Source organism: Staphylococcus sp. EG-SA-14 (genome assembly GCF_017151935.1).
Lineage (GTDB): Bacteria > Bacillota > Bacilli > Staphylococcales > Staphylococcaceae > Staphylococcus > Staphylococcus aureus.
Genome location: NZ_JACVZM010000001.1, coordinates 346,028 through 403,698 on the forward strand (window position 1 = coordinate 346,028; position 57,671 = coordinate 403,698).

Annotated in this window: 48 protein-coding genes and 1 pseudogene (2 of these 49 running past the window's edge); 10 read left to right on the top strand and 39 right to left on the bottom strand. The window is 33.2% G+C overall.

Features of this window, described 5'->3' with window-relative positions:
• Window positions 1-656, bottom strand: partial view of a betaine-aldehyde dehydrogenase gene (gene betB / locus IDG63_RS01685; protein WP_000421695.1) — the start only. Its footprint begins 835 nt before the window's first position; 656 of the gene's 1,491 nt are visible here — the first part of the coding sequence; its start codon is at window positions 654-656; its stop codon lies off the left edge, out of view.
• Between the two features lie 68 nt (window positions 657-724).
• On the opposite strand from betB, the gene IDG63_RS01690 reads away from it, so the two are divergent.
• A complete protein-coding gene (locus IDG63_RS01690; RefSeq protein ID WP_001803568.1) occupies window positions 725-820 on the top strand; it encodes a hypothetical protein in 96 nt (31 codons plus the stop codon).
• An 88-nt stretch (window positions 821-908) separates the two neighbouring features.
• Complete coding sequence (cudC, locus tag IDG63_RS01695) at window positions 909-1,472, top strand: choline uptake/conversion transcriptional regulator CudC (RefSeq protein WP_000198598.1); 564 nt, start codon at window positions 909-911, stop codon at window positions 1,470-1,472.
• A gap of 187 nt (window positions 1,473-1,659) precedes the next feature.
• On the opposite strand, the gene IDG63_RS01700 is transcribed toward cudC, so the two are convergent.
• The gene (locus IDG63_RS01700; RefSeq protein WP_000184393.1) at window positions 1,660-2,346 is read right to left on the bottom strand and encodes an MBL fold metallo-hydrolase; all 687 of its coding nucleotides are present in this window, start codon (window positions 2,344-2,346) and stop codon (window positions 1,660-1,662) included.
• Window positions 2,347-2,609: 263 nt separating this feature from the next.
• Window positions 2,610-4,232, bottom strand: coding sequence for a BCCT family transporter (locus IDG63_RS01705; protein ID WP_000711870.1), 1,623 nt, complete (start codon window positions 4,230-4,232; stop codon window positions 2,610-2,612).
• 131 nt (window positions 4,233-4,363) lie between these two features.
• Here IDG63_RS01705 and IDG63_RS01710 point away from each other — a divergent pair, with 131 nt between their 5' ends.
• The gene (locus tag IDG63_RS01710) at window positions 4,364-4,525 is read left to right on the top strand and encodes a hypothetical protein (RefSeq protein WP_001789302.1); all 162 of its coding nucleotides are present in this window, start codon (window positions 4,364-4,366) and stop codon (window positions 4,523-4,525) included.
• A gap of 15 nt (window positions 4,526-4,540) precedes the next feature.
• On the opposite strand, the gene IDG63_RS01715 is transcribed toward IDG63_RS01710, so the two are convergent.
• The 6 genes from IDG63_RS01715 to IDG63_RS01740 all read right to left on the bottom strand — a co-directional run bounded on the left by IDG63_RS01715 (window position 4,541) and on the right by IDG63_RS01740 (window position 11,774).
• Window positions 4,541-4,651, bottom strand: a complete 111-nt coding sequence (locus IDG63_RS01715; protein ID WP_001790600.1) for a hypothetical protein — start codon at window positions 4,649-4,651, stop codon at window positions 4,541-4,543.
• 99 nt (window positions 4,652-4,750) lie between these two features.
• Window positions 4,751-5,287 carry an anaerobic ribonucleoside-triphosphate reductase activating protein gene (gene nrdG, locus IDG63_RS01720; RefSeq protein WP_000173328.1) on the bottom strand — a complete coding sequence of 179 codons (537 nt, stop codon included), beginning with the start codon at window positions 5,285-5,287 and terminating at the stop codon, window positions 4,751-4,753.
• Window positions 5,284-7,134, bottom strand: a complete 1,851-nt coding sequence (nrdD, locus tag IDG63_RS01725; protein ID WP_001071729.1) for an anaerobic ribonucleoside-triphosphate reductase — start codon at window positions 7,132-7,134, stop codon at window positions 5,284-5,286. The genes nrdG and nrdD overlap by 4 nt, the downstream gene beginning before the upstream one ends.
• A 245-nt stretch (window positions 7,135-7,379) precedes the next feature.
• The gene (locus IDG63_RS01730; protein WP_001083491.1) at window positions 7,380-8,750 is read right to left on the bottom strand and encodes a CitMHS family transporter; all 1,371 of its coding nucleotides are present in this window, start codon (window positions 8,748-8,750) and stop codon (window positions 7,380-7,382) included.
• Window positions 8,751-9,225: 475 nt separating this feature from the next.
• Window positions 9,226-9,831, bottom strand: coding sequence for an NAD(P)-binding protein (locus IDG63_RS01735; RefSeq protein WP_001057045.1), 606 nt, complete (start codon window positions 9,829-9,831; stop codon window positions 9,226-9,228).
• Window positions 9,832-9,893: 62 nt separating this feature from the next.
• Entirely contained in the window at window positions 9,894-11,774 is a 1,881-nt protein-coding gene (locus tag IDG63_RS01740; protein WP_000775148.1) for an assimilatory sulfite reductase (NADPH) flavoprotein subunit, read from the bottom strand.
• A gap of 194 nt (window positions 11,775-11,968) precedes the next feature.
• On the opposite strand from IDG63_RS01740, the gene IDG63_RS01745 reads away from it, so the two are divergent.
• The gene (locus IDG63_RS01745) at window positions 11,969-12,061 is read left to right on the top strand and encodes a hypothetical protein (protein WP_010956583.1); all 93 of its coding nucleotides are present in this window, start codon (window positions 11,969-11,971) and stop codon (window positions 12,059-12,061) included.
• Between the two features lie 107 nt (window positions 12,062-12,168).
• On the opposite strand, the gene IDG63_RS01750 is transcribed toward IDG63_RS01745, so the two are convergent.
• From IDG63_RS01750 to IDG63_RS01785, 8 genes and pseudogenes are all read right to left on the bottom strand, one after another.
• The gene (locus IDG63_RS01750; RefSeq protein WP_001065268.1) at window positions 12,169-12,666 is read right to left on the bottom strand and encodes a glutathione peroxidase; all 498 of its coding nucleotides are present in this window, start codon (window positions 12,664-12,666) and stop codon (window positions 12,169-12,171) included.
• 9 nt (window positions 12,667-12,675) lie between these two features.
• Window positions 12,676-12,936 carry a hypothetical protein gene (locus IDG63_RS01755; protein ID WP_001791974.1) on the bottom strand — a complete coding sequence of 87 codons (261 nt, stop codon included), beginning with the start codon at window positions 12,934-12,936 and terminating at the stop codon, window positions 12,676-12,678.
• Window positions 12,937-13,317: 381 nt separating this feature from the next.
• Window positions 13,318-13,431: pseudogene (locus IDG63_RS01760) on the bottom strand (hypothetical protein).
• 658 nt (window positions 13,432-14,089) lie between these two features.
• Window positions 14,090-16,090, bottom strand: a complete 2,001-nt coding sequence (locus tag IDG63_RS01765; protein ID WP_000776740.1) for an ABC transporter permease — start codon at window positions 16,088-16,090, stop codon at window positions 14,090-14,092.
• Window positions 16,087-16,842 (bottom strand): ABC transporter ATP-binding protein, encoded by a 756-nt coding sequence (locus IDG63_RS01770; protein ID WP_000923760.1) that lies wholly within the window; start codon window positions 16,840-16,842, stop codon window positions 16,087-16,089. Before IDG63_RS01770 ends, IDG63_RS01765 begins: the two co-directional genes overlap by 4 nt.
• 107 nt (window positions 16,843-16,949) lie before the next feature.
• Window positions 16,950-17,837, bottom strand: coding sequence for a nisin susceptibility-associated two-component system sensor histidine kinase NsaS (gene nsaS / locus IDG63_RS01775; protein WP_000143417.1), 888 nt, complete (start codon window positions 17,835-17,837; stop codon window positions 16,950-16,952).
• Window positions 17,838-17,847: 10 nt separating this feature from the next.
• A complete protein-coding gene (gene nsaR, locus IDG63_RS01780) occupies window positions 17,848-18,513 on the bottom strand; it encodes a nisin susceptibility-associated two-component system response regulator NsaR (RefSeq protein WP_000697877.1) in 666 nt (221 codons plus the stop codon).
• A gap of 25 nt (window positions 18,514-18,538) precedes the next feature.
• Window positions 18,539-18,739 (bottom strand): hypothetical protein, encoded by a 201-nt coding sequence (locus tag IDG63_RS01785; protein WP_000604727.1) that lies wholly within the window; start codon window positions 18,737-18,739, stop codon window positions 18,539-18,541.
• A gap of 197 nt (window positions 18,740-18,936) precedes the next feature.
• Between IDG63_RS01785 and IDG63_RS01790 the strand changes: the two genes are divergently transcribed.
• On the top strand, window positions 18,937-20,361 hold the full coding sequence (locus IDG63_RS01790) for an alkaline phosphatase (RefSeq protein WP_000953748.1): 1,425 nt from the start codon (window positions 18,937-18,939) through the stop codon (window positions 20,359-20,361).
• Between the two features lie 59 nt (window positions 20,362-20,420).
• On the opposite strand, the gene IDG63_RS14990 is transcribed toward IDG63_RS01790, so the two are convergent.
• The 13 genes from IDG63_RS14990 to isaB form a co-directional block, all read right to left on the bottom strand.
• Window positions 20,421-20,522 (bottom strand): SE2200 family small protein, encoded by a 102-nt coding sequence (locus tag IDG63_RS14990; RefSeq protein ID WP_000731972.1) that lies wholly within the window; start codon window positions 20,520-20,522, stop codon window positions 20,421-20,423.
• A gap of 121 nt (window positions 20,523-20,643) precedes the next feature.
• Window positions 20,644-21,099 (bottom strand): MarR family winged helix-turn-helix transcriptional regulator, encoded by a 456-nt coding sequence (locus IDG63_RS01800; RefSeq protein WP_000106185.1) that lies wholly within the window; start codon window positions 21,097-21,099, stop codon window positions 20,644-20,646.
• Between the two features lie 244 nt (window positions 21,100-21,343).
• The gene (locus IDG63_RS01805; protein ID WP_000323441.1) at window positions 21,344-22,105 is read right to left on the bottom strand and encodes an alpha/beta hydrolase; all 762 of its coding nucleotides are present in this window, start codon (window positions 22,103-22,105) and stop codon (window positions 21,344-21,346) included.
• Window positions 22,106-22,220: 115 nt separating this feature from the next.
• A complete protein-coding gene (clfB, locus tag IDG63_RS01810; RefSeq protein WP_000745815.1) occupies window positions 22,221-24,962 on the bottom strand; it encodes an MSCRAMM family adhesin clumping factor ClfB in 2,742 nt (913 codons plus the stop codon).
• 349 nt (window positions 24,963-25,311) lie between these two features.
• Complete coding sequence (locus IDG63_RS01815) at window positions 25,312-26,016, bottom strand: Crp/Fnr family transcriptional regulator (RefSeq protein ID WP_000138215.1); 705 nt, start codon at window positions 26,014-26,016, stop codon at window positions 25,312-25,314.
• Window positions 26,017-26,114: 98 nt separating this feature from the next.
• Window positions 26,115-27,056 (bottom strand): carbamate kinase, encoded by a 942-nt coding sequence (arcC, locus tag IDG63_RS01820; protein WP_000660031.1) that lies wholly within the window; start codon window positions 27,054-27,056, stop codon window positions 26,115-26,117.
• A 16-nt stretch (window positions 27,057-27,072) separates the two neighbouring features.
• Window positions 27,073-28,503, bottom strand: coding sequence for an arginine-ornithine antiporter (gene arcD / locus IDG63_RS01825; RefSeq protein WP_001005839.1), 1,431 nt, complete (start codon window positions 28,501-28,503; stop codon window positions 27,073-27,075).
• 90 nt (window positions 28,504-28,593) lie between these two features.
• Window positions 28,594-29,604 (bottom strand): ornithine carbamoyltransferase, encoded by a 1,011-nt coding sequence (argF, locus tag IDG63_RS01830; RefSeq protein WP_000136170.1) that lies wholly within the window; start codon window positions 29,602-29,604, stop codon window positions 28,594-28,596.
• A 32-nt stretch (window positions 29,605-29,636) separates the two neighbouring features.
• Window positions 29,637-30,872 (bottom strand): arginine deiminase, encoded by a 1,236-nt coding sequence (gene arcA / locus IDG63_RS01835; RefSeq protein ID WP_000129411.1) that lies wholly within the window; start codon window positions 30,870-30,872, stop codon window positions 29,637-29,639.
• A 176-nt stretch (window positions 30,873-31,048) separates the two neighbouring features.
• Window positions 31,049-31,216 (bottom strand): hypothetical protein, encoded by a 168-nt coding sequence (locus tag IDG63_RS01840; protein WP_001792441.1) that lies wholly within the window; start codon window positions 31,214-31,216, stop codon window positions 31,049-31,051.
• A 2-nt stretch (window positions 31,217-31,218) separates the two neighbouring features.
• Window positions 31,219-31,668, bottom strand: a complete 450-nt coding sequence (locus IDG63_RS01845; RefSeq protein WP_000748760.1) for an arginine repressor — start codon at window positions 31,666-31,668, stop codon at window positions 31,219-31,221.
• A gap of 366 nt (window positions 31,669-32,034) precedes the next feature.
• Window positions 32,035-33,564, bottom strand: a complete 1,530-nt coding sequence (aur, locus tag IDG63_RS01850; RefSeq protein WP_001225031.1) for a zinc metalloproteinase aureolysin — start codon at window positions 33,562-33,564, stop codon at window positions 32,035-32,037.
• A gap of 424 nt (window positions 33,565-33,988) precedes the next feature.
• Window positions 33,989-34,516: an immunodominant staphylococcal antigen IsaB gene (isaB, locus tag IDG63_RS01855; RefSeq protein ID WP_001044561.1), complete on the bottom strand. Its 528-nt coding sequence runs from the start codon at window positions 34,514-34,516 to the stop codon at window positions 33,989-33,991.
• A 257-nt stretch (window positions 34,517-34,773) separates the two neighbouring features.
• On the opposite strand from isaB, the gene IDG63_RS01860 reads away from it, so the two are divergent.
• From IDG63_RS01860 to manA, 4 genes are all read left to right on the top strand, one after another.
• A complete protein-coding gene (locus IDG63_RS01860; RefSeq protein WP_000734803.1) occupies window positions 34,774-35,232 on the top strand; it encodes a hypothetical protein in 459 nt (152 codons plus the stop codon).
• Window positions 35,233-35,471: 239 nt separating this feature from the next.
• Window positions 35,472-37,346 carry a BglG family transcription antiterminator gene (locus IDG63_RS01865; protein ID WP_100127016.1) on the top strand — a complete coding sequence of 625 codons (1,875 nt, stop codon included), beginning with the start codon at window positions 35,472-35,474 and terminating at the stop codon, window positions 37,344-37,346.
• A gap of 76 nt (window positions 37,347-37,422) precedes the next feature.
• Window positions 37,423-39,375, top strand: a complete 1,953-nt coding sequence (locus IDG63_RS01870) for a PTS fructose transporter subunit IIABC (RefSeq protein WP_000706102.1) — start codon at window positions 37,423-37,425, stop codon at window positions 39,373-39,375.
• A gap of 13 nt (window positions 39,376-39,388) precedes the next feature.
• Window positions 39,389-40,327: a mannose-6-phosphate isomerase, class I gene (gene manA, locus IDG63_RS01875; protein ID WP_001173201.1), complete on the top strand. Its 939-nt coding sequence runs from the start codon at window positions 39,389-39,391 to the stop codon at window positions 40,325-40,327.
• A gap of 111 nt (window positions 40,328-40,438) precedes the next feature.
• Here manA and IDG63_RS01880 read toward each other — a convergent pair whose 3' ends face one another.
• Window positions 40,439-43,420 (bottom strand): YhgE/Pip domain-containing protein, encoded by a 2,982-nt coding sequence (locus IDG63_RS01880; RefSeq protein WP_000785109.1) that lies wholly within the window; start codon window positions 43,418-43,420, stop codon window positions 40,439-40,441.
• Between the two features lie 210 nt (window positions 43,421-43,630).
• Here IDG63_RS01880 and IDG63_RS01885 point away from each other — a divergent pair, with 210 nt between their 5' ends.
• Window positions 43,631-45,490 carry an amidase domain-containing protein gene (locus IDG63_RS01885; RefSeq protein WP_001125611.1) on the top strand — a complete coding sequence of 620 codons (1,860 nt, stop codon included), beginning with the start codon at window positions 43,631-43,633 and terminating at the stop codon, window positions 45,488-45,490.
• A gap of 266 nt (window positions 45,491-45,756) precedes the next feature.
• Here the strand turns inward: IDG63_RS01885 and IDG63_RS01890 are convergent, their stop codons facing one another.
• The 8 genes from IDG63_RS01890 to asp1 form a co-directional block, all read right to left on the bottom strand.
• Entirely contained in the window at window positions 45,757-46,317 is a 561-nt protein-coding gene (locus IDG63_RS01890) for a cysteine hydrolase family protein (protein WP_000088195.1), read from the bottom strand.
• Window positions 46,318-46,484: 167 nt separating this feature from the next.
• Window positions 46,485-48,392, bottom strand: a complete 1,908-nt coding sequence (gene sasF, locus IDG63_RS01895) for a cell-wall-anchored protein SasF (RefSeq protein ID WP_001151900.1) — start codon at window positions 48,390-48,392, stop codon at window positions 46,485-46,487.
• Window positions 48,393-48,633: 241 nt separating this feature from the next.
• A complete protein-coding gene (gtfB, locus tag IDG63_RS01900) occupies window positions 48,634-49,992 on the bottom strand; it encodes an accessory Sec system glycosylation chaperone GtfB (RefSeq protein WP_000593155.1) in 1,359 nt (452 codons plus the stop codon).
• Window positions 49,985-51,493 (bottom strand): accessory Sec system glycosyltransferase GtfA, encoded by a 1,509-nt coding sequence (gene gtfA / locus IDG63_RS01905; protein WP_000158433.1) that lies wholly within the window; start codon window positions 51,491-51,493, stop codon window positions 49,985-49,987. Before gtfA ends, gtfB begins: the two co-directional genes overlap by 8 nt.
• Before the next feature lie 17 nt (window positions 51,494-51,510).
• Complete coding sequence (secA2, locus tag IDG63_RS01910) at window positions 51,511-53,901, bottom strand: accessory Sec system translocase SecA2 (RefSeq protein ID WP_000680947.1); 2,391 nt, start codon at window positions 53,899-53,901, stop codon at window positions 51,511-51,513.
• A complete protein-coding gene (asp3, locus tag IDG63_RS01915) occupies window positions 53,891-54,850 on the bottom strand; it encodes an accessory Sec system protein Asp3 (RefSeq protein WP_000916731.1) in 960 nt (319 codons plus the stop codon). Before asp3 ends, secA2 begins: the two co-directional genes overlap by 11 nt.
• Window positions 54,828-56,396: an accessory Sec system protein Asp2 gene (asp2, locus tag IDG63_RS01920; RefSeq protein ID WP_001137474.1), complete on the bottom strand. Its 1,569-nt coding sequence runs from the start codon at window positions 56,394-56,396 to the stop codon at window positions 54,828-54,830. Before asp2 ends, asp3 begins: the two co-directional genes overlap by 23 nt.
• A protein-coding gene (gene asp1 / locus IDG63_RS01925) for an accessory Sec system protein Asp1 (protein WP_000873197.1) crosses the window boundary here: on the bottom strand, window positions 56,386-57,671 show its 3' portion. 268 nt of this gene lie beyond the right edge of the window; the window shows 1,286 of its 1,554 coding nt (coding positions 269-1,554); its start codon lies off the right edge, out of view; its stop codon occupies window positions 56,386-56,388. Before asp1 ends, asp2 begins: the two co-directional genes overlap by 11 nt.

Below are 57,671 nucleotides of genomic sequence, written 5' to 3' on the forward strand. Positions count from 1 at the left end.
ACGTCACCAACTTCAGAACCTGCACCTAGAATAAGATTAATTGTTCCTTTAGGGAAACCAACTTCTTCCATTAATTCAAAAACACGTATTGTTGTTAATGGTGTAATTTCACTTGGTTTCATAACTAGTGAACAACCCGTAGCAAGCGCTGGCGCAATTTTCCATGATGCTTGTAATAACGGATAATTCCAAGGTGTAATTTGTGTAACTACACCTACTGGTTCTTTAACAATTTTGCTTTCTGTATCTGGAATTGGTGAATCAATCATTTCGCCACCGTCTTTATCTGCTAATCCAGCAAAATACATAAACACATTATGAATATCATCCATATCTGCATATGATTCTTCTAACGTTTTTCCAGTATCTAATGTTTCTAATCGTGCTAACGCTTCGTGATGTTCTTTAATCTTGTCCGCGATGGCACGTACTTTTTTACCTCTTGTTTCAGCAGTTTCTTGCGACCATTCACCAGACTCAAACGCACGTCTTGCAGCTAAGATTGCACGTTCTGCATCCTCTTTTGTCCCTTCAGAAACCGTAAATATCACTTCTTGATTGTAAGGATTGATAATATCTCTTGTATTTTTATTCGCGCTTTCAACCCACTCACCATCAATATATTGACGCTGAGATAAATGTTTTAAAAGTTCCATTCAACAACCTCCGTTAAGTTTGTTAAATTTTTATTTAACGAATTTTACAAACTTATGTTAGCATAGAAATGAAAAATGTGTCAATTTACAAAACAACTCAAGAATTAAGTTTTGTAAGTTTGTTAGATTTTTATTTAACGAAACATTTAACTTTAATGCTTTAAATATTTTTAATGTCTTTTTTTAGAAAAGGTTTTATAATGTATTAGTATTTATTTTAGAATGACCAAAATGATGTACGGAGGTGCAATGATGACTCGTTCTCAGAACAAACAGCAACAATTAGAACAAGCAAAAGATATTGTAATTAATTCAATTGGACAGACAATGGATTTGTATGGCACTAATAGAAGTGTAGGAAACTTATATGGCACAATGGTGTTTGAAGGCAGTATGACGCTTGATGAAATGCGTCATCAATTGCAAATGAGCAAACCAAGTATGAGTGCTGGCGTTAAGAAATTGCAGGAATTTGATATTGTTAAACAACAATTTACGAGAGGAAGCCGCAAACAACATTTTATCGCCGAGAAAGACTTTTTCATCTTTTTCCGAAACTTTTTCACTAAAAAATTTCAGCGTGAAATTGACATCAATGTCGAAGCAGTAAAAGATGCTCAAGCTATTATCAATCCATTACTTGAAAGCAGTGATTTAACTGAAGCTGAAACACAAGAGGCACAAAAAATTAAAGCTCAGCTTGATCATACACATGTTTATTACGAATGGTTAGAACAGTTAACCGAAGCGATTGAAAGCGGTGAAATTTTCAAATATTTCCCAATTCCAGAACAGCCTTCTGATTCTGAAAATTAAAATTGACTCAAACAACGACAATGATGATTATGCATGATAAAAACAATGCAATAGGTCCACGAAATAAACGGTAATTTCTATCTCAATAAATAGAAATTACCGTTTTTGTTTTATATGACAATCAATTATGGAGGTATTTTCTAGGGCTTTCTTAGATTCGTTACATTGCTTCGCCAATATATTTCAATTAGCTATTCTCGCCCTCACGTACTCTATCAATAATATTTTGTATTTGTTCACGTTTTTCATATTCATTTTCTACAAAATAAACTAACGGTTCATCTTTGATAGTAACCCAAGGTACAAGTACATCAAAATCTAATTCTTTAACCATCTCTAAACTTTGAATAGATTTTTCTCTATCACTTGAACCTAATATAACTGTACGCCATCTCTTCCCTTCAAAACATATAAAATCTCCAGTAAATAAGTAACGATGATGACCATCATCCCATAAAAACAGTGTCGTCCCTGGTGTATGTCCAGGCGCGGGAATAATTTCTAAATCCTTATCCAACATTACACGATTACTAAATTGTTTTTGAACAGAAATCTTATGTTTCAGTGCAGCCACATCATTTTCATGTATAAAGTAAGGAGCTTCAACTTGATTAGAACCTCCTATAGATTCATGATCATGATTCATCAATACTTTTGAAACACCACCTAATGATGCAAAGTCTTGTTGGGAGTCACCTAAGTGTTCGGAATGATAGATAACAATATTACCTGTTTCACGTTTTAAAATAAAAGATTTAAATAGAAATCGATTATCAAAAGGCAGTTCCGAAGTAGGTGTCGCATATAAGTTTTTTGTGATGGATTCTAAACTGTCATGTAATTTGGACTGTTTATTTTTAAATTGATTAGTCATTTTATTTCATCCTTCGATTAATTTGAATTGTACATACGCAATACCCTTTATTTAATTTAATAATCAATGAGAGTCTTTCAAACTTCGATTTAGAATATGCTTCATACAATAAATAAGTACTTGGAGCACTAAAAAATTAAATCTTTTAGTACAACATTAATGAAAACCTAAAAGTTCATCCTACAATGCTACTAAAAAAAGGGGAATGGAACAGAAATGATATTTTCACAAAATTCATTTCGTCGTCCCAGACCCGCTTTGAATTATAAATTATCGTCTTGTTCTTCTTCTGATACTTGAACGATTCGCAATGAACGACGTTCAACTTCTTTTAATTTTTCAGCACGCGTTTCAAGTTTAATTCTATCGCGCCCTAAAATGATTAAAAATGATATCATCATGAAAATAAAAATAACAATTAATGGCACACTTGCCAGTATTGAAGCAGTTTTCAATACTTCTAATGCACGTTCGCCACCAACTAGCATCAATGAAAATGGCAATAAGCACAATGCAAATGCCCAGAATAAACGATTGGCACGTAATGGTTCGCCTACCACTTTTTTCTGAGATGCTGCCGCTAAAATATATGAACCCGAATCAAATGTTGTTGCTAAGAATAAGAAAGCAGATACTAAGAATAGTACAATCATCAATGATGGGAATGGTAAATGATGCACCACTTCAATAATGGTTGCCTCTGTACCATGTGTATTTAAATATTGTGTTACATTAAACTGTCCAGAAATTTGCAAATACACAGCATAGTTACCAAAAATACCAAAGAATAATACGCATCCAAGCGTTCCATAAATAATTGTTCCTAGCACGACTTCTTTAAGGCGTCGACCTTTTGAAATTCTAGCGATAAATAAACCGATAAATGGCGCATATACTAACCACCATGACCAGTAGAATATTGTCCAGTCTTGTGGGAAATTCGTTTCTTTTCGACCTTTAATACCACCGAATGGTTCTAACCATGTTGCCATATGGAAAAAATCTCTCAACATATTTCCGAACCCTGTCACTGTCGTTTCCATAATAAAAACAGTCGGTCCAATAATAAATATAAAGGCTAAAAGTACAAAGGATAGCCAAACGTTGATATCACTTAACTTTTGAATACCTTTTTTCAATCCTGTATATGAACTAATGGCAAATATAACCGTGATTGTTAATAAAATGGCCGAACGTAAAATCATATTTTTACCATCTAAACCAGTTAATCTTTCTATGCCTGCAGAAATTAATGGCACACCTAACGCTAGTGATGTTGCCGCACCACCTAGCAATCCAAAGATAAATAAGATATCTACAACTTTACCTACAAATTTATCTGTTTGACCTTTTAAAATCGGACGACAAGCTTGACTAATTTTATACACCGGTTGTTTTTTAACAAATACTAAATAACCAATTGGTAATGCTGGTAAAACGTAAATAGCCCAAGCAATTGGCCCCCAGTGGAACATACCATATTGCGTCGCATATTGGAGTGCTTCATCACTCATACTTTTCGCGCCATTTGGTGGAACTTGATAGTAAAAAGCCCATTCAATAACGCCCCAGTATAAAATATCAGAGCCTATGCCTGCACAAAACAGCATTGCCGCCCATGTAAATGTATTAAATTCTGGTTTATCACTTGCTTTACCAAGTGTGACATTACCATATTTACCAAATGCGATATACATTACAAAGCAAAAAATCGCCAGCCCCATAAATAAATATATCGAACCAATTGAATCAGAAATGGCACTATTAATACCAGTGATGATATCTTCACTTGCTTTTGGAAAAGCCATCATAGGTATAACTGCAAAAAGAAGTACAGCTACTGTCCCTATAAAGGTCGTCCAGTCCATAACTTTCTCTTTTTTCAATTGTGCTCCCCCTAATTATTAATTTTATGAATCCTGTTTCGATTTATCTCAAAATGTAATAATTATATTGATTCACAAAATTGACAATAACTAACATTTAATAATAATGCAAATTTCATACAATTTGAAACTTGGCAATTATTGAATATTTATATAATTTTTCCCGTAATAAACAAAACCTTAATAGCGCTAAAACAATAGTGTTAAGTTATGATTTAACGAATTTAACAAATTTTACTAGGACGGCATTTAAGAATATTTATACGTTATTAACGAATATTTATTTATTGTAAAACGCTACCAAAAAGTTAGACTTCCTTCCCACTAAAATACCACTTTTCTCTTTCAACTTTTTTAAAAAACGGATATGCAACTTTTAGTATTGGTATCAAAATGATTGTTAGGTCATATTCTATCAATATATTTTTCTAAAGAATTGCTTTTATTAACTTTCAATTATGTACCTAACCTAAAAAGAAGCCAAGGCAACGAATGTTACCTTGACTTCTAATACATATTCAACTAACTATATATTCAATCATACGCGCATGCGAGAGTGATTGTTGTACATCTATAATGCGTTGATTTAAAGAACCTTTATATGGTAAATCAGGTTTGAATAAGTGTTGTATAAATAGACCATCTACTAAAACGTCAATGTATGATAATAACTCTCGACGTTCTGCACAATCATTTGCTAAATATTCATATAAAAATCCAGTCCATACCCAAATTGTCTTTTTATTTCCAAAACGTGCTCGAAATGCTTTGACAAGATTTAATGTAATATCCAAATTACAAAATGGTTCGCCACCTAATAGACTTAGCCCAGATATATAATCATGATCGCAATCATCTAATATTTCTGCTAATATTTCATCAGTGTATTTCTCGCCATATCTGAACTTTTGTGAGGCTTTGTTATAACATCCAACACAATTAAATGGACATCCTGATACATAAACACTGCATCTTACTCCTTCACCGTCAACAAAGCTATTTGATTCTATTTTAGCAATATAACCTTGTCCTTGTTTAATGTCTAAAAGTGTCATTCTTTAGGCGCTTTCATATGTTTTACTCGTGCGCAAATTTCTTTATGACGGCCTTTAATTACTGGACGTTGAACTGGATTGCCTAAGTAACCACATGTTCGTTTAACGACATCAACTGTTTTAGGATTATCATTGCCACAGTTCGGGCATTTAAATCCTTTTTCAGTTGCTTCAAAATCTCCATCGTAATCACATTCATAACAATGATCAATCGGAATATTTGTACCTAAGTAACCAACTTTGTCATAAGAGTAGTCCCATACCGCTTCTAGTGCTTTCAAATTGTGTTGCAATTTCGGATACTCACAATAGTGAATGAAACCACCACTCGCATAATAAGGATAATCTTTTTCAAAATCTAACTTTTCAAAAGGTGTAACATCTTTACGTACATCATAATGGAAAGAGTTTTGATAATATCCTTTATCTGTAATGTCTTTAATATCTCCAAATCTCTCTTGGTCTAAACGACAAAAACGATCCGTTAGCGATTCACTCGGCGTACTGTAAATACTGAACCAAATGTCATATAATTCTGTCCATTTCGTTTGATAACGTTTCATTTCTTTAAGAATTTCAAGCGTAAATGCTTTTGCTTCTTGAGATGTTTCCCAGTCTGGACCATAGAAAACAGTAGCTGTTTCATACAACCCTATATAGCCCATTGAAATCGTTGCACGTTTATTTTTAAATAACTCAGCAACATCATCTGTTTCTTTTAATTTATAGTTAAATGCGCCACTTTTATATAAAATCGGTGCGTTATTCGGTACAGCATCTTTCAAACGATTTATACGATAAAGTAATGCATCATGTAACACATCGATACGTTCATAAAAGATTTCCCAGAATTTCGTCATATTACCGGCAGATTCTAATGCCATTCTAGGTAAATTAAGTGTAACAACACCAAGATTACAACGACCATTATTTTCAAAATGACCTTCCGCATCTTTCCAACTTGGTAAAAATGAACGACAACCCATTGGCGCTTTGAAATCACCTAATATTTCTACGAGTTTGTCATAATTTAAAATATCTGGATACATACGTTTCGTTGAACACTTTAATGCTAGTTGTTTAATGTCATAGTTCGGATCTTGCGGACTAAAGTTGGTTCCTTTTTTAATTGAAAATACAAGTTTCGGGAAAATCGCTGTCGTGCGGTCTTTTCCTAAGCCTTTGATACGAGTATTTAAGATAGCTTGTTGAATTTTGCGACTTAAATGATCTGTACCTAAGCCGAATCCTAATGTTACAAAAGGTGTCTGTCCATTAGATGTATATAAGGTATTAATTTCATATTCTAGACTTTCAATCGCATCATTGATGTCTTTAGTGACTTGTTGATCAACATAACGATCAATTTCAGATTCTTTGACAAATTGCTTTGCGATATTTCTATGTTGTTCTTCATTATGTCGTGCATATGTACTAAGTAATTCGTCAACGCGGTCAACCGTACAGCCACCATATTGACTGCTGGAAACATTGGCTATAATTTGTACAAGCTGCGCTGATGCAGTTTGTATTGATTTTGGTGAAGTTACATTCGCGTTGCCTATTTCAAATCCATTATGTAGCATATTTTTAGCATCTATTAAACAACAGTTTGTTAACGGTTGGAATGGATGATAATCTAAGTCGTGAAAATGTATGTCCCCTCTTTGATGTGCATCTGCAACGTGCTTTGGTAATAAATAATTTAATGCGTAAGATTTAGAAACGATACCTGCTGTTAAATCTCTCATTGTTGAAAATGTATCACTATCTTTGTTGGCATTTTCGTTAACAATAGCAGGATCTTTAGAAATCAAACCCGTTAATGCTTCTTCGATTTGATTCATTTTACCCCTTCTTCCTATATATTGTGTCTACTCATTACGTTATACCACTATATATAGTATTTTCAAATTTTTATTAGTCTGTTAACTAAAACGTCACAAAGTTATTAACATTTAGTGAAATTCATATTTCTACACAATTATTTCATTAATTTTTAAAATTGTTCTCGAATCGTTCTGTCATTTCGACATGTTTATGCAACTATTATTTCATTTTGCACCGGGACTATAGTTTCTATTTTTCATACTTAAATCGTCACAATGCCCATCAACATTGCAATTACTAACATAACGATGGCGAATCCCCAAATCCAAAAGAATGCATACTTAATATACGTGCCCATGTTTGCCTCTGCTAAACCAATTGCCAACCATAAGGCTGGTGAAAACGGACTGACAAATGTACCTATAATATTCCCTATAACCATTGAATAAGCTGTTGATACAGACGGTACACCAAATTGCCCTGCTGTTTGTTCGACGATCGGTAACACAGCAAAATAATAAGCGTCTGTGCTAGTTAGTAAATCTAATGGTACGCCAAGTAAACCTACAATAATATGCAAGTATGGTCCTACTTCTGCAGGAATCACTTTGATTAAATTCGTCGCAATCGCTTTAAGCATACCGGTTTCATTTAGTACACCTAAAAACATACCTGCTGCAATAATCACTGCAGCCATCATTAATGCATTCGGCGCATGCGCTCTTAATCGCTCCATTTGTTCATCCACTGATTTAAAATTAATAACGAGCGCCAATGAGACACCTATCATGAATGCAAATTCAGGTGGCGCAATATTTATTAACATCGATAGAATAACAGCTAAAGTTAAAGCTGTATTCACCCATTTTATCCATGATTTTGTTCTTGCACGTCCTTTTACAGGAAACCTTACATCTTGATCTCGTTCATATACTTCAACTAATTTATGTACATCTATATCTTGTGTTTGCGGTAATTCATTTCTCTCTATTGCTTTTTTGATACGTTTCTGTTCTTTAAATCCAAGATATACCGCAAACAACATAATAAGAATGAATCCTATTATTTGAATAGGAATTAATCCATACCATAATTCATTGACACTTTTGGCTTTTAACACTGCAGCTACACGTGCCATTGGACCTCCCCAAGGTACCATGTTCATAATCGCCGCGCTTAATGCTAATAGTAAAATCAATAAATATTTATTCATATTTAACGCTTTATATAAAGGTAATAATGCAGGAATAGAAAGCAAAAATGTTACCGCACCGGCCCCATCTAATTGGGCTATTGTGCCAATTAAAGCTGTCATTGCACAGACAATGACGACATTGCCTCGTGTCATTATTATTAAGCGTTTGACAAGCGGCTTGAATAAACCACTATCGTTCATGATGCCAAAGAAAATAATAGCAAAGATAAACATAATAACAACGTTGATGACTTGATCTAACCCTTTAGCAAAAAATCCAACCAAATCTGTCACACTATATCCTAAAATCATTGCACCTAAGCAAGGTATGATTGTCATACCAACAACTGGATTTATCTTTTTGGCAATGAGTAAACCTACAATTGAAATAATAATAATGAGCCCCATTACTGTTAACCACATATTATCACTATTCATATTATTTTCTCCCTCCACTTTTAATACAATTTACATAATCCCCCTCTTTAACTTAAGTATTATAATTAATATAATTTTTTATATTTAAGTTATCTCATTTTATCAAAAAAATCTTTTTTGCGTAATAGTTAATTCGGTTATCTAATTTTTATGCAGTATCTCTAATGACTATTTGAATCCAATTGATTAATTTGAATCTTTTCATAAGTATCATTTTTAATAGCAATGGTTGAATTCTCGGTTCTATTACACAAAAAAACTGGCTAAAATTAGCTATTATTCATAGCAACTTCAACCAGTTTTTCTAATAACCTATATATTTATTAAGATTTTTCAAATCGTCTATTTCTCTATGTTAGAAATCATCTTACATATGTTTATCATCTTCGCTTAGAAATTATTAGTATGCATCCCATCTTCATTTACAAACAGACATGTTATTACTTCAAGACTGCCTTTAGACGGCACACAGTTATTATTTTTTATCCAACCACGCTAAAAATTGAGCTTGTTTAGTATCGTTTATAAATTCTTTCGTCACTATTTGTGATAACAATTGCTGCTTTTCGCTGTGATTCATATCAAGTAACTTTATTTTCTGTCGGCAAGTATATAAAAAGTCGATATACGAACTGTATGATGGTGGATATAACGCCTCAAGCTCTGCCATAATTGATTTTGTCAACTTAGGACTCGCACCATCAGTTGATACACTGATAGTTAGCTTGTCGCGGTGTAGTGCACTTGGAAATACAACATTGCCATTTGATGCATCTCCAACATTATTAAAAAGGGCATGCTCAGGTAAGGCTTGTTTTACCGCTTCATTGACACGTGGCTCATTGGTTGCTGCAATAACTAGATACGCGTCTACAATATCGCTTGGTTCAAACTCTTTTTCTTTCCATATGACGACACCTTTATCTACCATATTTTGAAGTTTTTCAGTGATTTCAGGACTGATAACCATTATGTGTTCAACGTATTGACTTAATGTTTGTGCCCGACGACTTGCAACGAGGCCTCCACCAACTATGACGACATTTTTATTTGTTAAATCTATCATTAATGGCATATTCATGTTGAGCAACATCCTTTATATCTTTTTACGTCATTTCATCTTAAAACATTTAACACCAATCGCTAATAAACATCACGTTGATAGCGTTGTTGCTGTTTCATTTGACGCAATATCGTCTCCGCTTCTTCTTGAGAAATATGACGTTCTTTTACCAATACATCTTTAATGGCTTGATGGACATCTTTCGCCATACATTTTTCATCACCACAAATATAGATTGCTGCGCCTTGCTCAATCCATTCATTGAAACGTTCACTTTCTTCCATTATACGATGCTGTACATATTCTTTGTGTTCTTGGTCTCTTGAAAATGCTAAATCTACGCGTGTTAAGTTTCCATTTTCAAGCCATTCTTCTATTTCTTCTTCATATAAAAAGTCAGAACTACGGTGTTGATCGCCAAAGAACAACCATGTTTTCCCAGTCATACCAAGTTCTTCACGTTCTTGTAAATATGCTCTAAAAGGAGCAATTCCAGTACCTGGTCCAATCATAATAACCGGTATATCTTGCTTCATCGGAAATTTGAAGTTCGGATTTTTCTTCAAATAAATTGGTACTATATCGCCTGGTTTAATTCGCTCAGCAAAATGAACCGAGCATACACCTTTTCTCTCACGTCCATGTGCTTGATAACGAACCGTACCAACGGTAATATGCACTTCATCTGGCGTTGCCATAAAACTACTAGAAATCGAATACTCTCTTGGTGGTAATTTTCTAAGGATTTGATACATATTCTCAGGTTGTAATTCTATAGTTGGAAAATCTGTTATTAAATCTATAAAGTCCCGATTTATAACATATTCACGCGCCCATGACTCATCTTGAATACGTTCAGATAATTCTTCATTGTCAAAATAGATATCTGCATTTTTCAATAATGGCAATGTTAATTTAGTAAATTCAAAATGTGATGTTAGTGCTTCAACAATAGGAACTGTATCACCATGATCATTAATTGGCACCGGAGATTGCGGATCCCAACCTAACATGGATATTAGTTTTTCAACCAATTCAGGGTCGTTTTGCGGTAATGCTACTATACAATCTCCTGGTTCATATGATTCACTAAAATCATCAAGTAAAAATTCTATATGTCGTGTTTCTTTATTTGAATCGGTACCATTTAAATTGATATTCGCTAAAACTTCTGCTTGGTATGGATTTAATTTAGAATATTTCTTTTCTTTGGCAGACTTAATTGATTCACTTATCACCGATTCACTTTGAATACCTTCTGATGTAGTATCAATCATATTAATGATGTCTGCCATCCACTTTTCTGCGTCTTCTTCATAATCAATATCACAATCTACACGCTTACATATACGCTCAGCGCCTAGATTTTCTAGTAAAGCATCTACATCTTTACCAGCTTGACAGAAAAATTCATATGTTTGATCACCTAAAGCTAGTACTGAATATCTCACATGATTTAAATTAGGTGCGTTATCGTCTTCTAAAAATTCAAAGAAATCCCATGCATTATCAGGCGGTTCTCCTTCACCATGAGTAGACGTAATAATAAATAAATCTTCTAACTGCGCGATGTTTGTCGTATCATATTCATCCATTGACATCAAAACAACTTGATGTCCGATATCACTTAAACGTTCTGAAAAAATTTCAGCTAAACGCATGGCATTACCTGATTCAGAACCATATAGCACTGTAACATGCCGCTGATTAGCTTCGATATGTGGCTCTTTATTTTGTAACATATACGTTGTTGAAGTTGCTTGTTCTTCTGATATTTGTGATTGTTGCCACACTTCTGTCTCTAATTGTTGTTGATTACTATCACTTGTCGTATCGTTACTATTAGCTAGTAAAAAACCACTAAGCCACTGTTGTTGGCTCTCTGTTAATGTTTGCAGCAGATTGTTAATCTCTGTGACTTGTTTTTCTGTAAATGGACTATTAGATGTATTTAATTTCAAATGTTTTCACCTCAATAAACTTGAAATAGATGATTGACTCTTTTTTTATCGATAGTTTAGTCAATTTTTTAATATGTATGGTATAAATTAAAACAAACTTGAGTTGTGTCTGATAGTTATACTTGCAAATATTTACAACTTTCATGTTGCTTGAATGACATTATCAGTAATTCAGACAAAACTTTGATTATGTCGTGTCAGTTATTAATGCATACAGTAATGCATCGTTGTTATTTTTTATTTATTTACTATTTATTATGTACCAAATCAGCCTTTCAGTAAAATAGGTCAAATTACTGATTTTCTAAATATAAAATGCCTCCTAATGACATACTATTAGTACATCATTAAGAGGCTCTTGTGTTATTTGCATACTAAGCGCTCAATTTTAAATTTAAGATGAAGATTCTTGCAATAATATTTCTATATTTGTCGATATATCCAATGGATCTTCCATTGGCAAGAATCGATTTACAACATTGCCTTGTCGATCGATTATAAATTTTGTGAAATTCCATTTTATTGGGGACCCAAAGATTCCTGGTTGTTCATTCTTTAAATGCGTAAATAACGGATGTTCATCGTTCCCGTTCACAGATATTTTAGCTAGCACTGGAAATGTAACACCAAATTTCTCACGACTAATTTTCAAGATTTCTTCATTAGAACCTGGTTGTCGATTGTCAAAATTATTATTCGGAAAACTCAACACTACAAACCCACGATCCTTATATTTTTGAAACAAAGTCTCTAGTTTTTTCAATTGTTCGCTATATATACATTCTGTTGCAGTATTAACAACTAAAATCACTTTACCTCTAAATGCTTCTAATTTATAAGTTAAGCCTTTATAATCACTTACTTCGATATCATACACATTTCTATTATTCATAAGACACCCCTACACAGCCTTTTTTATATTGAATATGTTCTTTTTAGAATGTTCTGATAAAATAAGTGCGCGTTTACACCGCGAACATACATTATATAGCGTGATACATTTTTCGAGCACACGATAAATAATGTTCGAGTTTATGTTGTTGCTCAACCTATCCGATTTACCGTCTTTTTTCACCTGTCTTACTTTATTAAAATAATCACATTGTATAGCTGTATTAGTCCAGCTACAATATCTTTCGTTATAACCCCTCATTATAATCATCCTTATTTTCTATTTTTAAAAAGACAATTAGACCGCTCTTTAAACTATAGATTAATACTTAAGTTAAACTCATACATACTGATACCATACGTTAGATCTAACAATTTAAAATTCGTTATAACTATGGATTAAAGAGCTGCCCAACTCATATAATCCTTAAAAACTTCACATGTGATTGTTTATTAAGCCCTCCTTTATCTTATTAAATATCCTTATAACCCTTTTAAAATTAAACTGACACACTCATACATTGTTACACGCGACGATAAACGTCATATTATTGCATATCATTAAAACAAGTCACTTTGTATCGTGTGCGACCGAATACATATTAAATCATCAATAATGATTATTCAATTATTAAAAATAAAAACGAACATTCTATATAGAGTTTCTACTTATTGTTTTTTCATCATTGTCTACATTACTTAACATTCGTGTTTATAAGTAATATTGACCGCCAATATTTAGACACTTTATAAGTATGCCATTCATCATTTTTAATCATATTATTTTTCTTATTGATATTTCTATTCATATATTTCTGATTGTATATTTAGATATAATCATTTGTTATTGGAAAATATATGAAACAAATTTGACTCATCTTTTTCAATATCTAAATGACACGATGCATGATTTTTGAATTTTGTAATTAACTTCCTTTTAAATTAGACTGAATTATGACAATTTTCAAACATTTTAATGTGTAAATCATTGGCAAAATATACGAATTGCATTTAAATCGTCAATTTACATATATTTTTGCGTAGTAATCAATCGTTATCATTGTTATTTATCGTTACATTATTTCGAGTATCAGTATGTATTTCGGGCTTCGTTTGATAACGACATTTCTTTGTGACATCGCTTCATCAGTGTAACAACAAATACAATGATTTCGTGATGTTAGTTACCCATTTTATGTGTTGCATAAAATATGTTGTTATAAAACATTTTAAATCATTTTATATAAACAATCTATATATTTTTGGCATTTCCAAAATATCACTTGTTATATTAAAAACCGACAAGACATTTTATCTTATCGGTTGAAATTTGTTATTGTTATTTGTAATGTTTTTAGGTTTCTTTTTAATATAATATATTTCAGTGAAAATACATGATTGATTGTGATTTCACTGAAACATGGTTAATTGCGTTGTTGATGAATAACTTTAGCATAAATATAGGAAGTTATTTTGTACATCGCCATATATAGAAACGAAATTATAATGACAGCTAGTACGTAACTTGTTAAAAATATATGATGGTTATTAATACCTATCATATTTAGTAACGTATATACAATGTTACTAGAAATTAATGTGTGAATCAGTGCTACTGTTATTGGTATTGCGAACAAGAAAGTCATTTGATTTCGTGTTATCTTTGCTATTCTTCCATTATCTAAACCAAGTTTTTTCATAATGTCATAATTGTGCTGATTTGCATAGGCTTCTGAAACTTGTTTATAGTACATCATTAGAAATATTCCAATGACAAGTACAATTGATACTACGCCACCTACAAATATTAGTCCACCTGTCAAACGATCCCAAACCATTAGCATTTCTGATTTAGAATTTATTGACGCATCGTATTTTTTCGATAGCTTTTGTATTTGTGATGTTGTTAATTTCGTCTTTCCAAATACATTAAAGTTTATCGATATTGTCGAATTCTTTTGTTCATGTGCATAAAATCCTTTTACTTTTTGTAATTGATTGTTATCTTTAACAATTAAAACCATACTATCTTGAATCATCATCAAATTTAACGCATGTGCGTCAAGTTGTTTCACTTTAAAGACTTCATTATTAAGACCGACCTTAGACTGCTTTTTAAAAATAGGTACATTCGTAATCATACCTATACTTTGATTGTCTAAGTGTAATTTGTTTTGGTGATATCGATTATAATCTTGTGCAGTAAAAGCTGTAATCATTACTGATTGTCTTGAAAATATCGCGCCTTCATTACCAATGAAGTCTATTGGAATATCATCACTAGCCTGTTTTAACTTGTAATAAGCACGATTCTTTTCTAAAGAAGCTCTAAATAATGTCGTTTCATATACTTTGAAGTCTTTTGCATTAACCGAACCCTGTATATCACGTTTAATATTCTCAATTGTTTGTTGACGTTCTATTTGTGACTTAGAATTGTCGCTAAATGACAAATCATAATCATTCGTAATCAATTTCGTAATGGTATGATTCATATCACGATAGGTTGTTAATGTCATTGTGAGCGTTACAATCAAAAATGTACACAGCAAAGTGATTGTTGCAAGACTGACTGCATTCATTTTAAGACGTACACGCATCCCAACTACCACAAAAAAATACCGTGGATGATAGTAAACTTTTGATACCTGCTGCAATATACTAATAATTATTTCACTTATACCTACAAAAAATGCATAAGTACCGATAATAACTAATCCTATGACAATCCATATTTTAAAAAAGGCACCAAACGTCGTATCTTGTTGTAATGCAATAAAGTAGCCTAAATATAGTGCTGCGCTTCCTATAACAATTAAAACGTAACGCAACCATCGTGATATGACACTAGAATCGGAACGATGTTGATAAGTTATCGGCCGTTGAAAATTAATACTGAACAAGTTGAATATAAGTAGCATGCCCATTAATACAGCAATGATAATCAAAGTAATAAACATCGCTACAAAGTCAAATGGATAATACCTTAACGTCGCAACTTCACTGCCCATTATTTTCTGTATAAACAAGAAAAATATCGCACCAAGTAAGTATCCGCCGGCAATACTAACGACTGAAATTATTATAAATTGTAAGATAGTTTCCATTACTACAATTAAACGCATACTTTTCTTGGTCATGCCCAATGTCATAAAAATGCTAAACTCTTTTCGTCTTTGTGACATCATAAAGTGATTTGCATAGAAAATAAAAATAAAAGTTAAAAGCGCCATAAAAAAATTAGCTATGATAATAAATGGTACTAGGAAGTCATTCTTCTGTTTTATGTAGCTATTTAACCCAATTGACACAAGCGTATATTCAATCATGAATAGTACACTTACCGCTAAAATGAATGGAATGATTACAAGTCGCTGCGTAATAAATTGACGTCGCACTATGTGCCATAACAATCTTAACTTCATATATTGACACTTCCTCCATTCACAAGTGCTAAGCTATCTGTTATTCGTTGTTGAAAAGCTAATTGACTTTCTTCGCCACGATATATTTCATGATATAGACGCCCATCTTTAATAAAAATTACTCGCTCTGCATAAGACGCATCGATATTTGAATGAGTTACCATTAAAATTGTCTGTTCCAATTGATGAATCTCTTGAAATAACATCATCAATGCCTTTGATGTTTTTGAATCAAGTGCACCTGTAGGTTCATCGGCTAGTAAAATCGTCGGTTTAGTAACTAATGCACGTGCAATGGCAATGCGTTGCTTCTGACCCCCCGAGATTTCAGAAGGATACTTGTTTAAGAATCCCTCTAAATGTAATTGTACTGCCAACTGATGTACCCTTTGTTCTATATCTTTTCGTTTAGCACCAGCTAAAATTAATGGCATCATTATATTTTCTTTATTCGTCATTGTTGGTAAAAGATTAAAATCTTGAAAAACAAAACCTACCATTTGTTGACGATACAGTGCTTTACTTTTATTTTTCATATTATTTAAATGTGCGCCATCCACAATAATGTCACCTTCAGTTAGTCCATCAAAAGAAGCAATTAAATTTAGTAGTGTAGACTTCCCTGACCCAGACTCACCCATAATTGCAACAAATTCACCAGCTCCAACTGATAAATTCATTTGATTAAGTGCTGTCGTAGCATTCAAACCTTTACCATAAACCTTTTTTACATGTTTCACTTCTAGCAACATGGCATGCACCTCATTTCTTTGTTAGTTCTATATTAAAACAAAAAAATACTAATAACATTTAAATTAGTGAAAAAATGTTACTAGTATGCTTACAATATTGAAAGTTTTTATTCATCTGGAAATTGAATCGTAAATGTTGTACCCTCATTTTGTTTAGATACGACTGAAACAGGATGGTTTGTGTGAGTTGAAATTTGTTTTACGATAAATAAGCCAATCCCACTTGAGTTACTTTGACGCTGGCCATTATAACCTGAATAGCCCTTATCAAATATTTTAGGCAAGTCCGCTTCACTAATACCGATACCATTATCTTTTACGTATAATTGATTGGATTGCTCATCAAATTCAATCCATATATCTTTACCTCTCGCATACTTAAGTGCATTATTTATTAATTGTTCTATCAGTAAAGAGGTCCATCTAACGTCAGTTAATACTTCGTGATGACAAGGTTCATAATGGATTTTTGTTTTTTGATCAATAAACTGTATTGAATATTTCATAATAATTGGGCGAATGATATTGTTAATCGAAATTTTAGTGACAGAAATATCAGAAGTTTCATTTAATAACTTTAAATAACTAAGTGCTAAACTTGTATAGTTATCAATTTGAATAACCTCTTGACGAACACGATTCACAACATTAGGCTCATCTCTTTCAAGTAACAGTTGTGCTGCAGTAATGGGTGTTTTCATTTGATGTACCCATGTTAAAAAGTAGCTCTCTACATCATTTTTATATTCAATTTGTTCATTTTTAAGCTGATACAACGCATTTTCTAAGTTTTCAATTTGTTGTTGTTGGCTTATAGTTTTTACAAAACTTAAATATTTAATACCTATGAATATGAGTAATAATAATAAAATAACGCCAAGTGCTAGTAAATATGCTTCTAATGGCAAATGATACAGGTAAAACATTAAGCCAAATAAAGCAAAAATAACTATGACTATTGCTATTTCCTGAGTAATACTTTTAAGAAAGGTCATTGCATTCACCCTATACTTTATATCCGACATTTTTCTTTGTAATAATAAAATCATTAACGCCAATAGTATTTAATTTTTTACGCAGGCGCGTCATGTTAACAGCTAATGTGTTATCATCTATGAAGTTTTCTGATTCCCAACATTTTTCAATTAAAGCAGTTCTACTTACATATTTATCTTCATTTTGAAATAATAACTTTAATATTTGTAATTCAGTCAAAGATAGCTGTATGTTTTGTTCTTGATACACGACTTTTGCTTCATCTAATATTAATGTACAACCTTTAACCGTCAATGAATCATTAGCTACTGACAAGTCATAAGTTCGTCTCAATAATGCTTGAATTTTGGCAATCGTTAATGACAAGTTAAATGGTTTTTCGATAAAATCATCTCCCCCCATTTGTATTGCCATAATTTGGTCCATATTATCAATACGGGAACTAATAAATATAATTGGCACATTAGATGTTTTTCGGATTTCTTGACACCAATGAAAACCATTTAACGTTGGCAAATTAATATCTAGCAATACAAGCTGAGGTTGATGTTGGTTAAAGATAGACAGTATATCATCAAATTGTTCAACGACAATAACACCGTAATTCCATTTTTTAAGTTCAGATGCTAAACTTTCTGCTATAACAAAATCATCTTCAACAATTAATATTTTCATCTATAATCTTCTTCCTTCAATTGAATTACCCTTTGTTATCTTTTTGTTCTTTAGCCTGTTGCAATGACGGCTCTTGATTTGAACTTTCCGTGTCATTTGTATTTTGATTTAGTGTATTTGCTTTTTCTTTCTCGAGTTGCTTTTTCTTCGTACGTTTACGCTCCTCTAAAATAGACAACACTATAAAGAATATGATTAATAATGGAGATAACATTACTAGTATCATTTTTCCACCTCAAATTATATTTAATTCTATATTTTCACACGCTTCTATTCTAACGCTTTCTATAACAAATTGTCATATATATTCATTTTTTGTTATTCTAAATCACTCTGTTTACATATTTTTAACTAAAACTACATAATTGCTCAAAATTCCTCTTTTACACTGAAGACATAGTCATATACTCAGGAGGATGTCTTATGTTATCAGTTAAAAAAGCCACAAAATTTGCAGTTGCTAACCTTATTATCGTGTCAACGGTTTTTAGTTCTGTCACACCTGCAATTGCGCAATCCGATAAAAGTTCTAAAGATGAAAGTTTCGCGGTTGGTAATACTAAAAATCCAAAAAATGTTATCTTTTTAGTTGGCGATGGCATGGGTCCATCATTTAACACAGCTTATCGTTATTATAAAAATGATCCGCATGCTAAAGAAATGACCCCTACTGCTTTTGATTCATATTTAAAAGGCACAAATCGTACATATTCAAATGACCCAAAACAGAATATTACTGATTCTGCAGCTGGCGGAACAGCCTTTAGTTCTGGTCATAAGACATATAATGGTGCCATCGGTGTTGACAGTAACAAGCAGAAAGTAAAGACGGTGCTTGAACGTGCAAAAGAAAAAGGTAAGTCGACTGGTCTTGTTTCAACAGCTGAATTAACAGATGCAACACCAGCAGCATATGCTGCACACGTGACTTCTAGAGATGATAAAAACGAAATCGCTAAACAATTTTATAAAGATAAAATCAACGGAAAGCATAAAGTTGATGTTTTATTAGGCGGCGGCGCTAAATATTTCGGTAAAAGTAATGGCAATTTAGATAAAAAATTCAAAAATGATGGTTACGACCTTGCCACAAACAGTAAGGAGTTATCAAAATCTGATAAAGATAAAGTTCTTGGTTTGTTTGCAGATAAAAATATGCCACTTGCAATAGATGCTTCTAAAGATGAACCATCATTAGCTGATATGCAACAAAGTGCACTTAGTAAGCTTGAGCGTAATAAAAAAGGATTCTTTTTAATGGTCGAAGGTGCTTCTATAGATAAATCAGCGCATTCCAACGATATTACAGGCGTTATGTCTGAAATGGAAGGTTTTGAAAAAGCATTCGATGACGCCATTCAATATGCTAAGAAACATAAAGATACACTTGTCGTTGCAACAGCAGATCACTCTACTGGTGGTCTAACAATTGGTAAAGATAAAGGATACGAATGGAATCCTCAACCGATTAAATCGATGAAACACTCTGGATCATATATGACAGAAAAAATGGCTAAAGGTGAAGACCCTGAAAAAGTTATTAATGAAGGTTATGGCTTTGAATTTTCACAAGATGATATGAAAAAGGTTAAAAAAGAGAATAAAAAGCTAAAAAGACTACTTAAAAAAGAAAAAGACGAAAAATCCGCAAAAGTAGAAACGCAAACAAAAGCCCTACAACACGCTATTCAGAAGCCAGTAAATGATAAATCTTATACAGGGTGGACTTCCGATGGACATACAGGCGAGGATGTTAATACCTACGCTTATGGACCTAGATCAGAATCATTTAGTGGTAATATCGAAAATACAGAAAGCGCAAAAATAATATTTGATATATTCAAGTAAAGCATAAAAAAATTCCCGAGCACTATAACAAGGTGTTCGGGAATTTTTTATGGTTTAATTTAGTACTCAATGTTAGGTGCTTGGTTAACACGTTCTTGGTATTTTTTAAATGCGAAGTATAAACCGCCAACTAATGTTAAAATAACTGCTAATTTTTTCATCATTCAAACTCCTTTCTAAGATGTGTTGAAACTGAGTTCAATTAAATTATATGTTTTTATTATACACTTTTTGACATATTTTTTAAATTTAAGAATGCGAAGATTTTTAACATTTCTGATGCTAGCTTTCTTTTTCATCTTTCAAATGCTTAATAAAATCAAAGCCAGGTCGCCCTTTAGCCAATGCTTCCATCACATCATACCAATCCGAACCGACTTGTTGATATATATTTTGCAATAATTCATCTTGCGCCTTGTTCAATTCAGCAATGAGTTGATCGCCTTTATCCGTCGAATATAATTTTTTGACACGTCGATCAGTCTCTAAAACTTTTTCAATAATGAGACCTTGCTCTTTTAATTTTTGAAGTGTTGCATGTGATCCTTGTTTAGAAATTTCTAATATTTCTAGTAATGATTTAATAGTAATACCAGGTAATTTATTGATAAAAAACAAAAAACGATGATGCTGACGGCTCATACCATACTTCTCTATAATTTCATCAGCGGTAGTAATAAACGTTTTATATGCAAAATAAAACAACATATGCTCATAATCGTTTTTATTGGTCGACATGATGATGACTCCTTTCAAAGCGTTAACCTCATTATAATAAAATTTATAATGTAAGTCATACAAATGATGATAAAACTATAAGCTAAATCTAAGTTTCACGAGAAACATTTTTGCGTATCAGCAAATTGCGCCAATCATATTAATACAAATTTAATTTAAACACTCAGAAATGTTAGTCGTGCGTAAATAGTTTGTATCTCTCACTCTGTGTATTTAATGCAACCACATATTTTCCAGGAAATAATTAATCATTCACCATCCATGTTATAGCACGCTTAATCGCTTGGTCCCAATATGCATAATCATGATCTCCTGGTCCATCTTCAAATTGATAAGGAACATTTTTACGTGATAAATAATCGATAAAATCTAAGTTGTCTTGATATAAAAAGTCTTGTTTACCACACATAATGAGCAATTTTGGAATTTGTTTATCTTCAGCTACAGCTTTGTCTAGCAAATAATACGGATCATGTTCAGTTCCTTTAACACTTGAAAGATTGCCAATTATGGCCTCTTTTGAAAAATCATTCCACTCTAGATCCATTAAATTTTGCGCTTCAAACACAGCAGATAATGGTACAGCTTTGGCAAATTTATCCCCTTGTGTTAATGCAAATTTAATTGTGCCATATCCTCCCATAGAGTGACCTGCTATAAAATTGTCATCACGCTTTTTGGAAAGTGGAAATATTTGATGAACATAATCATATACTTCCAAAATATAATCATAATAGCTATGACCATATGCCATGTTAGCATATGCGCTATGATCCACATTGGGCATAATCACAGCTAATTTGTGTTCATTCGCATACCTTTCTATGCTTGTATATCTCATATATGTCGTTTCATCACTTGATAATCCATGTAACAACATTAAAGTTTTTAATGGTTTAGCAGTTATATCGTTATTAAAGAAGCTTTGATCTTCCGGTAAAATGACTGTCAAATTTTGATGCATACCAATTGTTGGTGAATGATAGTTTAATGAAATATAAGCCATACGTCATGACCCCTTTCTAATTCTACTCTATCAACATTTTACGCTTAATCAATTCACTTTAAAATCATTTTCAACAAAAAAACCGAATACAAATGTATTCGGCCTAAAAAAGTATTTACGCTTTTTCTTTATGATCTTGCTTGCGTTTTCTAAACAATAGTAATGATCCTAATAATGCCATCATTGCACCAAATAAAGTTGCATTTGTGTTTTCGCTCTTATCTCCTGTTTCTGGTAAAGCATCAGTTTTGTGTTGTTTTGATACCTTATTAGAATGGTTTACTTCACCTTTAGGATTTGATGGTGCTTTCTGTTCATTATTTGGTGGTGTAACTCTTGAATCGGAGTCACTATCTGAATCCGAGTCGCTATCCGAGTCTGAGTCGCTGTCTGAATCTGAATCGCTGTCTGAGTCTGAATCGCTATCTGATTCTGAGTCGCTGTCTGAGTCTGAGTCGCTATCTGAATCTGAATCGCTGTCTGAGTCTGAGTCGCTATCTGAATCTGAATCGCTGTCTGAGTCTGAATCGCTATCTGATTCTGAGTCGCTGTCTGAGTCTGAGTCGCTGTCTGAGTCTGAATCGCTGTCTGAATCTGAATCGCTGTCTGAGTCTGAATCGCTATCTGAATCTGAGTCGCTATCTGAGTCTGAGTCACTGTCTGAATCTGACTCACTATCTGAATCTGAGTCGCTATCTGAGTCTGAGTCGCTGTCTGAGTCTGAATCGCTGTCTGAGTCTGAATCGCTATCTGAGTCCGAGTCACTATCTGAATCTGACTCACTATCTGAATCTGAGTCGCTATCTGATTCTGAATCGCTGTCTGAGTCTGAGTCGCTATCTGAATCTGAGTCGCTGTCTGAGTCTGAATCGCTGTCTGAGTCTGAATCGCTATCTGAGTCCGAGTCACTGTCTGAATCTGACTCACTATCTGAATCTGAGTCGCTATCTGATTCTGAATCGCTATCTGAATCTGACTCACTGTCTGATTCTGAGTCGCTGTCTGAATCCGAATCGCTATCTGAACCTGAGTCGCTGTCTGAGTCTGAATCGCTGTCTGAATCCGAATCGCTATCTGAACCTGAGTCGCTGTCTGAATCCGAATCCGGATCCGGGTCTGGGCTTGGTTCTGGATCTGGCGTTGGTTCCGGATCCGGGTCTGGACTTGGTTCCGGTTCTGGGTCTGGACTTGGTTCTGGGTCAACCGGTGGCCCTGGAGTTGGGTCTTTCGGATTTACTGCTGAATCACCATCAGCACTTCCACCACCATAACGTACAACATTCTCATTATTCCAACCGAAAATACTGTAGTCTTTACCTGTCGCTGGGTCAACATTTTCTTGAATGACTTGCGTTTTCAAGTTTTTACCTGTTTTATCATAATGACCTTCGACTAAAACGACATACGTTTTATTTATATCACCAAAATTAATACTTGCTACATTTTGGTATTTATAAGTGATTTTATCCTTAAATTGATCAGTTACTTCTTTAAGATTAGAGTCATTTGGGTCTGCATAGTAGCTATCTGATAATTTAGATGTATCATTCACTTCAAAAATTCTCAGTTTTGTATCTGTAGCACTTACTTTACCGCTACTTTCTTCGATTTTATCTTGGTAACCTTTAATATACACCCACGTATTACCTAAAACTCGTTGCTTAGGGTTAACAAATACCGTTTGCTTGTATGTATTTTGACCTGAAGCTGTATCTACACCAATAATTTGAGAAGAAATGTTCGCGCCATTTGGCTTATCAATTCCTGCAATTGGCGAACTATAGTTATAAGTAATTTTATTATTAAACATTTCATCCGCAATATTAATATTTGCATCATATGTTCCTGATTTAGGTGCCTTTGCTCTGTCTGTAAATAGTGGTAATGAAAATTTCCCATTAATATTTTGCTTATCATTTACATAATCTGTAAAGACAAATGTATATGTCTTAGTCAAAATATCATATGTCGCTTTTGCTACAACTTCATTTTTATCGTTTACTATATCTGCAATTGGCATCGTATTATTCGAATTAGAGTAATCCACGTCTCCATTACCAGTTACACTATCTGGTAACTTCGCTGTAAAATAATCCCCTGATTTCACTTGTCCAGTCACTGTAAAGTTTGCCGCCATAAAAGTATTACCACTTTGGTTAGGGTCAAATGTAGTCTTTTCTAATTGAAAATCTTTTGCCGTAACTTTATCATTTACATTTGTACCTTTAGCATCAGCAGCATTTACTACAGGTTCAGCAACTGCAAGACTACGTACAGCTCTCGTTCTAACACTTGGTTTACTAGTTCCTTGCGCATTGGAAATTGTTTGTGGTGATGATTGTGGTAAATCTAATGTTTGAGGATTTTTAAGCTCACTGTTTGTCGCTATGCTATTAGCATCATTCGTTGTTTTATTATCTACTTGAGAATTTGCTTCTTGAGGAACAGTTTGATCTTGCATTTTTGCAGCAGTTGCTTGATCTTTAATTGCCGTCAGTTGAGGTGTTTCATTTGTTGAAGCTGGCTCTGTTGTAGTGGTATTGCTCGTTTGTGTAGACATTGGTTTTGCTGTGCTATCTACATTCGCACTGTTTGTGTTTGCACTAATATCAGATGTATCATTAGCCGTTGTATTTAATTGAGGTGTTTCTATCATATTGTTTTTTTCGGAATCTGCACTTGCATTATTTTTCGAAGATTGCGTTGTATCGTTCGATTGTTCTGAAGCTTGTGCTTGATGATTGCCTATCCCAAATAGTATAGTTGCCCCTACTATTACTGATGTGGTACCTACTGTAAAACGTCTAATCGAATACTTATTCTGCTTATTCGACAAATAATCAATTCTTTTTTTCAAAAATATTACTCCATTTCAATTTCTAGATTAGTCTAAATTGTATAATGAAATAAGAATTATATCAATTGCTTTTCGAAAAAAATTACGTAAAATTTGTTTTCTTCCTATTTATATAACTTAAAATTTTCTGTTAACTAGCAAAAATCAATATACCATTTTTACACTATTGCAAATGTTTTACTTTTCAAAAACTTAGAAGTTCTAAATTTTTCATCACCTTAAATTTTACTGTAATTTCAACAATCAAATTTAACTAACATTTTAAATTATTCATCATGCTAGCAAAAAAGGCCTAACGTATAAATGTACGTTAGACCTCATGTTCAACTTATTCATTTTACATTGTATATTAAACACATACATCATTGAATAAATGTTTGCTTACTAACCAATTTTTATGATCTTTAACAACAAGTTTTTCATCTTTAAGTTCATGAATAATATGACCAGCTGTTTCCCGGGAAATCCCAGCCATATCACTCATGAGTTGAATAGTTAAAAACTGTTTGATTTCATAAAATTCATCTTGATCGTACCCTACTGTCTGACATATATGACATAACAATTTAATAATTCGATCTTTAGCAAATTTACTTGTTAATGCCATGTTATAGTTCATGTGTTGCTGCTCATTATCATTTATTAATGCAAAAAGTGTCAAAAATATATCATCATTAGCTTTGCACAAAAAGGCCATCAATTCTCTAGGCAATCCAAGAACTGTACAATCGGTTAATGCTGTACACAATTCATTAACCTCTTTCGGATGAAATAAGTTACTGATTGGAAATAATACTTGCTCTTTATTAAAATAACGATATACATCTCCATTTTGATTGTAATGTTCTCTAATAATGTTACCTTCAATTAAAAAGTAAATATTGCTACTTTCTTGTGGCGAAAAATAAATAACTTGGCCTTTCGTATAATGTCTGACAAAACATTCACTTTGATATGGTTGTAATATACTATATGGGATATTAATGTAATCTGCTAATGCCTTTAGTTCATGTTCTAATTTATTATTTCTACCCAAAATAAAGTTTTCTGTCATAAGTTAAACTCCTTCAAACCTTGCAAAGTGTCAGCAGACAACTTTTTCATTTGAATCAACGGAGAAACATATTTAATGTTTTGTCGCGTGATAAAGTGCTACATGTGAATGTGTGTACCTTTATTACCAATCAAAGCTTCGTATGCCTGCTCTAAATTGGTAATGATAACTTTTTTGTTTTCCCCACTTTCAACAAATCGTATCGCAGCTTCTATTTTTGGCAACATCGATCCTTCCGCAAACTTACCTTGTGCCGCGTATTTTTTCAGTGTTGCTACATCAATATCATCGATTTGTTGTTGATTAGGTTCATTAAAGTTAATAAATACATTTTCTACATTCGTAAGAATCATTAAGGTATCTGCTTCAATCAGCGTTGCTAATTTCTCACTAGCAAAATCTTTATCTATAACCGCTTCAACACCTTCATAGGTATTTTCTTTTTTTATAACTGGAATACCGCCACCACCGCATGCAATGACAATATTTTTACCGTCTGCTAAAGTTCGAATTAACTGGTGTTCTAGTATAGATTGAGGTAGTGGTGACGCAACTACTTTTCTATAACCACGTCCTGCATCTTCTTTAAAGACTGAGTCTGGCTGTTCTTTTTGTAATTCTTCAACTTCTTCTTTCGTATAAAAAGGACCAATTGGTTTGGTTGGGGTATTGAATCGTGGATCATCTTTATCTACTTCCACACGTGTAACGATTGTGCCTACAGTTCTATCACTATTCATTTCAGTTAAAATGCGATTGATTTCAGTTTCCAACCAATAGCCTATCATACCCTGTGACATTGCACCACAAGTATCCAATGGCATTGCCGGCGTTGTGTCACTGTTCGATTTAGCTTGTTGGATTAATAAACTTCCAATTTGTGGGCCATTACCATGTGAAATGACAATACGCGCTGGTGAATCAAATAAAGGTTTAAGGTTTTGCATCGCACGTCTAATAGCTGTTTGTTGTGCTTCAGCTGTTGCTTCTTTTGTCTGTATCGCATTACCGCCTAATGCAATGACAATTTTCTCTTTCATATTTTTGTCGCTCCTTTTAAAAAACATTTATCGTTCCCATCAATAACTTAATTAACCCGATAACTGCAAGTACGATAATAATCATAAAAAGAATATAGTCTGATTTAATCAAACGTGTCTGATTATTCTTTTGAACGATTGAATAAACAAGAAGAGCTGGAATATAAAGTAACATCGTCAATAATAAGTAATTGATACCTGCTGCATATATAAGCCATATAGCATAAATTGAGGCTATGATGCCAATCGTCCATTGTTTAGTAGTTGCTTGCTGTCGATGCTCTAAAGTGTATTTAACTTGGTAAAATGCACTGAACATGTAAGGGTATAAAATAGCACTTGATGCTAGTGAAAATGCAAATTGATACGCACTCTGTGTAAATAGCATACTTATTAAAAATAATTGTACTAATATATTGGTAATAAGCAGTGCATTTACAGGTGCTCCATTTTTATTTTCTTTAGCAAACCATTTTGGAAATAATCCATCTTTTGCAACAATGAAAGGTAATTCACCAGCAAGCAATGTCCATCCTAACCATGCACCTAGTACCGAAATAATTAAACCAATATTTACAAGTGTAGATCCCCAACCACCTACAATAGTTGCAAGCACCTGTGCCATACTTGGCGAATCTAATTGCGAAATATGATTTTGCAAAATCACGCCTTGAGCTAATACAGTTAATAAGAAATAGATAATTAAAACTGATATAAGTCCTATAACCGTGGCACTACCTACATCTTTTTTATTTTTAGCTCTACTAGAAAAAATTACTGCACCTTCGATACCGATAAACACCCAAACTGTCACTAGCATCGTACTTTTAACTTGGCTCATTGTGCTCGCCCAACTAAATGGCAATACACCCTCTGACGTCATACTGAAAAAGCCTGTTTTAAAAGTGTCAAAATTGAATGCAATTATCATGCATATGATTACAAGTAAAATCGGTATTAACTTTGCAACAGTAACAATACTATTGATAAATGCTGCTGTTTCAACGCCTTTTAAAATCAAGAAATGGACACCCCAGAGTAGTAACGAGGCGACAATAATACTTGGTAATGTGTTGCCTCCTTTAAAAATCGGGAAAAAGTTACCTACTGCTGACATCAATAGTGTTGCATAGGCAACATTGCCTAAAAACGCTGAGAACCAATATCCCCAAGCACTGATAAATCCTACAAAATCGCCAAATCCTGCTTGAGCATAACTATAAATACCACCGTCTAGCTCCGGCCGTTCATTGGTTAAATTTTGAAATACGAACGCTAATGAAATCATTCCTATAGCTGTAATAATCCAACCAATAATAATGGCTAATCCACCGGCTTTACCGCCCATATCAGACATTATATTGAACGCACCGCCACCAATCATGGATCCTATAACTAGTCCAATTAAAGAAGATTTACTGAGTTTGTTATCTCCTGATTCGTTCATATTCATTTCTCCTTTAATACCAATATGAGGTGTCTGTACATGACACTTATATCATCAGACACATCATATTCATATCGTTCCATTTAGTGATTAACTCCCCAATGTTGCTGCCATTACTGCCTTAATTGTATGCATTCTATTTTCAGCTTGATCAAACACTTTTGAATGTTCACTTCTAAAGATTTGGTCTGTAACTTCCATTTCAGCTAATCCATATTTTTCATAAATTTCTTGTCCATAAAGTGTATTTGTATCATGGAATGCTGGTAAACAATGTAAGAATATCGTTGAATCTTTACCTGTTAAATCAAACATCTGTTGATTCACTTGATAGTCTTTTAATAAATTAATACGTTGTTTAAATTCACTTTCTTCACCCATCGATACCCAAACATCTGTATATATAGCATCTGTATTTTCAACTGCTTCTGCAATATTATCCGTAATCATGACTGAACCACCATATTGACTCGCTTTTTCTTTTGCAATATCAACATATGCCTCTTTTGGATTTAATGATTTAGGTGTACAAATTCTTACATTAACACCTAACATAGCACCTGCTACCATTAATGAATGCGCAATATTATTACGTCCATCTCCAACGTAAGTTAAGTTTATTCCTTCTAGATATCCAAAATTCTCTTTTATTGTCATAAAATCAGCTAGCATTTGTGTAGGATGCCAATCGTCTGTTAATCCATTCCACACCGGTACACCAGAGAACTTCGCTAAATCTTCAACAGCTTGTTGTGAAAAACCACGGAATTCAATACCATCGAACATTCTACCTAATACTTTCGCAGTATCCTCTACAGATTCTTTTTTGCCTAATTGAATATCATTTTTTCCTAAAAATTCTGGATGCGCACCTAAATCAATAGACGCAACTGTAAACGCAGCACGCGTTCTCGTCGAATTCTTTTCGAATAGTAGTGCAATATTTTTTCCAGATAAGTAGTGATGCTTAATACCGTTTTTCTTATACTCTTTTAATGTAATTGCAAAATCAATAAGTCCTTCGAATTCTGCTTTGGTAAAATCACTTTCTTTTAATAATGATCTGCCTTTTAAATCATACGGTTTTTGAATTTCTGTCATTATTTTCACCCTCGTTTCTATAATTTATTACGTTAAATGTCTTCTCTGAATAATGGTTGACTCATACATCTAGGGCCCCCACGTCCACGTACCAACTCGCTACCAGATATTTCAATGACTTTAATGCCTTTTTGTCTCAATAAATCATTCGATACATAGTTTCTATCGTAAGTCACTACAACGCCTGGTCTTATACATAATGTATTTGAGCCATCATTCCATTGCTCTCTAGCACCATCAATGACATCACCATTTCCTGTTGGAATGAATTGGATATCATCTATACCTAGTACGTCTTCTAAAGTATCTTTTAAATGACTAGATTGTTTGATGGCAATATCTTTATTTACGTCATCATATTCAATAATAAATATATTCATATTGCCTTCTGCCTTTAAAATGGCTGAATGCATTGTAAATTTGTCATAATCTATCATTGTAAATACTGTATCTAAGTGCATAAAAGTTCGACTAGTTGGAATTTCAATTGCTACTACTTTTTTAAACGTCGCCTGCGGATTTTCAAAAATACGTCGCGCTAACTTTTCAATAGCTTGTGCAGATGTACGTTCTGAAACGCCTATAGCCAAGACATCTTTAGATAAAACAAGTTCATCGCCGCCTTCAATATTGAATGGGCAATCTCGATCTAACCAGATTGGAATATTCGCATCTTTAAATCTAGGATGATGCTTTACAATATATTGAATAAATATTGATTCTCGTCGTCGTGCTCTCCAGAACATCCGATTGATTGTTATACCGTGTCCTATTGAGGCTTGTGGATCTCTAGTAAAATAAAGGTTTGGCATTGGATCTAAATAGAATGGATACTTATCATCCATATACTCTACTAGATGTGTACATTTCGGATTAATTTCTTCCTTACGTACCCCTGACATTATTTTATCTACAAGTTCTTGATTAGAAAGTGTCGCAAATAATGCCTTAATTTCTTCTTCATGACCTAATATTGTTTTTTTAGACTCTGCTAATACATCATCAATAAATTCACTTCTTACTTGAGGATTTTCAATACTTTCAGCTGCTAACTTCTCAAGGTAAAGTACTTCAACACCCTCTTCTCTTAGCACCTGCGCAAAATGGTCATGCTCTTTTTGAGCTACTTCTAAATATGGAATATCATCAAATAGTAATCCATCTAAATAATCAGGTACTAAATTTTCTAATTCTTTTCCAGGACGCTTAAGTAACACAGTTTTTAAAGCTCCAATTTCGCTATTTACTTTAATTGGACCATCTGTCATGTCTATTTCCTCCTTTTATCTTTGAATTCATTTAGAGTATAGACAATCTTCAAACGCTTACATGTGATTATATTCACATAAAGAAAGTCGAAAATTTCATATCTTTTTGTTATACAATACATAATAATGGATTTTTATACATAAATAAAGGTATTTTGGGTCAAAATATGCATTTTTTATTCAAAAATACCCATAAAAACATGTTGTATAAAGTTTTTTATACAGTCAATTGAATGACTATGAATTCTTTCTTTCCATAAAAAAACGCGTACACAAGTTAATATTTGGTAACTAACTTGAGTACACGTGATACGAAACAAATTTTTATTATTCATTTGATACATGTCTATTTAAATAATTTTGCATATACGTATTCTGCCATATCATTTGAGGCAGTTAAGATTAATGTAGTGTCATTTCCACTCACCGTACCTAATATCTCTTCTATATTTAGCTGATCGATAAAATAGTTTATGCCTTGGGCGAAACCAGGTGAGGTTTTGACGATAATGTATGAACCATTGATGATTGAACTTAGAACTTCATGTTCACAATAGTGTCTAAACTTTTCTCTCATCTCTTGTTCTGTTTGATTATTAATAGCTTTATAAATCCATGTCTCACAATCGATAGGGACACGATATATATTTAGTTCCTTCAAGTCTTTAGCAATTGTTGTTGCACTATATCTTACACCAAAATATTCTTCAATATATGAAATGATTTGTTCTTTTTTATAAATCTTATGCTTTTTAACTATTGTAGAAACAATTTCTAATCGTTTACTTTTCTTCATATTGTAAACTCCTTTGGTAGTTACGTTTCTTGTATTAAAAAATAAATTCATGCATGTTTCATTTATAATTTAACACTTTGTTTTGCAAAAGATAATAAAAATACATGTAAATTTTTTGTGACAACTTTTAAAATGAATTTTGTATTCTAAGTCAGCATTTAATTATCACATATCTACTACTTGTAATGATTTTAGACTGCCGAGTAGTCTTTCGGCAGACAACCCTCACACTCCTCTCATCTAATTACAAAGAGAGGGTATACCTACAAAGTCAATTATCAATGTAGGTATACCCCATATATAAGCTGTATTTAAAATTTAATTATTTATAAGTGTTTAACATTACTTCTTCTTGTTTATATATTTTTACTCCACGCCTACTTCATTCCATGCTTCATACACCTGTTCAGCTGTTTGCTCGTCATATAAATCTTTAGCCGCTTGGTATAATGCATCTTTACAATCTTTGAAGTTTGAATTACTTGTTAAGTATTCCGTTAATGCTCGGTAGTAAATTTGTTCTGATTTAGATTTCCCTATTGCTTGAATCACGTTATAAGCTGCTTTATTTGGAATTCCAGAATTCGTATGTACGCCACCATTATCTTTTTCAGTGAATACATAGTCTTTCATATGAGCTGGTTGACCAAATTGTTCTGGGTTTGACATGCTGCGTAAAGCGTCTCCCTCTTTTCCAGGTGTGTAGACATCTTCACCCATTAAGAAATCCTCGTCATCTACAAAGTATCCAAAAACATCTGAAAAGCTTTCATTTAGAGCGCCTGACTGGTCCTTATATTCTAAGTTTGCAGTCTCTTGTGTCACACCGTGTGTTAATTCGTGTGCTACTACGTCATTTGCACCCGATAAACTTGTGAATGTGCGACCATCACCATCACCATAGATCATTTTGTCACCAATCCATGCGGCATTATTTCTGTTATCTTGACCACCGTAGTTATTAACATGCGTTAATGAAACAATTGGACTACCTTGGTTGTCATATGATTCACGACCAAATGTGTCTTTGTAATAATCATATGTTTGTTTAGCGTAATAATTTGCATCTACGCCAGCACGTTGCTCATCTTTTACGAAGTTTTCATCTTCATTAGTAATCAATGTTGCTTGACCTGTTTGATCATTAAAGCTAAATGCTGATAATTTACCTTGATGCGTTAAATCTTCTAGGCTAAATCCACCGTCAATACTATTGATATTGATATCTTTTGTATCGCCAAGTACACCTTTTCCTTTACCAGTTTCTGCAGCTTCTTTAACTAAGTTCATTTTTTCTAAAATTTCGCCAGTTTGAGCATCAATTTTAACTTTCCAATGTGAAATTTCTGGTGTCACTGTAATTAACTCAACATTATAAACGTATTTATTACTGTCACCATCGATTTCAACTTTGTTTTCTTTAATGACTTTATCTTTAAGATTTTTCGCTTTATTCTTATCAATCTTAACTGCTTTAAATGCTTTGTCGGCTGCGTCATCTTTACTTAATGTCACTTTATTCGTTGGCTTTACTTTCTTCGCATCAGTATCGCCATTGATTAAAACGACTTTCCCTGATTTGTCTGCGTGTACTTTCACTTCTTTGTCAGGTGCATGAACACCATCAACACTCGGTTGCAATGTGTAATGCGTAAATCCCTTTTTATCAGTTTTTACATCAGTAACTGCGTAATCTTGATAAATATTTTTTACATTTTCGGATTTAGGCAATTCTTTTAATGCTTTGACCGCATCACTCTTTTGAGTCACCTCAAATTTAATATCAGAATTAGCTGGTTTATTGTTTGAATCAATCGCTAATGCTGCTGGTGATAAAGTGCTCAACAATGTTACTGCTGCCATACTTGTAAATGCATATCTTGAAAATTTCCTCACATTTCATTCCTCCTGAAATCTTAAAAACAGCTTATAAATAAAATATTAATTTAATTTTTCAGAAAAGTAAATGATTATTTCTATTTATTTCTATACTTTTTGTTCGTTGATTTTATTTATTGATTCTTTTCTTTTTTAAAAATGTTATCTGTAGCTAAATAAAATTTTAAAAATTGAGCTTAATTATATTTTAAAATTTATCAAGGCTTTTATTTTTGTGAAAATATTAACAAATACAAAATAGTGCTCTATATACTTAATCAATGCTTGAAATATGTGAGATAACTATTTAAATAATCATGATCAAATAAACATTTTTATCAATTTCAAACAACTATGTAAGACGCAATAATCGTTATTATTTAATAAAAAAGACTAGAATGCGGTATCACTCCTCACACTCTAGCCTTAATATGCCATTATTTTATTTACTTGTTTTGTATGGTGTATGTCCAACTGTTACTTCGACAACTCTATTATGATCAACGACAAACCAGATGCCTAATGTCTTTTTAGCATTTTGATAGTAAAAAATACCGCTATCAGCTTCCTTTGTTTTACCATTTTCTTTTTTCAAGTCCTTGCCATAAGCTTTTTGGATATCTTTTAATGAAATATTATTTTTAACTACAAATTGCAATTGACTTGCTTCGTTTCCTTTTGCAGAAACACCTTTAAAAGTTTGATTATATTTCTCTACTTTTTTTATCGTATTCGTTTTAGCTAATTTAATACCATTGAATTTCACATTATCATACTTAATCGCGTTAATAAAATTCTTATCCAGAATAAAATTAGCATTATTACCAATATAACCATTATAAGTATAATATGGGGTTATTGCTGCCTGTGCCTGTTTACTTGTTGGCGCCGAATTTTCAACAACTGTTACTCCAATCAGTGTGCCCAATGCTAATGTTGCTGCTACACAAACTTTACTGGTTTTATTCATAATTATCTCTCTTTTCCATACAAATATTTTATTCCTTACACTTTTATTATAACTTTTTCAGCCATAAAAATACTAATGATTATATTTATAAATACATAACAGTTTTGTTATACTAATTGAAGTACACAAAAAACAATGAAAATATTAATATCGCCTACTTTTCTAATATTTATTTTTTAAAATGATTATGGCAATATTGAAATAAATTATTTAGCTTCACGTATCAACTACTTTTCATTAACATGGAGGCGTTATATTTGAAAAAACTTCTTATTACCATCGTAATTATCGTATTAATCGGAGCACTTGGGTTCGCAATTTATGCTGCAATAAATCATTCTACATCATCAAGTAATAACCAAGAACAAGAAAATAAATCTACGCATAAAAAGACAGAAACCGAAGAAAATGATCAACAAGATGATAGTGCAGACAAAACAGATAAAAATCAAAATAATGGCAATAACGTTACTAATGACAATCAACCATCTTCACCGTCAAATGTTCCTAACAACCATTCAACAGTACCATCGAATACGCAACCAGCTCAGCCAAAAGACTCAAATTCAAATAAAAATAATACTCACGGTGGTGGCAGTCAATCGTCAACAAACAACCAAAATAATCAACAACAGAACACACCACCTGCTAATAAATCAAATAATACCAATACGCCTTCTAAACAAACACCTCAAGCACAATCACCTAAAAATTAATCATTTGCCTGATACGTCCACAAGTACCAGATGCATAAATTCAGAAAAACAGCAGTGAGATATTTTTCTATTTGAAATATCTTACTGCTGTTCTTTATTTGCATAATTCGCACTCTGTTAAAATCATATAAAAGTTCGCTTTAATGTCATTGACGTATGTATAAGCTCTCATGTTTAATAATATTAATACACCCTTAAAAACGCTTACACGAAAAATTTAGAAAGGAGGTACATGTTAAATGCTTGATAGACACTTAAAACTACTCCAGTTTTTTATTAAAAATCCATCAAAGCACATTAGTTCTAATGAAATTGCTAAACATGTCAATGTTTCAAACCGCACAGTTCGCAATGATATCCAAGTTATCAATAGCAATTTTATGGATGATATCATCGTAAGTATTAAATCTAAAGGATATCAATTAAATACATCTCAGTATACCTTAGAAACGATAACTGAACGTTACACGCATATTCAATCATATAAAGAAAAACTATTATTATCTATGGCGTATCAACTGCTAATGCACAATAAATCGCAGACATTGCAACAACTAGAGCAAGATTATCTATTATCTAAAACTGTGCTCAACGACTATTTCGTTCGAATTCAACAATGGTGTCAAAAATTTAATATCGCTTTAACAATCAAGAAAAAACAAGGTATTGTGGTCGATGGAACAGATAATGATATCACTAATGCCATCATCCATTTAAATCAATTATCATCAGGGCATGTACATGTTGAAGACCTAATTTTAAATGAATTACCTGATTCACACCAAAGGATGATTTCGCATATTATACAAGAGACACTTCAACAACATAGTATTGAAACAACTGATATTCAAATACAACAGCTTTTAATTCATCTCATTTTAATCATTAAACGTAAGCAATCTTTAAGTGAGCTAGACACGTTAAACCACGATGCAAAATTGATATCTCAATCTTGCATTAAGCAAATCAACGAAAGATTAGGTTATGACTTGAACGAAAAAGTAATCAATATGTTTTCATTCTTTATTGCTTATCATTTTAATAAACTCGATATTGGCATAGAACGTATATTTATACAAAGTTATATTGATCGCTTAATCGAATTGATGCAGCAACGTATTCATGTACCTTTCAATGAAGATTCGATTTTACAACAAAATTTATATAATCATTTTAGTAAAGCATATTTACGTATCACTCAAAACATTTATTTAAACAATCCTTTAGTTATAGAGATTAAAAAACTCTATCCCTTTGTGTTTAACACACTTTTTGAAGCGATTGATAAATTAGCAATTGATACTGATATAGAGATGAGCGAAGATGAAATTGCATTTTTAACAATTCATTTTCAAGCTGCCATCGAGCGTCGTACCAAAACACAATTAAATGTAGTCATTGCTTGTTATTATGGTCTAGGTGTGTCGAATTTTTTAGAAACTAAAATAAATAACTTATCCGAAGAGTTGTCAGTGATAAATACGATTAAACTAGAAAATATAACACACTATCACTTTGACAATGTAGATTTATTAATAACGACCCATGATATTCCAAAACAAACGCTAAACATACTTCCTAAGCACCTGACGACTATCAAGGTTGCACCATTATTTTCTGAAGATGATTGTCACAAAATCAGACTCGTTGTGAAGCAAAAGCAAAATCCAGTTCAAGCACATCATCATATGGACACTGTCAATTTCCTTGTCGTAAATACTGAACAAAAATCACGGCATACTGTGCAAATTTTTGAAGAAGCTCAAAAAATATTACAAGCACATCATGCGATTGTAGAAGGATATATCGAATCAGCTTTAGAGCGTGAGAAATCATCTTCTACATACATAGGTAATTTTATGGCGATTCCTCATGGAGATCCTGAAAAAGTTTTACAATCACATGTGCTTATTTTTCGCACAAAAGATGTTTTTCCTTGGCGACAACACGATGTCAAACTTGTCTTTTTCTTAGCGATTTCGCATAAAGACAAAGCTTTTACAAAACAAATGATGCAATTAATTGCTAACTTGGATGATGATTCAGTGAACCATTTATGTAGTTTAGGTGATTATAGTTTAAAGCAACAGTTATTTGAATACTTACAAGAATAATTGCCACTAGTAACGGTAATTATTCTTTTTTTTAGTATCGAGAATACGCTTACAATATAGAAAAGGAGATGATTTTATGAAAATTGTAGCTATTACCTCATGCCCAAATGGCATTGCACATACATATATGGCTCAAGAAAAGCTTGAGCAGGTAGCAAAAGAAATGGGTGTGGATATTAAAGTAGAGACACAGGGCGGTGTTGGTGCTGAAAATGTTTTAACTACGCAAGACATCGAAGAAGCTGACGGTGTCATAATTGCAGCTGATAAACAAGTTGATCTATCCCGATTTGTTGGTAAACGGTTGATTAATGAAAATGTTCGCGAAGGGATTCATAATCCGAGAGATCTAATTCAACGTATCATTAATCAAGATGCGCCTATTTATCAATCTGAAACAAATTATCATTCGAAAGATCGCGGTAAGTCTAAAAGTGGTATTCAAATGGTGTATCAACATTTAATGAACGGTGTATCGTTTATGGTTCCTTTTATCGTAGTTGGTGGACTCCTTATCGCCATCGCGCTGACTCTAGGCGGTGAAACGACATCAAAAGGATTAGTCATCCCAGATGATTCATTTTGGAAATCCATTGAAAACATTGGTAGTTTAGCCTTTAAATTTATGGTTCCAATACTAGCTGGATATATCGCTGTTAGTATCGCTGACAAGCCCGGTCTTGTTCCTGGTATGATTGGCGGCGCTATCGCTGCTGACGGTAGTTTTTATGGCAGTGATGCAGGCGCAGGATTTTTAGGTGGTATTGTTGCTGGTTTCTTAGCAGGTTATATCGCAAAGTGGATTAAAGATATTAAAGTTCCAAAAGCAATGGCACCAATTATGCCTATCATTATTATTCCCATTATTTCATCGGTCGTTGTAGGATTGATATTTATATTTTTAATCGGTGCACCAATTTCTAATATTTTTGAGGCATTAACAACCTGGTTAAAAAGTATGCAAGGTGCTAATATTATTATACTTGCGATGATTATAGGTGCGATGATTGCCTTCGATATGGGCGGTCCAGTAAACAAAGTAGCATTTTTATTTGGCTCAGCACTTATTGCTGAAGGTAATTACGCCGTTATGGGTATGGTCGCAGTTGCTGTATGTACACCACCAATCGGTTTAGGTTTAGCAACGTTTGTTCAAAAGTATAAATTCAATCATTCCGAAAGAGAAATGGGTAAGGCTTCCTTCACTATGGGACTGTTTGGTATTACTGAAGGTGCTATTCCTTTCGCAGCCCAAGATCCATTGCGCATTATACCTGCAAACATCATTGGTGCAATGATTGCATCAGTCATTGCAGCCATTGGTGGTGTCGGCGATAGAGTCGCACATGGAGGTCCAATCGTGGCTGTATTAGGTGGTATTGATCATGTATTATGGTTTATCTTTGCAGTGATAGTAGGTAGTCTTGTCACAATGATTACTGTACTATTATTAAAACGCAATACACCAGTTATAGCAGTAGATGCACCAGCGCAACACACGCAACTTCATGATACAGATATTACACAACATGATACAGAGGTTGACAATGTAGATAACACCGCGAAACATTCACATCTCAATAAACCTTCTCATGTTTTTGATCAACAAACTATGATAATTACTGATCACGACATGTCTCGAAACGAAGCAATTGATATGTTGATTCATAAACTTAAAATTTGCCGTTATGTAGAGCACACATCGCATTTAAAAAATGCAATCCTAGAACGTGAAATGGAGTCTACGACAGCTATTGGCATGAACGTGGCCATTCCACATGCAAAGTCTGATGTTGTAAAACAACCGATTGTAGCTGTTATGAAAAATAATCATGGTGTTAAATGGGAGAGTCTAGATGGTAGTCTACCTCAATTGATATTCTTAATTGCCGTACCAAACAACAGTCAGGATACACATTTAAAAATACTTCAGCGCTTATCTAAAGCGTTAATGAATGATGAGACACGCCAATCACTAATTAATGCAAACAGTACTACAGAAATTTATAACTTATTAATGAAAATATAGAGGAGTTTTAACTATGGCATTATTTTTACAACCCGTTTTTAAAGACAGAATTTGGGGCGGTCATGCATTAAAAGCATTTAACTATGATATCCCTAATGAAACAACTGGTGAATGCTGGGCAATTTCTGCACATCCAAATGGTCCTAATACAATTATCAATGGTCCATACAAGGATATGACCCTAGATCAACTTTGGTCACAACATCGTGAATTATTCGATAATGATTCACGAGATAGTTTCCCTCTGCTAACTAAAGTATTAGATGCCAATGATAAATTATCTGTTCAAGTTCACCCAGATGATGACTACGCTTTAAAACACGAAGGCGAACTAGGTAAAACAGAATGTTGGTATATTTTAGATGCAGCCCCAGGTGCTGAAATTATATATGGCGTACATGCACATAATAAACAGACGTTAATAGACATGATTGATAATCATGAATTTGACAGTCTTTTCAAACGTATACCTGTTAAGCCCGGTGACTTTTATTATGTTCCTGCTGGCACTGTCCATGCCATTGGTTCGGGTATTTTAATTTTAGAGACACAACAATCCTCCGATACGACATACCGTATTTATGACTATGATAGACGAGATCAAAATGGTCAATTGCGTGATTTGCACTTAGAGCAAAGTAAAGATGTGATTGAATTAGGCAATCATGAACCAAATACTACTCCTATAACAACTCACATCGACACACACACTGTAACTCAATTTGTAGATAATCAATATTTTGCAGTATATAAATGGGATATTCATGGAGATTTAAAATTCAATAAACCACATGCTTATTGCTTAGTTACAATTATCGATGGTACTGGTACTTTAACAGTAAACGATAAGCACTATGACATCCAAAAAGGTTCTAGCTTTATTTTAACTACGGAAGACGAGGATATTCACTTTGTCGGTAATATTAGTGCTATAGTAAGTCATCCTGGATAATAGCAATGATAACAACCGTCCCATAAAAGACAGAAATTACTATCTCTTCTGTCTAAAAACATAAAAATCCACACATTAAGGAGCTATAACCCTAATGTGTGGATTTAATTTTTATTCTGTAACGTTACTTTGGTCAACTTTTTCAGATACGCGCTTCATCAATGGATCTGTTACAGGTTTTAAAATTAAACCTACAACGAAGAATCCTATACCAAATAACGTTAATATAATTAATTTTGTAATTAGGATTTCCGGAACAATACCGCCTACTGTTTCACGTAATGAATCAATTGCATACGTAAATGGTAAGTATGGCGAAATGTTTTGGAAAAATTGTGGCGTAGTTTGAATTGGGAATGTTCCCCCACCACCTGCAATTTGTAATACAAGCAATACGATTGCAATGGCTTTACCTGGGTTACCAAGTAATGATACGCACGTATATACGATTGAGTTGAAAATAATCGAACAGAAAATCGTTATAAGTACAAATAATACAGGTGACTCAACTCCTGCTTTTAGGATTAACAAATCTCCAACCGATACAATGAGTGCTTGCAACATACCAAGCATTATAAAGAATCCTGCCTTACCTAAGAACACTTGTCTTGTCGTTAAGACTGACTCTAGACTCTTATGTTTATTATCAACCGTTAATAAACTTACCATCAAGAGTGCACCTACCCATACTGACAGTGCAGTATAGAATGGTGTCATACCTGAACCATAATCCTTAACTGGGAAAACATCAACAGTCTTCTTATTAATAGGATTTGCAATAATACCCGCTTGCTTTTTCAAATCATTCTTAAGTGTGTCGATTAATTTGTCGACTGCATCATCTTTGTCTAATTTCTTGAAAATTTTATTCGCTTTTTTCAAATCTTTTTCAACATCAGGCAATTTATTTTGAGAAAAATCAGCTAAATCTGATAAAGCCTTTTTCGCTTGTGGCTGATTTTTATTTAGTAATCCTACCGCTTGATCATAACCATTTAATAACGTTGGTAAATTTTTATTCACACTTGCTGTCGCATTAGTTAATCGCTGTTCTAACTGTGGTAAGTCATTGCGCACAAAGTTAGCAGCTTTAGCTACATCACTTTTCACTTTCGGGAAGTTTGCTTGAGCATTTTTAACAGCACTAATGTATTGTTGTTCAATACTTGGTAATACTGTTTGTAAGCGATCAATACGTGTTTTACCATTTTTTAAAATAGCTTGTCCACTGTTAATGACTTGATCAATTGTATTTAATTTAGACTGAACATTGGATAATGCAGTTTGCCCTTTGTTCAATTCATCCATAATACGTTGTGATATTGATACTAAAGAGCTGTTAAGATCTTTTTTAACATAATCTCTAAATGATGATAATGATGAATCTAGTTTTGAAAGTTGATCTAGTAATTTAGTAGCTTCAGCAGTTCCTGAACTACCATTCTTTAATGCATTGCTTAATTGATTAACTAACCTTAATGATTCATTAATTCGATTATTAGCTGCTTTTACCTTATCAATTTCTTTTGATAAATCAACATTTTCATTCTTCTCAATCTCTTTTAATGTATCGATAAATTGTTGATTATATTGCGTTGTGTATTCTAAACCGGACTTAACATTATCTAAAGACTCTCTAAAATCAGAAGGCTTGTCCGATGCTAAAATCCCATACGAAATATTACGTAATGCCTGACTATCTTTTTGTGCGGCTTTCGCTTGGGTATCTAAATTATTTGATAATGATAATAAAGAGCCCGTTAATGCCGCTTCCATTGATTTAACATCTTTATCTGTAATGTTTTGTGTGTTCTCGTTAGCTGTGCTGACTTGTGTTGTTGTTATATCTACAAAACTTTGACCATCTTTTTTCCCGCTTGTACTTTGTGGTGTAGTCGATACAGGCGCATTATTACTATTTGGTGCGGTATTTTGCGTAACATTATTATTTGGTGCAGTATCGCCACTTGGTGCACTTGGTGGCGTTGATGCTACACCATTACCAGCTGCAGGTGCACTATTTGATGTTTCGTTGTTCGCCGCGCTATTTTGAGGAATCTGTTGCTGGTTTCTTCGATTTAAATCTTGCGCGCGTCGAATTGCATCTTGATAATCACCGACTCTACTTCTAACTTGTGTGACGAAGCCTTTGGCATCATTTAACTGTCCATTAGCTTGATCAATACCTTGACTCGCAATGTTAAGTCCTTGATTAATTTTAGGGAACTGCGCTGGCACGTCATCAGCTGCAAAATTTAACGCTTTTTCAATTTTCGGCATATAATTATTTAAAGCTAATATCAACTTAGCCTTTTCATTAAGTTGCGGAATAGCACCATTGACTTCGTTTAATTTTTTCTGAGCATCTAAAATATCACCTTTATAATTTCCTAGTTTTCTAAAATCATTGGCATATTTATCTAAATCCGCTTGGTGGTTATTCAAATATACAATTTTATTCGCAAAGTCATTAATCTTAGGTAAAGCTTTATCTGCTGAATATACCGCATTTTTTATCTTGTTAATTGTCGGCACATTTTCTTCAATAGTTAAACCTGCTTTGTTAGCTTCTTCTAATAATGCTCGAGTTACTGTTTTATTAAATTGTTCATTCGCTTTTTCAACGACAACTGACGAACCAGTATCTGTTAGCTTAGACGCAACAGCGTTAATCTTCTGATTCACCTTAAATTCTACATCTGCTTTTTGAGGCTGCTTACGTAGTGTCCCTGTAATTTCATGTGTAAACTTAGATGGGATGTAAATACCTGCAAAATATTTACCCATTTTTATCTCATGATCAGCTTTCTCTCTACTTACAAACTGCCAATCAAAACTTTTATTTTTCTTGAGTGTATTAACCATCGTATTACCGACATTAACTTTTTTCCCTCTGATTGTGTCGCCTTTATCTTCATTAACGACTGCGACCTTGATGTGTCCCGTGTTGCCATATGGATCCCACATTGCCCATAAGTTAAACCAAGCGTAGAACGATGGCAAAATAGCTAAGCCTGCTAAGATAATCCACACAGCTGGCGTCTTAGCTACTTTCTTCAGATCCATTTTAAATAATTTAAATGCGTTCTTCATTGTCACACTCCTATGTAGGAATTATTCATATTTTTTATATATTTTTTGTAAATTAATTTATTTTTGCGTTGTGAATTAGTATAATCAATTTACTGGAAGATATTTAGTCGATTGATACCTATCAACTATTTTCAGCATACGATAAATTATAACAAATCATAGTTTATTATCACACTTAATTATTATATTTTTCAAGGGAGAATACGAAATATGCCTAAAAATAAAATTTTAATTTATTTGCTATCAACTACGCTCGTATTACCTACTTTAGTTTCACCTACCGCTTATGCTGATACACCTCAAAAAGATACTACAGCTAAGACAACATCTCATGATTCAAAAAAATCTAATGACGATGAAACTTCTAAGGATACTACAAGTAAAGATATTGATAAAGCAGACAAAAATAATACAAGTAACCAAGACAATAACGACAAAAAATTTAAAACTATAGACGACAGCACTTCAGACTCTAACAATATCATTGATTTTATTTATAAGAATTTACCACAAACCAATATAAACCAATTGCTAACCAAAAATAAATACGATGATAATTACTCATTAACAACTTTAATCCAAAACTTATTCAATTTAAATTCGGATATTTCTGATTACGAACAACCTCGTAATGGCGAAAAGTCAACAAATGATTCGAATAAAAACAGTGACAATAGCATCAAAAATGACACTGATACGCAATCATCTAAACAAGATAAAGCAGACAATCAAAAAGCACCTAAATCAAACAATACAAAACCAAGTACATCTAATAAGCAACCAAATTCGCCAAAGCCAACACAACCTAATCAATCAAATAGTCAACCAGCAAGTGACGATAAAGCAAATCAAAAATCTTCATCGAAAGATAATCAATCAATGTCAGATTCGGCTTTAGACTCTATTTTGGATCAATACAGTGAAGATGCAAAGAAAACACAAAAAGATTATGCATCTCAATCTAAAAAAGACAAAAATGAAAAATCTAATACAAAGAATCCACAGTTACCAACACAAGATGAATTGAAACATAAATCTAAACCTGCTCAATCATTCAATAACGATGTTAATCAAAAGGATACACGTGCAACATCATTATTCGAAACAGATCCTAGTATATCTAACAATGATGATAGCGGACAATTTAACGTTGTTGACTCAAAAGATACACGTCAATTTGTCAAATCAATTGCTAAAGATGCACATCGCATTGGTCAAGATAACGATATTTATGCGTCTGTCATGATTGCCCAAGCAATCTTAGAATCTGACTCAGGTCGTAGTGCTTTAGCTAAGTCACCAAACCATAATTTATTCGGTATCAAAGGTGCTTTTGAAGGGAATTCTGTTCCTTTTAACACATTAGAAGCTGATGGTAATCAATTGTATAGTATTAATGCTGGATTCCGAAAATATCCAAGCACGAAAGAATCACTAAAAGATTACTCTGACCTTATTAAAAATGGTATTGATGGCAATCGAACAATTTATAAACCAACATGGAAATCGGAAGCCGATTCTTATAAAGATGCAACATCACACTTATCTAAAACATATGCTACAGATCCAAACTATGCTAAGAAATTAAACAGTATTATTAAACACTATCAATTAACTCAGTTTGACGATGAACGCATGCCAGATTTAGATAAATATGAACGTTCTATCAAGGATTATGATGATTCATCAGATGAATTCAAACCTTTCCGTGAGGTATCTGATAGTATGCCATATCCACATGGCCAATGTACTTGGTACGTATATAACCGTATGAAACAATTTGGTACATCTATCTCAGGTGATTTAGGTGATGCACATAATTGGAATAATCGAGCTCAATACCGTGATTATCAAGTAAGTCATACACCAAAACGTCATGCTGCTGTTGTATTTGAGGCTGGACAATTTGGTGCAGATCAACATTACGGTCATGTAGCATTTGTTGAAAAAGTTAACAGTGATGGTTCTATCGTTATTTCAGAATCCAATGTTAAAGGATTAGGTATCATTTCTCATAGAACTATCAACGCAGCTGCCGCTGAAGAATTATCATATATTACAGGTAAATAAGTATTATATTAAACCCGTAAAATTTATAAGTATAAACAAGGAGTTCGGACTTAAACATATTTCTGTTCATAAGTCCGATTTCTTATTCAATTAAACCCGAGGCATTCAGTTCGAACGCCTCGGGTCGTTTTATATAAATATATTATTTTATGTTCAAATGTTCCTCATCATATCCGTTTCAATTGCCATCTCACACATTTTATAAATATGAGCAAATGTACTTATTCTCAAACATTACTGCCGAGCTTTAATTGACGTTATATTAACTATAAACTACTTTTCCATGACTCTACGGATTCAATGTCACATGAGCGTGATAAAATTTGTTCAATAATAAAGTCATGTTTATCATCTGATCTATCACCAACAGCATCTTCTAAAACAGTAATATAATAGTCTTTATCTACACTTTCTAATGCCGTGCTCAATACAGCTCCACTTGTAGAGACACCCGTTAATACTAAATGATTAATATCATTTGCACGTAAATAAACTTCCAAGTAACTACCTGTAAATGCGCTAAAGCGTCGCTTAGAAATAATCGGCTCATCTTCTAGTGGTGCTAAATCTTCAAGTATTCGTGTAGATGCATCTGCTTCAGTAATCGCATATCCTTGAGCTTTAATTGTTGAAAACACTTTATTACTCGAGGAGACATCATTAAAATGCTTATCTAACACTAAACGTATGAAAATGACTGGTATTCGATGTTGTCTTGCTGCTTCAATTGCTCTCTGATTCGCTTTAATAATATTTTTTATTCTAGGTACACTACTCGCTATACCTTCTTGCATATCCAAAACTAATAGCGCCGTTTTTCGAGACATCTTCATTCTCCTTTACTTGTGTAGTTCTAAGTCGTTAAATTCATTATAACGTTAAAATGATGGACAATCTATTCATTGCATTTTGCATATACTTCACAATAAATTAAGGGGAAATAAGACGTCTTATATACTTAAAAAAATATATAGATGCTCTTCCCCCAATATAATTATGCTTTATTTTTCAACTTATTGCGTCGTGATAACCAAATCATTAGTACACCCATTGCACCAACAATTACAGATATCGGCAACCAATGTTCTTTTATCGTTTCCCCCGCTTTAGGCAAAGATACATTACCATCAGCATTTAATAATCCACTTAACAATCCATTACCTTTACCAAGTGTTAACGTCTTTTCTGGCTTTGGTGTGGGTATATCTGGAATACTGTCTAATAAATCTGATCCTTGATTCATTAAATTTGCTAACTTATTTAAATCTGTCGTTTTCCCATTTTTATTCAATCGATCTAGTAAACTTGGACGATTTACTATTGGTGATAAAATATAATCTATATCTTTTTTCGTTTGATTGAGTCTCTTTTGTAAATTCAATAAATCATCCGCTTTACCATTCAATGCCGATTTAACTAAATTAAAAATTTTATTTTGATCTGTTTCTATTTTAGTAATTAAATCTGCCAGTAATTTTGCCTTTTGTCTTTCTATACGTGTTGCTAAAATCGTTTCAATTGCTTGTTTTTTATCTTTGGCATTATTCAAAATTGCTTTTAATATATCATCTGAAGACGTGTCGCCAGTTGATGCAAAATGTTTCTTCAATTGGTCAACGATTTGGCGATTTGATAATCCTTTATTCGTCCAATCTTTAGCCAATTTATCTGCTTCAGCTTTTCCTAATTTCGTTTGTAAAATTTGAGAAATCAATAGCGACTTATCTTGTGATTGATCAATCAATGACGTTAATAAATCATCACTCGTTGTCAGAGATAATTGATCAATATGACGAGTAATTTGATCTGCAATTTGTTGATCTGTTTTACCATCAACACGTATATCTTTTAGAATTTTAACTGCCTCGTCTTTATTAAATATACTTTCTAAAATGCTTTGTGTAGCATACTTTTTATCATCAGTACGTGCAAGTTCTTCCAAAATAATATTTCGTTGACTTTTTATACGCTCTTTCGTCTTATTTACTTCGCTCATTAAGTCTGATTTTTGATTTTTAGGAAGTTGCGTATTTGCAATACGTTGATCTAAAGATTGTAACGTATTCAGTTTATGATATGTGTAATGTTGCGTTGAGGCATTACTTTTAGCTAATTTTTCAATCATAGCATGATTAATTTTATCGCTTCCTTGTAATTTATCAGTGAGTCGATTACTATGGCTTTGATTCTCTTCATTTGAAAGGAATTTATTTAACACAACATGTCCAGAACCATCATTATTTGGCGTTTTAGCTACTTCATGATTATTATCTGTTGTAGACACTGCTGGATCTTCCGATGTATCTTTCGATGCATCTTTCGATTTGTGTATTTGCTGATTCAAATGGTCTAGGTCTTCTAACGCCTTATTTACCATTGCTTCATCATTTTTATCATCTTTTTCTCCATGTTTTGTTGTAGCCGTTTGTGACATATCATTTTTCATTGCATTAAGATCGTCCTCGCCACTTTGTTGACCCCTATCAACATTTGAAGAAACCTCATTTAAATCTTTAAGCAATTGATCTAATTTACTGTCTATATCACTTTGACCGTTCATTTCAGTGTGAGAACTTTTATTGTCTTTGCTATCCAACTCATTAGCTCGTTTTATGATTTCATCTATTTGCGATGCTGTTTTCGCTTCATTTAGTTGTGCTTTATAATGTTCTTTAGATGAAGCCGATAACTGTTTTAATTGCTCAATTTGACGAATTGCCTTGTCAACTTTGTCTAATAAATCTTGCTTAGATAATATCTCTTTTGTAATTTCAGTATCCTTTTCAGATGCAGCTTGGGCATCGTACGGCAAGATATTCGTTAAAATGATACTTGTCGCCATCATTGTCGAACACGATAACTTTACATATAATTGAAACGGTTTCCCTCGATATTTAGCCATCAACATACTCCTTCCTCACTTACTTCCTTCAAAGAATTACATACTATTATATACCTGTTTACAAGAAATTTACACTTATCTATCTAGTTATTGTTGTTAGTAATTATCTACTTATTACTTAGCTTATATTTAAGTAAACAAAACAAGCATGACGTAATATCATATTGTCCATGTCGCTAACATCATATTACGTCAAATCTTTTATATTAAATGATGTTTTATTTTAGACTGCTTTTTCCTTTTAGCTTTCGAGCGCCTGTTTAAAAACTTGCTCGAATTGTTCACGCGAGATTTCGTGTGCATGTGCTTTTTGTGCTAATAAAGCATCTCGAAACTGTTGTTGATCTTTCAAACTTTCTAACATTTGTATTAATTGGTCTTTACTTTCCATTGTTATCTCATCATTATGCTCAAATAAGTGCTCTGATAATGTTACTTTAGCATGGTGTGCGGTTTGACGATAACCTAAAATCAACAACTCATAGTCAAACGCTTGTTCCACCGCATTTAAAATTTCATTACCCTCATTGATATCAAGATAAATATCACATAACTGGTATAGTTCATTTACCCTGTCAATATTAATAGATGGGTATAAATGCACATTAGCATATTGATCAAGTTGCATTAGCTTATCAGACATCTCTGTAATAGCAGCGATGTGAAACTTAAAATCTGGTAAAGTTTCAACCAATACCTTGATGTTACGAAGTTGATCCGAGTTAGTTAATATTACAATTTCTTTAGTATATCTATTACGACTACGATAGTTATATAGATATCCGCCTTGTAAAATACGAGATTGAACCTTTGCGTCTGCTATATTGAGCATCGTTTCATATTCGTTTTTATCTGGAATAATAATATTACAATGTCGTTTCATATCACCTTTACACATCAATTGCATATTTCCCGGGACATTACCATTACAGTGTTCTTGCCATACCAAAACATCACTACCTTTTGATGGCAAATTATATAACACTGAAAATGGTAGGGCTAGTGAGTTAATAACGAAATGATGTTCCGTAATTTCAAGTTGCTTGATAAAAAATAATACGAATGCGAGCTTTGAAGGGAAAAAGTAAGACTTCCCTTGCCAATCCAATATGACATCAGATGTTACAAAATTTTCATAAATCACTTCTTTACCTTCTGCTGTCATATATTTCTTCAAGATCGCTTTACGATTTAAATCGTAAACAGTTTGTGCAAATTTAATACCATTCTTAGAATAATAATCGACAAATCGGACACGTTGTTGGTCATCAAACCATTCGACACGACTAACAATTCTAGGGCGCTCTCCACTTTGATAAAATATTTTGCCTCGTAGACGTCCCATATCATTAATTGTAGCCGAATTGTTGTTACCTTTAATTTCCCAAAAAGCTGGTACAGTAACCTGATTAAAAAATCGTGGTTTCATATTTTCTGTATTATGATTATCTGCAAAAAATTGATACGGTGATATAACATCGTCCGGTAAAAAGCCATTGTCATTGAGTACAATTGTTAAATCTTCTTCCAACTTACTGGCTTTAAAAGACTCATATAACTTTCGTGAATGATCGTTAAAGTAATCAAATAATTTAATCATGTAGCACCTCTTGAACTAATGTTTCCCATTTTAAAATAATATCTTGAGTCATAAATTGCTGTGCCACTTCATAAGAGATGTCATGTGGTGTCTGGGGACCATTGTTAAAATACATTACAATGGCATGAGCTAGTTTTGCGATAACATCATCCACACTATCTTCGTCGGTATCAAAAGGTACCAAGTAGCCATTTTCCCCATCTCGAATAAAGGTTGGGTTACCATAATTCACATTTAATCCAATCATACCTAGTCCTGAGCCTACCGCTTCCATTAGTGTTAACCCAAAACCTTCGCTAGTTGATGCAGAAAGAAATAACTCATAATCATTATAAATTTCATCAAGTTTAACATGCCCTAGTAAACGAATATAATCTTGTGCGCGGTGTGTATCAATAATTTTACGCAGTCGCGTCTTCTCGCTACCTTCTCCATAAATATCAAATGTTAATTCTGGCACTTGTCGTTTAGCCACGATAACCGCTTTGACAAGCCAATCAATATGTTTCTCATTCGCTAAACGAGATGCACTAATCATCGCATATGGCTTTCTTGATAATGTTGGATATGATAATGCATCAATGCTTCCCACAGGAATAGTATAAACACGTGGGCGATAACCTTGATATTGCTCAAATTGTCGACAAACCATATGATTTTGAATATCTGTTGCTGTAATAAAGAAATCAATGTATTTAGCTTTTGAAAATTGATATTCATAATAATTGTTCCATAGTATATGCTGCTCACTCATCATATTATTACTATAATGATCAGCATGAATCACAACACCAACTTTACTATCACCTTTATGCTGCAAAACAGCCTGACCAATATCAGAAGCGCGGTCTAATATGACAATATCGTCTCGGGTTAAATTCAATCGTTGTAAAAAGTATGCAATAAATTCCGTTTTGTTATACAACACCGCATCTTCAAACACATATATAGAGCTGTCTCCATCAATATATTCGTTATAAGCGATGGAACCATCTTGATTATAAAATTGTCGCATATATAATTTCGCTTTATTATCAGCTGGTGCATAATACTCAGAAAATATGCGCGTATAACTATAAAAATCTTTACGTACTAACATACTATTAATTACAAATTCTGCACGATCCACAATATCTTTTTGTTCATTTTGCAGATAACATGTTACAAATGATGATTTCCCATTAAAATATAGGCGGACTATCTTACCATTTCTTTCTCTAAAACTAATGTCATGACCAAGCTCACGTTCAATGTCATCTAACGTGTACGTTGTTGGTGCTAAAGAAATATCACTAAAATACTGATACAACCAAATAACTTCTTGATCTTTAAACCCAATGTTTTGCGTTAATGTCTGTATGTTCTCTGACTGTATAAAATCTAAAAACACAAATTTAGTGTCTTGATTTGTACGTCTCAATAATTTAGCACGGTAAGCTTGTGCATATTCAACACCGCTACTCGCCCAGCCTATACCAAAGTTTATATTATATATTGTCATGCGCTACCCCTTTTCATTTATGGAAAATGTATAACTGGCATACCCTCTTTATCAAATGTAATCATGCTTTGACAAATATTTTTCACCATTCTTTTTTTGATATTTCGTGTCATAACTTCAAATGAATCTAAGGCAACTCTATGGTATTCAAAAATAGCGTTACGTTGCCCATTTTGTCGTTGATTAACGCTTGCTTTTAATTGTTGTAAATAGTCGACTTGTTCTAACCAACATGAATCAATTGCTTTCAAAAAGACTTTTTGAACGAAAATATTATAATAATATGCACTTTGCATGTTTTTACGATTCAAAGCTAATTGCTTTTCAAATTGCTCTAATAAAAATGTCACTACTGCTTGCTTATCTTTAAAATTAACACAAGCCACATCTTTATTAAATTGGAAACTTAAATTTTGATAAATATACTCGACAACACGCGATTTTGTTAGCACCTTTTCCTCATTTACAAACATTTCAAATACATCTTTAGCTAACGCTTTAAAATCTTGATTCTCAGCATCATCTATTTCTAAAACTCGATTGCGTTCCTCGTATACAAGATCTCGCTGTATACTAATGCTTTTTTCAAATTCATTAGCCATTTCACGAGCTTTAACCCCTTGTTCTTCCGAGATACGCTGCGCTTTAACTACAATTTGCTTAACTTTGCGATTAAACAAATTACTTTGCGATAATCGTTGTGCATCTAATGAATATAATTGATTATTTTCCGCTAAATTACTATCGCTCCATCGCTTAACTAAATAATCATCTAGTGAAATATATATACAAGATGATCCCGGATCCCCTTGTCTACCAGAACGACCACGTAATTGCCTGTCTACACGGCTATTTTCCATATGTTCATGAATAATAACAGCTAATCCACCTAATGCTTCGACACCTTCACCAAGTTTAATATCTGTGCCTCGACCTGCCATACTAGTCGCAACAGTCATGGAACCAATTTGCCCTGCTTCAGCTATCATCTGCGCTTCTTTTGCAACATTTTGCGCAATGAGTAAATTATTAGGAATATCCATTTGGAATAATACTTTCGAAAAGTATTCAGCCGCTTCAGCAGTTCTCGTTATGAGTAAAACCGGTCGCCCCGTTTCATGAAGTTCAACTATATCATGAATCATCGCGATGTTTTTCTCATCAACTGAACGAAACACTTTATCTGGTTCATCGATACGTTGAATCGCTTTATCAGTTGGTACTTGTACGACTATTTTTGAATACAAATCAAAGAACTCTGATTCGCCTAATTTTCCTGTAGCTGTCATACCTGAAAATGATTCAAAAAGTTTAAATAAATTCTGGAAGGTAATTGTTGCCATAACACTTTTATCTGTTGAAACCTCCATACCTTCTTTCGCTTCAATAGCTTGGTGAAGTCCAGCTTGCAACTTAGTTCCCGGTAACATACGACCTGTAATACGGTCAATTAAAACAATATCACCATTATATACAAAGTAATCGACATTAGATTCAAACAAATATTGTGCGCGCAGTGCTAAATTAATATTACGCACTAGGACCATCGCTTGTTCGCTATATAAATCTTCAACATTAAAGTATGATTGTGCCGCTTCAATACCTTGATTTAACAGCCATATTTCTTTTTTGGTCTTCTTCATTTTAAAATGCACGTCTTCAATCAATGTATCTACAAACTCTTTCACAATATGAAATAGATTTGATTGTAATCTTGGTGCACCCGAAATAACTAATGGTGTTTGAGCAGCATCTAAAATGATTGAATCCACTTCATCAATAATACCGTAATTTAATTGTGGTAAAAATTTCCCTTCCGCACTATCAGCCAAATTATCAATTAAATAATCAAAACCGAGACGTCCATTAGTTGTATATATAATATCATGTTCATATATATTACGTTTTTCCCCTTTTTGATACTCATAATCCACAATATCAACAAAACCTAATGAAGCAGTTAAACCTAACCATTCATATAATGGTTGCATCTCTTCAAAATCTCGCTTCGCTAAATAATCATTCGTTGTAATTAAATATGTTCCTTTTCCCGAAAGAGCATTTAAATATAAAGGCATCGTTGCCGTTAATGTTTTACCTTCGCCTGTTTGCATCTCCGCAATGTTACCTTCATGCAATACAATCGCTCCGATTAACTGAACTTCTTTAGGATACATACCTAATACTCTCCAGCTCGCTTCACGTGCCACTGCATAAGCTTCAGGTAACAATGTATCTAGTGTATCAACTCCTGATGCTAAACGTTCTTTAAATTCTATTGTCTTTTGTTTTAACGCATCATCAGAATATGATTTAACTTCATCGCTCCATGTATTGATGCGTTTCACTATTTTTCTAATCGACTTTAGTCTTAATTCGTTTATCGTAACATCTAGTTTATGTTTCATTTACTTCCCCACCATTCAGTTTCGATACATCTAAGTAATCTAAAAATCGTACTGGATTCATTAAACGTGACATATAATTTAGATGTTTGTCTTGCTCTTCTTTAAAATAAACCTCGACATTTGTATCTTTTAGTTCATGATTTCCTGGGACATGTTCTGTAAGCCATCCTTTTAAATCATCATCTTCATGGCTTGTACGATACACTTTGCAACCCAAATGCTGAGCGACATAAGTTGCAAAAACATTTGACTTTGACCCATAACTAATCAAATTAATAGCCTTTAGGGTATCTTGACTTTGCAAATCATTCTTTAGTTGCTTAATATTTCCCTCGATATTGTCGTCCATCCAACGTTCAACGAGCCAAACATGACCAAACAGTTTCAAAAAATCATTCGAAATAGTTGGATAGGTGTCAGATGGTTCTGCAATAATGACATTGATCATATCATTTCCATATTGGTCATCGCCTATCTTCGTCACCCGCATGCTTTTATACTCTAAATCATCTTGATGCGTCATCTCTGTGATTGTTAAACATCTAAATATAAGACTCGTCGATGCTGCATTCATCATTTTTATTTTATAAGCATAGGCTTCATCAGGATATTGAATCGTAATACTATTTGACTTTACAATCTCAGTACTTAGTTTTGTGCCATTTTTATTATAAAAAATGATGATAAAATACACTGAACCAGCAGGCGTTGCATCAAAATCAAAATGCAATTTATAATGCTGTCCTCTACGCAAAATTGGTAAACTTGGCGCACTTTTATATTTTGAAAATTGCTTTAACATCAACCACTCATGAATCGGTAATCCAGAGGGCATCAAAGGATTTATAAAAGTCACTTCACCATTTGAAAATGATACTTTAGAGCCATACATAAATGTAGTTTGTGAAATATAATTCCAAGTAACTTTAAATGTTTTGTTTTTCAGCATGTTGAACTCTCCCAAACTTGTCTTCCAAAATAATGTTGTAAAAATTAACAAACCAACTTGCAATGGTAGGTGAATCATCATTATGTCGCCCAGGAATACTGCGATTCATCACTCTTGCTTGGTGTGCTGTCAATACAGGTAATAGCTCTTGAAATGCATGTGGATCATAATCATCATGTTGCATATATGCTATGGCAAAAACAGTTTGTGACAATGATTTCTTTTGAAATGTTTGCCAAAATTTTTGATTTAATGCCTGTATCGACGCTTGAGATGTATCACCTTCATTAGACACCAGGACGTCTAATGCTGTACCGAACTCTTCTGGTCTAAGTAATCGCATATGTTCAGCAATCGTTCCAATATTAACAAGTGGTTTACCAACAATAATTGCCTGAGGATTTAACTGAGCACCATAATACAAGGCACCAAATGAACCCATAGATAAACCAGATAATATTAATTCATGTGATTTAAAATTCAGCTTTTCTAATGTCTCGTCAATAACATTGATAATACCTTGTTCATATTCAGATGAACCGATATAAAAACTACCACCTTCAACACGAGGATCGCCGATAAGTAAAAACGGTGCATTCATACGTTTCATCATATAATATCCTTCGAAACCTTCCGCTGTTCGATAACCACTAAAATATACGTTTAGTGGCGGTTTCATATCACCAGGGTGGAAATAATAAATAAATTCCTGTCGTTGACTATCTACGAAACGACTACCACCAAGTAAAAATTGACCCATGTCTAATCTAGACCATCGTTTGTGTATAGGTCCTAAATGTACCGTCCCGTTCCCACGCGCCTTAACAGTTACACTTATATAAGCATCAAATGGTTTCGCAGGTATCTCTAAAGGACTGTCTAACATATCATCAGTCAATACGATTTGTTCAATTAATGCACCATCAGCGCCAGTCTGAATCAATCTAAATGTATATTGCAACTCGACCGCACCATCAATATCAAATTCTGGCCATATTTGAATGACTTTATCTTTATCGTAAACGAGATTATTTTGCCAAGATGCGATAGGTTTAAATTCTTTCCCAAATTCTCCACTCAATGTGAGCTCTGAATTACCTTGGTAAACGACATCTCCTTTAAAATTCGGATGCACAAGTGCTAACTTAGGAGAAACCTTATCTCCATACTGTCCTGAGAAGCTAACTGCCTCTAATTTATTATTACGTTCTTCAATATTCCGGTAATGTAATGGTTGAACAACGTATTTTTGGACATTTTCGTCTTGTTCATATTCAACTGACCAAAATGATTCATCAACATACGTATTGTATGGTTCGCTTATCATTTGTAATAAATTCGTTAATGTCTCCGAGTATGGTGCTTGAATATAGATAAAATCAAAGCGCCCTTCTGCTTCAACAATCGCTTCAATAGCCTCTACATAACCACTATCAAATTCAAACAATCCAATATCGAAGTAATCCCAACTCACACCTTTTTTGTGTTGAAAAATAGGTTCTAAATCGTCTCCTCCAATTTGCAAAACTCTAAATTTACGTGGCATCATTTTCACCTTCTATTAACTCATCGAGCTGATTAATAATATTCTTAGAAGCATATGCATCTATTAATTTTAAAGAATAGGCGTACGCATAATTCCAATTTTTCAAATAAAATAAATAATAATTTAACGCATCATCTAATTCATCAACTGTATTTATAATACGGCCATTGTCATAATCAGAGACGTAATCTGTTTGTTGACCATTAATTTGTGGAATCCCAGCGCTAATTGCACTAATTTGTAAATACAAGTCAGGTTCTTTTGACATATCTATCACAAGTCGCAACGTCCGCAATGCTTCTACAACATCATGTTCAGCATGTATCGTCTTAACAGCAATGATGTCATCTTGATCTTCAGGTGTCATTAATGCTGAAACATTAACATCCGCATTCTGTTTAGCTTGGTATTCCTCATTTACCGACGTAATACATTCACGAAGCCACATCGGTATGTCATTTTGATGGCGCGATAATAAAATTAAACGGTAATAATCTTCCTGTGCGATATAATCCACAAGTCGTTGCATCATTTGTTGCAAATCAGCGTCACTCATACCATCTATCCATACACCTATAAATGTTTCCATCAATTGACTACTTATATTAGGTGATTGTCTCGTTTCAAATGGTGTGATTCGAATCATTGTATTCTCCCGCTGATACTTCTCTTGATGACTAATTAAATCACGTTCTAGTTGCACACTATCAACAATTAAATGGGCATTCTTTACGATAGATTGATATTCCTCATCTGACACAGTTTCATTTCTATTTTTAAAAAATGAATAACTTAATGATTTCGCTGGAATATGATTGGCTATTTGTCGATTGTGCCTAGCATCTGAAGCCACAATCACATGATCATCTTCATGTATTTGTTGTGCAATCATTGCTTGAAATTTTTCTTCAATTAGTTGAGCCATATTGTTATATTCTGTTTGTTGATAGTGATGTTGATATCTTTTTGAAACAGTGACTCTGCCATTTTTCAAATCTTCATGAAGTACACAATCTCCATTAATCGTTAAATATTCTTGGTAAGAAGCCTCTCCCTGATCATCAAAATAACGTATCGCTGATAAATAACCTCTGTCATCAAAAATATAACGCCGTTGTAACTGATCTCTTTCAAATTCTTCAAACCAAATTGAATACCCTTCTTGACTAAAATAAATATTTGTATAGGTCTGTTCACTCGTCACACATTTTAATAAATACGGTGTGTACACAAACTCAACATCATCCGGCCATTTTAAGTGATGATAATTAATCG

Excerpts from the sequence above, each read along its gene's own strand:
- IDG63_RS01690 (WP_001803568.1), top strand. The coding sequence starts at position 725 with ATGAAAAATGTGTCAATTTACAAAACAACTCAAGAATTAAGTTTTGTA.
- cudC (WP_000198598.1), top strand. The coding sequence starts at position 909 with ATGACTCGTTCTCAGAACAAACAGCAACAATTAGAACAAGCAAAAGAT.
- IDG63_RS01700 (WP_000184393.1), bottom strand. The coding sequence starts at position 2,346 with ATGACTAATCAATTTAAAAATAAACAGTCCAAATTACATGACAGTTTA.
- nrdG (WP_000173328.1), bottom strand. The coding sequence starts at position 5,287 with ATGACACTTTTAGACATTAAACAAGGACAAGGTTATATTGCTAAAATA.
- nrdD (WP_001071729.1), bottom strand. The coding sequence starts at position 7,134 with ATGAATCAAATCGAAGAAGCATTAACGGGTTTGATTTCTAAAGATCCT.
- IDG63_RS01730 (WP_001083491.1), bottom strand. The coding sequence starts at position 8,750 with ATGAATAGTGATAATATGTGGTTAACAGTAATGGGGCTCATTATTATT.
- IDG63_RS01735 (WP_001057045.1), bottom strand. The coding sequence starts at position 9,831 with ATGAATATGCCATTAATGATAGATTTAACAAATAAAAATGTCGTCATA.
- IDG63_RS01750 (WP_001065268.1), bottom strand. The coding sequence starts at position 12,666 with ATGAATAATAGAAATGTGTATGATATCGAAGTAAGTGATTATAAAGGC.
- IDG63_RS01755 (WP_001791974.1), bottom strand. The coding sequence starts at position 12,936 with ATGATTATAATGAGGGGTTATAACGAAAGATATTGTAGCTGGACTAAT.
- IDG63_RS01765 (WP_000776740.1), bottom strand. The coding sequence starts at position 16,090 with ATGAAGTTAAGATTGTTATGGCACATAGTGCGACGTCAATTTATTACG.
- IDG63_RS01770 (WP_000923760.1), bottom strand. The coding sequence starts at position 16,842 with ATGTTGCTAGAAGTGAAACATGTAAAAAAGGTTTATGGTAAAGGTTTG.
- nsaS (WP_000143417.1), bottom strand. The coding sequence starts at position 17,837 with ATGACCTTTCTTAAAAGTATTACTCAGGAAATAGCAATAGTCATAGTT.
- nsaR (WP_000697877.1), bottom strand. The coding sequence starts at position 18,513 with ATGAAAATATTAATTGTTGAAGATGATTTTGTTATAGCAGAAAGTTTA.
- IDG63_RS01785 (WP_000604727.1), bottom strand. The coding sequence starts at position 18,739 with ATGATACTAGTAATGTTATCTCCATTATTAATCATATTCTTTATAGTG.
- IDG63_RS01790 (WP_000953748.1), top strand. The coding sequence starts at position 18,937 with ATGTTATCAGTTAAAAAAGCCACAAAATTTGCAGTTGCTAACCTTATT.
- IDG63_RS14990 (WP_000731972.1), bottom strand. The coding sequence starts at position 20,522 with ATGAAAAAATTAGCAGTTATTTTAACATTAGTTGGCGGTTTATACTTC.
- IDG63_RS01800 (WP_000106185.1), bottom strand. The coding sequence starts at position 21,099 with ATGTCGACCAATAAAAACGATTATGAGCATATGTTGTTTTATTTTGCA.
- IDG63_RS01805 (WP_000323441.1), bottom strand. The coding sequence starts at position 22,105 with ATGGCTTATATTTCATTAAACTATCATTCACCAACAATTGGTATGCAT.
- IDG63_RS01815 (WP_000138215.1), bottom strand. The coding sequence starts at position 26,016 with ATGACAGAAAACTTTATTTTGGGTAGAAATAATAAATTAGAACATGAA.
- arcC (WP_000660031.1), bottom strand. The coding sequence starts at position 27,056 with ATGAAAGAGAAAATTGTCATTGCATTAGGCGGTAATGCGATACAGACA.
- arcD (WP_001005839.1), bottom strand. The coding sequence starts at position 28,503 with ATGAACGAATCAGGAGATAACAAACTCAGTAAATCTTCTTTAATTGGA.
- argF (WP_000136170.1), bottom strand. The coding sequence starts at position 29,604 with ATGACAGAAATTCAAAAACCGTATGATTTAAAAGGCAGATCATTATTA.
- arcA (WP_000129411.1), bottom strand. The coding sequence starts at position 30,872 with ATGACAGATGGTCCAATTAAAGTAAATAGCGAAATTGGAGCTTTAAAA.
- IDG63_RS01840 (WP_001792441.1), bottom strand. The coding sequence starts at position 31,216 with ATGTATCAAATGAATAATAAAAATTTGTTTCGTATCACGTGTACTCAA.
- IDG63_RS01845 (WP_000748760.1), bottom strand. The coding sequence starts at position 31,668 with ATGAAGAAAAGTAAACGATTAGAAATTGTTTCTACAATAGTTAAAAAG.
- isaB (WP_001044561.1), bottom strand. The coding sequence starts at position 34,516 with ATGAATAAAACCAGTAAAGTTTGTGTAGCAGCAACATTAGCATTGGGC.
- IDG63_RS01865 (WP_100127016.1), top strand. The coding sequence starts at position 35,472 with ATGCTTGATAGACACTTAAAACTACTCCAGTTTTTTATTAAAAATCCA.
- IDG63_RS01870 (WP_000706102.1), top strand. The coding sequence starts at position 37,423 with ATGAAAATTGTAGCTATTACCTCATGCCCAAATGGCATTGCACATACA.
- manA (WP_001173201.1), top strand. The coding sequence starts at position 39,389 with ATGGCATTATTTTTACAACCCGTTTTTAAAGACAGAATTTGGGGCGGT.
- IDG63_RS01880 (WP_000785109.1), bottom strand. The coding sequence starts at position 43,420 with ATGAAGAACGCATTTAAATTATTTAAAATGGATCTGAAGAAAGTAGCT.
- IDG63_RS01885 (WP_001125611.1), top strand. The coding sequence starts at position 43,631 with ATGCCTAAAAATAAAATTTTAATTTATTTGCTATCAACTACGCTCGTA.
- IDG63_RS01890 (WP_000088195.1), bottom strand. The coding sequence starts at position 46,317 with ATGTCTCGAAAAACGGCGCTATTAGTTTTGGATATGCAAGAAGGTATA.
- sasF (WP_001151900.1), bottom strand. The coding sequence starts at position 48,392 with ATGGCTAAATATCGAGGGAAACCGTTTCAATTATATGTAAAGTTATCG.
- gtfB (WP_000593155.1), bottom strand. The coding sequence starts at position 49,992 with ATGATTAAATTATTTGATTACTTTAACGATCATTCACGAAAGTTATAT.
- gtfA (WP_000158433.1), bottom strand. The coding sequence starts at position 51,493 with ATGACAATATATAATATAAACTTTGGTATAGGCTGGGCGAGTAGCGGT.
- secA2 (WP_000680947.1), bottom strand. The coding sequence starts at position 53,901 with ATGAAACATAAACTAGATGTTACGATAAACGAATTAAGACTAAAGTCG.
- asp3 (WP_000916731.1), bottom strand. The coding sequence starts at position 54,850 with ATGCTGAAAAACAAAACATTTAAAGTTACTTGGAATTATATTTCACAA.
- asp2 (WP_001137474.1), bottom strand. The coding sequence starts at position 56,396 with ATGCCACGTAAATTTAGAGTTTTGCAAATTGGAGGAGACGATTTAGAA.